This is a genomic window from Pseudomonas sp. SJZ079, from assembly GCF_007993865.1.
Classification (GTDB): Bacteria; Pseudomonadota; Gammaproteobacteria; order Pseudomonadales; family Pseudomonadaceae; genus Aquipseudomonas.
Map to the genome: position 1 here is coordinate 52,414 of NZ_VIUH01000012.1, position 55,989 is coordinate 108,402.

53 protein-coding genes (1 of these 53 only partly in view) are annotated in these 55,989 nt (G+C 62.3%); 30 read left to right on the forward strand and 23 right to left on the reverse strand.

What is annotated here, in order from left to right; translation table 11 throughout:
- Nucleotides 1-597: retention module-containing protein (locus FBY03_RS12665; RefSeq protein WP_147172807.1), on the reverse strand; the 597-nt coding region annotated here is incomplete at its 3' end.
- A 328-nt stretch (nt 598-925) separates the two neighbouring features.
- Between FBY03_RS12665 and FBY03_RS12670 the strand changes: the two genes are divergently transcribed.
- Genes FBY03_RS12670 through FBY03_RS12680 form a run of 3 tightly spaced genes read left to right on the forward strand, consistent with a single transcriptional unit; the run spans nt 926 to nt 5,824 of the window.
- Nucleotides 926-2,272, forward strand: coding sequence for a TolC family outer membrane protein (locus FBY03_RS12670; RefSeq protein ID WP_147172731.1), 1,347 nt, complete (start codon nt 926-928; stop codon nt 2,270-2,272).
- A 32-nt stretch (nt 2,273-2,304) separates the two neighbouring features.
- Nucleotides 2,305-4,461 carry a type I secretion system permease/ATPase gene (locus FBY03_RS12675; RefSeq protein ID WP_147172732.1) on the forward strand — a complete coding sequence of 719 codons (2,157 nt, stop codon included), beginning with the start codon at nt 2,305-2,307 and terminating at the stop codon, nt 4,459-4,461.
- A gap of 58 nt (nt 4,462-4,519) precedes the next feature.
- Nucleotides 4,520-5,824, forward strand: coding sequence for an HlyD family type I secretion periplasmic adaptor subunit (locus FBY03_RS12680; protein WP_147172808.1), 1,305 nt, complete (start codon nt 4,520-4,522; stop codon nt 5,822-5,824).
- Nucleotides 5,825-5,874: 50 nt separating this feature from the next.
- Here FBY03_RS12680 and mmsB read toward each other — a convergent pair whose 3' ends face one another.
- The 5 genes from mmsB to FBY03_RS12705 form a co-directional block, all read right to left on the reverse strand.
- Nucleotides 5,875-6,759 (reverse strand): 3-hydroxyisobutyrate dehydrogenase, encoded by an 885-nt coding sequence (mmsB, locus tag FBY03_RS12685; RefSeq protein ID WP_147172733.1) that lies wholly within the window; start codon nt 6,757-6,759, stop codon nt 5,875-5,877.
- Between the two features lie 133 nt (nt 6,760-6,892).
- Nucleotides 6,893-8,011, reverse strand: coding sequence for an enoyl-CoA hydratase/isomerase family protein (locus tag FBY03_RS12690; protein ID WP_147172734.1), 1,119 nt, complete (start codon nt 8,009-8,011; stop codon nt 6,893-6,895).
- 85 nt (nt 8,012-8,096) lie between these two features.
- A complete protein-coding gene (locus FBY03_RS12695) occupies nt 8,097-8,915 on the reverse strand; it encodes an enoyl-CoA hydratase (protein WP_147172735.1) in 819 nt (272 codons plus the stop codon).
- 94 nt (nt 8,916-9,009) lie between these two features.
- The gene (locus FBY03_RS12700; RefSeq protein ID WP_147172736.1) at nt 9,010-10,173 is read right to left on the reverse strand and encodes an isobutyryl-CoA dehydrogenase; all 1,164 of its coding nucleotides are present in this window, start codon (nt 10,171-10,173) and stop codon (nt 9,010-9,012) included.
- A 71-nt stretch (nt 10,174-10,244) separates the two neighbouring features.
- Nucleotides 10,245-11,738 carry a CoA-acylating methylmalonate-semialdehyde dehydrogenase gene (locus FBY03_RS12705; RefSeq protein WP_147172737.1) on the reverse strand — a complete coding sequence of 498 codons (1,494 nt, stop codon included), beginning with the start codon at nt 11,736-11,738 and terminating at the stop codon, nt 10,245-10,247.
- A 189-nt stretch (nt 11,739-11,927) separates the two neighbouring features.
- Here FBY03_RS12705 and FBY03_RS12710 point away from each other — a divergent pair, with 189 nt between their 5' ends.
- Together FBY03_RS12710 and ung are read left to right on the forward strand one after the other, a co-directional pair.
- On the forward strand, nt 11,928-12,809 hold the full coding sequence (locus FBY03_RS12710) for an AraC family transcriptional regulator (RefSeq protein ID WP_147172738.1): 882 nt from the start codon (nt 11,928-11,930) through the stop codon (nt 12,807-12,809).
- A gap of 82 nt (nt 12,810-12,891) precedes the next feature.
- Nucleotides 12,892-13,584: a uracil-DNA glycosylase gene (ung, locus tag FBY03_RS12715; RefSeq protein WP_147172739.1), complete on the forward strand. Its 693-nt coding sequence runs from the start codon at nt 12,892-12,894 to the stop codon at nt 13,582-13,584.
- Nucleotides 13,585-13,683: 99 nt separating this feature from the next.
- On the opposite strand, the gene FBY03_RS12720 is transcribed toward ung, so the two are convergent.
- The 5 genes from FBY03_RS12720 to FBY03_RS12740 all read right to left on the reverse strand — a co-directional run bounded on the left by FBY03_RS12720 (nt 13,684) and on the right by FBY03_RS12740 (nt 19,084).
- Nucleotides 13,684-14,718 (reverse strand): AbrB family transcriptional regulator, encoded by a 1,035-nt coding sequence (locus FBY03_RS12720; RefSeq protein ID WP_147172740.1) that lies wholly within the window; start codon nt 14,716-14,718, stop codon nt 13,684-13,686.
- On the reverse strand, nt 14,711-16,219 hold the full coding sequence (locus FBY03_RS12725; protein ID WP_147172741.1) for a tripartite tricarboxylate transporter permease: 1,509 nt from the start codon (nt 16,217-16,219) through the stop codon (nt 14,711-14,713). Before FBY03_RS12725 ends, FBY03_RS12720 begins: the two co-directional genes overlap by 8 nt.
- Nucleotide 16,220: 1 nt before the next feature.
- Nucleotides 16,221-16,664, reverse strand: a complete 444-nt coding sequence (locus FBY03_RS12730) for a tripartite tricarboxylate transporter TctB family protein (RefSeq protein WP_147172742.1) — start codon at nt 16,662-16,664, stop codon at nt 16,221-16,223.
- A 153-nt stretch (nt 16,665-16,817) separates the two neighbouring features.
- A complete protein-coding gene (locus FBY03_RS12735) occupies nt 16,818-17,795 on the reverse strand; it encodes a tripartite tricarboxylate transporter substrate binding protein (RefSeq protein ID WP_147172743.1) in 978 nt (325 codons plus the stop codon).
- Between the two features lie 29 nt (nt 17,796-17,824).
- Complete coding sequence (locus tag FBY03_RS12740; RefSeq protein ID WP_147172744.1) at nt 17,825-19,084, reverse strand: OprD family porin; 1,260 nt, start codon at nt 19,082-19,084, stop codon at nt 17,825-17,827.
- Nucleotides 19,085-19,387: 303 nt separating this feature from the next.
- Between FBY03_RS12740 and FBY03_RS12745 the strand changes: the two genes are divergently transcribed.
- Nucleotides 19,388-20,059 (forward strand): response regulator, encoded by a 672-nt coding sequence (locus tag FBY03_RS12745; RefSeq protein WP_147172745.1) that lies wholly within the window; start codon nt 19,388-19,390, stop codon nt 20,057-20,059.
- A 16-nt stretch (nt 20,060-20,075) separates the two neighbouring features.
- Nucleotides 20,076-21,467, forward strand: coding sequence for a sensor histidine kinase (locus FBY03_RS12750; protein ID WP_147172746.1), 1,392 nt, complete (start codon nt 20,076-20,078; stop codon nt 21,465-21,467).
- Here the strand turns inward: FBY03_RS12750 and FBY03_RS12755 are convergent, their stop codons facing one another.
- The 3 genes from FBY03_RS12755 to FBY03_RS12765 form a co-directional block, all read right to left on the reverse strand.
- Nucleotides 21,468-22,223, reverse strand: a complete 756-nt coding sequence (locus FBY03_RS12755; protein ID WP_147172747.1) for an ABC transporter substrate-binding protein — start codon at nt 22,221-22,223, stop codon at nt 21,468-21,470.
- A gap of 64 nt (nt 22,224-22,287) precedes the next feature.
- Nucleotides 22,288-23,124 carry an HDOD domain-containing protein gene (locus tag FBY03_RS12760; protein WP_147172748.1) on the reverse strand — a complete coding sequence of 279 codons (837 nt, stop codon included), beginning with the start codon at nt 23,122-23,124 and terminating at the stop codon, nt 22,288-22,290.
- A gap of 41 nt (nt 23,125-23,165) precedes the next feature.
- Entirely contained in the window at nt 23,166-24,107 is a 942-nt protein-coding gene (locus FBY03_RS12765) for a folate-binding protein YgfZ (protein ID WP_147172749.1), read from the reverse strand.
- Between the two features lie 190 nt (nt 24,108-24,297).
- Here FBY03_RS12765 and FBY03_RS12770 point away from each other — a divergent pair, with 190 nt between their 5' ends.
- Nucleotides 24,298-24,552, forward strand: coding sequence for a succinate dehydrogenase assembly factor 2 (locus FBY03_RS12770; protein WP_025166075.1), 255 nt, complete (start codon nt 24,298-24,300; stop codon nt 24,550-24,552).
- Nucleotides 24,536-24,988 carry a protein YgfX gene (locus FBY03_RS12775; protein ID WP_147172750.1) on the forward strand — a complete coding sequence of 151 codons (453 nt, stop codon included), beginning with the start codon at nt 24,536-24,538 and terminating at the stop codon, nt 24,986-24,988. Before FBY03_RS12770 ends, FBY03_RS12775 begins: the two co-directional genes overlap by 17 nt.
- Here the strand turns inward: FBY03_RS12775 and nadB are convergent.
- Entirely contained in the window at nt 24,957-26,573 is a 1,617-nt protein-coding gene (nadB, locus tag FBY03_RS12780; RefSeq protein WP_147172751.1) for an L-aspartate oxidase, read from the reverse strand. The two genes, FBY03_RS12775 and nadB, sit on opposite strands and share 32 nt — an antisense overlap.
- 378 nt (nt 26,574-26,951) lie before the next feature.
- Here nadB and rpoE point away from each other — a divergent pair, with 378 nt between their 5' ends.
- From rpoE to pdxJ, 12 genes are all read left to right on the forward strand, one after another.
- Entirely contained in the window at nt 26,952-27,533 is a 582-nt protein-coding gene (rpoE, locus tag FBY03_RS12785; RefSeq protein ID WP_147172752.1) for an RNA polymerase sigma factor RpoE, read from the forward strand.
- 31 nt (nt 27,534-27,564) lie between these two features.
- Nucleotides 27,565-28,155, forward strand: a complete 591-nt coding sequence (locus tag FBY03_RS12790; protein WP_147172753.1) for a sigma-E factor negative regulatory protein — start codon at nt 27,565-27,567, stop codon at nt 28,153-28,155.
- Between the two features lie 8 nt (nt 28,156-28,163).
- Nucleotides 28,164-29,117, forward strand: coding sequence for a MucB/RseB C-terminal domain-containing protein (locus FBY03_RS12795; protein ID WP_147172754.1), 954 nt, complete (start codon nt 28,164-28,166; stop codon nt 29,115-29,117).
- Nucleotides 29,114-29,569, forward strand: coding sequence for a SoxR reducing system RseC family protein (locus tag FBY03_RS12800; protein ID WP_147172755.1), 456 nt, complete (start codon nt 29,114-29,116; stop codon nt 29,567-29,569). Before FBY03_RS12795 ends, FBY03_RS12800 begins: the two co-directional genes overlap by 4 nt.
- A 36-nt stretch (nt 29,570-29,605) precedes the next feature.
- Nucleotides 29,606-31,036, forward strand: a complete 1,431-nt coding sequence (locus tag FBY03_RS12805; RefSeq protein WP_147172809.1) for a DegQ family serine endoprotease — start codon at nt 29,606-29,608, stop codon at nt 31,034-31,036.
- Between the two features lie 149 nt (nt 31,037-31,185).
- Complete coding sequence (gene lepA / locus FBY03_RS12810) at nt 31,186-32,985, forward strand: translation elongation factor 4 (RefSeq protein WP_147172756.1); 1,800 nt, start codon at nt 31,186-31,188, stop codon at nt 32,983-32,985.
- Nucleotides 32,986-32,990: 5 nt separating this feature from the next.
- Complete coding sequence (lepB, locus tag FBY03_RS12815; protein ID WP_147172757.1) at nt 32,991-33,845, forward strand: signal peptidase I; 855 nt, start codon at nt 32,991-32,993, stop codon at nt 33,843-33,845.
- A gap of 105 nt (nt 33,846-33,950) precedes the next feature.
- Nucleotides 33,951-34,328: a DUF4845 domain-containing protein gene (locus FBY03_RS12820; protein WP_147172758.1), complete on the forward strand. Its 378-nt coding sequence runs from the start codon at nt 33,951-33,953 to the stop codon at nt 34,326-34,328.
- Nucleotides 34,325-35,014, forward strand: coding sequence for a ribonuclease III (gene rnc / locus FBY03_RS12825; RefSeq protein WP_147172759.1), 690 nt, complete (start codon nt 34,325-34,327; stop codon nt 35,012-35,014). The genes FBY03_RS12820 and rnc overlap by 4 nt, the downstream gene beginning before the upstream one ends.
- Nucleotides 35,007-35,909, forward strand: a complete 903-nt coding sequence (era, locus tag FBY03_RS12830; RefSeq protein WP_025166063.1) for a GTPase Era — start codon at nt 35,007-35,009, stop codon at nt 35,907-35,909. The genes rnc and era overlap by 8 nt, the downstream gene beginning before the upstream one ends.
- A gap of 51 nt (nt 35,910-35,960) precedes the next feature.
- Complete coding sequence (gene recO, locus FBY03_RS12835) at nt 35,961-36,659, forward strand: DNA repair protein RecO (protein ID WP_147172760.1); 699 nt, start codon at nt 35,961-35,963, stop codon at nt 36,657-36,659.
- Complete coding sequence (gene pdxJ, locus FBY03_RS12840) at nt 36,652-37,398, forward strand: pyridoxine 5'-phosphate synthase (RefSeq protein ID WP_147172761.1); 747 nt, start codon at nt 36,652-36,654, stop codon at nt 37,396-37,398. Before recO ends, pdxJ begins: the two co-directional genes overlap by 8 nt.
- A 102-nt stretch (nt 37,399-37,500) precedes the next feature.
- Here pdxJ and cmoB read toward each other — a convergent pair whose 3' ends face one another.
- Nucleotides 37,501-38,469 carry a tRNA 5-methoxyuridine(34)/uridine 5-oxyacetic acid(34) synthase CmoB gene (cmoB, locus tag FBY03_RS12845; protein ID WP_147172762.1) on the reverse strand — a complete coding sequence of 323 codons (969 nt, stop codon included), beginning with the start codon at nt 38,467-38,469 and terminating at the stop codon, nt 37,501-37,503.
- Nucleotides 38,466-39,209 carry a carboxy-S-adenosyl-L-methionine synthase CmoA gene (cmoA, locus tag FBY03_RS12850; protein ID WP_147172763.1) on the reverse strand — a complete coding sequence of 248 codons (744 nt, stop codon included), beginning with the start codon at nt 39,207-39,209 and terminating at the stop codon, nt 38,466-38,468. Before cmoA ends, cmoB begins: the two co-directional genes overlap by 4 nt.
- Before the next feature lie 340 nt (nt 39,210-39,549).
- Between cmoA and FBY03_RS12855 the strand changes: the two genes are divergently transcribed.
- Nucleotides 39,550-39,912 (forward strand): cytochrome c class I, encoded by a 363-nt coding sequence (locus tag FBY03_RS12855; RefSeq protein ID WP_147172764.1) that lies wholly within the window; start codon nt 39,550-39,552, stop codon nt 39,910-39,912.
- Nucleotides 39,913-39,940: 28 nt separating this feature from the next.
- Nucleotides 39,941-41,203: an FAD-dependent oxidoreductase gene (locus tag FBY03_RS12860; protein ID WP_147172765.1), complete on the forward strand. Its 1,263-nt coding sequence runs from the start codon at nt 39,941-39,943 to the stop codon at nt 41,201-41,203.
- Nucleotides 41,204-41,359: 156 nt separating this feature from the next.
- On the opposite strand, the gene FBY03_RS12865 is transcribed toward FBY03_RS12860, so the two are convergent.
- The 4 genes from FBY03_RS12865 to FBY03_RS12880 form a co-directional block, all read right to left on the reverse strand.
- On the reverse strand, nt 41,360-41,932 hold the full coding sequence (locus tag FBY03_RS12865; RefSeq protein WP_147172766.1) for a hypothetical protein: 573 nt from the start codon (nt 41,930-41,932) through the stop codon (nt 41,360-41,362).
- 265 nt (nt 41,933-42,197) lie between these two features.
- A complete protein-coding gene (locus FBY03_RS12870) occupies nt 42,198-42,587 on the reverse strand; it encodes a protease inhibitor I42 family protein (RefSeq protein WP_147172810.1) in 390 nt (129 codons plus the stop codon).
- 134 nt (nt 42,588-42,721) lie between these two features.
- Nucleotides 42,722-45,106, reverse strand: coding sequence for an endopeptidase La (gene lon / locus FBY03_RS12875; RefSeq protein ID WP_147172767.1), 2,385 nt, complete (start codon nt 45,104-45,106; stop codon nt 42,722-42,724).
- A gap of 57 nt (nt 45,107-45,163) precedes the next feature.
- Entirely contained in the window at nt 45,164-45,877 is a 714-nt protein-coding gene (locus tag FBY03_RS12880) for a hypothetical protein (RefSeq protein ID WP_147172768.1), read from the reverse strand.
- Between the two features lie 253 nt (nt 45,878-46,130).
- On the opposite strand from FBY03_RS12880, the gene FBY03_RS12885 reads away from it, so the two are divergent.
- From FBY03_RS12885 to FBY03_RS12905, 5 genes are all read left to right on the forward strand, one after another.
- On the forward strand, nt 46,131-46,883 hold the full coding sequence (locus FBY03_RS12885) for an AraC family transcriptional regulator (RefSeq protein WP_147172769.1): 753 nt from the start codon (nt 46,131-46,133) through the stop codon (nt 46,881-46,883).
- 192 nt (nt 46,884-47,075) lie between these two features.
- Complete coding sequence (locus FBY03_RS12890) at nt 47,076-47,768, forward strand: methylamine utilization protein (protein WP_256677926.1); 693 nt, start codon at nt 47,076-47,078, stop codon at nt 47,766-47,768.
- The gene (locus FBY03_RS12895) at nt 47,752-50,097 is read left to right on the forward strand and encodes a bifunctional diguanylate cyclase/phosphodiesterase (protein WP_147172770.1); all 2,346 of its coding nucleotides are present in this window, start codon (nt 47,752-47,754) and stop codon (nt 50,095-50,097) included. Before FBY03_RS12890 ends, FBY03_RS12895 begins: the two co-directional genes overlap by 17 nt.
- A gap of 4 nt (nt 50,098-50,101) precedes the next feature.
- Nucleotides 50,102-50,962: a DUF3034 family protein gene (locus FBY03_RS12900; protein WP_147172771.1), complete on the forward strand. Its 861-nt coding sequence runs from the start codon at nt 50,102-50,104 to the stop codon at nt 50,960-50,962.
- Nucleotides 50,963-50,964: 2 nt separating this feature from the next.
- Entirely contained in the window at nt 50,965-51,396 is a 432-nt protein-coding gene (locus FBY03_RS12905; protein ID WP_147172772.1) for a group 1 truncated hemoglobin, read from the forward strand.
- A gap of 61 nt (nt 51,397-51,457) precedes the next feature.
- Here FBY03_RS12905 and FBY03_RS12910 read toward each other — a convergent pair whose 3' ends face one another.
- A complete protein-coding gene (locus FBY03_RS12910) occupies nt 51,458-52,156 on the reverse strand; it encodes a hypothetical protein (RefSeq protein WP_147172773.1) in 699 nt (232 codons plus the stop codon).
- 3 nt (nt 52,157-52,159) lie between these two features.
- A complete protein-coding gene (locus tag FBY03_RS12915) occupies nt 52,160-53,245 on the reverse strand; it encodes a methyl-accepting chemotaxis protein (RefSeq protein ID WP_147172774.1) in 1,086 nt (361 codons plus the stop codon).
- Nucleotides 53,246-53,457: 212 nt separating this feature from the next.
- Here FBY03_RS12915 and FBY03_RS12920 point away from each other — a divergent pair, with 212 nt between their 5' ends.
- Complete coding sequence (locus FBY03_RS12920; protein WP_147172775.1) at nt 53,458-54,432, forward strand: cysteine synthase A; 975 nt, start codon at nt 53,458-53,460, stop codon at nt 54,430-54,432.
- A 563-nt stretch (nt 54,433-54,995) separates the two neighbouring features.
- Nucleotides 54,996-55,989, forward strand: partial view of a UDP-glucose/GDP-mannose dehydrogenase family protein gene (locus FBY03_RS12925; protein WP_147172776.1) — the 5' portion only. It continues 350 nt past the right edge of the window; the window shows 994 of its 1,344 coding nt (coding positions 1-994); the start codon lies at nt 54,996-54,998; its stop codon lies beyond the right edge, outside the window.

Genomic DNA, 55,989 nt, shown 5'->3' on the forward strand with positions numbered 1-55,989 from the left:
GCTGAAGCTGCCGGCGGTGGCGCCCGCGGTTTCCGCCAGGGTGCTGTCGGTGGCGTTGAGGGCACCATCGGTGTCCGGGATGCTCACGCTCGGCGGACCATCGGTGCTTGTGATGCTAAGTTCTGGGTTGATACCTTGCTCTTCAATCAGTATTTCGGTCGAGAAGCTCAGTCCTTGGGTTATAAAACCGATAGTCGGATCCAGTTGCTCGGCAGTTGCATCCAGGAGAACGAAACTATGACCGCCCCCTGGGGCGCCACCCGCACCGCCGTTACCCGGGCCGGCAGCTGGGGCCTCGAGGTCGGTGGTCGGGTCGAGGCCGGCGGCAATGGCTTGTTGCAGGTCTGAAACAGCTTCGCGGCTTGCTTGCGAGTCACCTTGTGCGTCTTCACGACCTGCTTGCCAGCGACTGTTCTCGCTGACTTGAACCTGTTCGCCGTCAGCCAGTTGCAGGCTCGCGGACGCCCCCAGAGCTGTGAGAATCTGCTCGCCTTGAAATAGGCGGTCGCCTTCGAAGACTTGTCGTTTTAAGCCGTCAAGAGAAACGGCAAATACTTGGCCTACGAGGCTTTTAACGATGGCGACGAAATTGCTCATGAAGGCTCCGGGCTCGAGAGTAGCGTTTTCTGCTTGATCTGAGCGTCAATACTATGCTGAGAAAGCAGTGATGGCAAAAATACCGTCGTCAATAAAATGACTTATCTCTAATTGGAATTAGCTTTGTGTCAGACTGTTGACCGCGCTCTTGCGATCATAAACAATTGTCGGTATTGATGTCACTTTGATATTGGTTGTTGATCAAATGTGATGTATGTCACGTTGGCGCGGCAGTTTAATGACGTCACTGTTTGTATAGCAGGCAGCGATTGGCCCCCATGTTGCTAATGCAAGCAGTTCACCTGTCTGAAAGGAATCCATACTTATCATGCGTTATTTAGCCGTTGTTTCCCTGGCTTTGGCGGTGTCCCTGCCGGCCCACGGGCAAACCCTTAGTGAGGCGATGCAAGCTGCCCTTGAGGTTCATCCTGAGATCCAGGCGGGTGTCAATGCACGTTTGTCCGTTGAAGAGCAGATGAACGCTGCTAAAGGCGGTTATCTGCCACAGGTGGATCTGTTTGCCGGCTACGGCCGGGAGGGAACCGATAGCCCCAGTACCCGCGGCGCTAGTGGGCATGGTTACCAGACCCTGACTCGCGGTGAGTCGTCGCTGCGTTTGCAACAAATGCTCTTCGACGGATTTGCCACGAGTGGTGAGGTAGGGCGCCAGCGTGCCACGGTGAATGCCAGGGCCTATGAGCTGTTGGGTAACTCCGAGCGTACCGCGCTGAGTGTCGCCGAGGTCTATCTGGATGTGCTGAAGCGCCAAGCCATGGTGCGACTTGCCGAGGAGAATCTGCGCAGTCATGAGCGGATCTACGATCAAATCAGCTTGCGCAGTCAGCGCGGGGTTGGGCGCATGGTCGATCTCGATCAAGCGGAGGCGCGCTTGGCCCAGGCCCGCAACAACCTGATCACCGAGCGGACCAACTTGGCCGATGCGCGGGTCAACTATTTCAGTGTGGTTGGGCGCGAGGCCAGCGAATTGAGTCAGCCTCAAGGATTGCCCGGCCAGTTGCCAGAAAACCTGCAGCTCGCTCGTGAAGAAATGCTCGCGAACAACCCGTTCTTGAGTTCGGCAGAAGCCGATGTAGAGGCTACTGAACAACAGTACAAGGCGGCCAAGTCGACGTTTTACCCGCGTTTCGATGCCGAGCTCTCGAGTGGCGTAGACAATAATCTGGATGGCGCGGCGGGTCACAGCAATGAGTGGCAGGCGATGTTGCGTATGCGCTACAACCTGTTCGCTGGCGGTAGCAATAGCGCCGACCTGCGATCCAAGAGCCACCAGATCAATCAGGCCATGGATATTCGCAATAACGCCCTGCGCGTTCTCATCGAAGAACTGGGGCTGGCCTGGAACGCGCTGGAAAATGCCAGTCAGCAGTTGCCTATCGCCCAGCAGTATGTCGACTACAGCAGCCGGGTACGCGACACCTATCAAAAGCAGTTCACCCTGGGCGATCGCACTTTGCTCGATCTGCTCGACAGCGAAAACGAGCTGTTCACTGCAGCTCGCCGGCTAGAAGAGGTGCGCTTCACTGAGCTGTTTACTCAATACCGGATCAAGGCCACCATGGGCTCCCTGCTCAAGAGTCAGGGGGTGATGGCGCCGATAGCTGCCGCGCCGCTGGACGAGGTTACGGCGCGGGTACAGTTGCCCGGCCTGAACTGAGAGCAGTTTTCCCAAAACAAGAGTGAATCTGTGTGGCACTAGACTCCAGCGCGGCCCGGACTCATAGCGACCCTCGGGAGCGCTACGATGACCCACTACTAGACAGCCTACTGTCACTTTGCAGCCTGCATCAGAAGTCGGTTAGTCGAGCCATGCTCACGGCCGGCTTGCCGCTACCCGAGCAACGCCTGAATGCCGACCTGCTACCCCGTGCGGCGGCACGTGCCGGCCTCCAGGGGCGTTGGTTGCGGCGTGCGCTGCAGCAGATTCCGACGTTGGCCATGCCGGCGTTACTTTTGTTGAAGGAAGGTCGTTGCGCGTTGCTGCTCGGCTGGGACGAGCAGGGGCAGGCCCTGATCATGCCCAGCGAGAGCGAGGGCGGCGAGGTGCGGGTGAGCGCCGAGATGCTGGCCGAGGAGTACACCGGCCAGGTGTTTTTCGCCCAGCCGCAGCACAAGTTCGACGTAACCCGTGGCGAATTGATCCCGCGCACACGCTCATGGTTTCGCGACACCATCAAGCGCTCCCGCTGGCTTTACATCGATGCCATCGCCGCGAGTGTGCTGATCAACCTGATTGGCCTGGCCACGCCGCTGTTCGTGATGAATGTGTACGACCGCGTAGTGCCCAATCAAGCCGAAGCCACTCTATGGGTGTTGGCGATTGGTATTGGTGGGGTGTTTTTCTTCGATCTGCTGCTGAAAACCTTGCGCGGTCTGTGCCTCGATCTGGCCGGCAAGAAAACCGACTTGATCATTTCCGCCACGCTGTTTGAACGCATTGCCGGCATGGCGATGAAGTTTCGTCCGGCGCGGGTTGGCAGCTTTGCCCAAAATATCCACGAATTTCAAACCCTGCGCGACTTTCTCGCCTCGCTGACCCTGGCCAGCGTGATCGACCTGCCGTTCACCCTGTTGATTCTGGCAGTGGTCGCAATGATCGGCGGGCATCTGGTGTGGATTCCCTTGCTGGCCTTCCCGATTGCCGCACTGATCAGCTGGGCCCTGCAGAAACCCTTGGCAGAAACCATGGAGCGCAGCATGGCGCTGGCTGCCGAGCGCCAGTCGAGTCTGATCGAGACCCTCGCCGGGCTGGATGCGGTGAAGGTCAATAATGCCGAGAGTGAGCGCCAATACATGTGGGAGCAGACCATCGGCACCCTCAGCCGTCTGGAGTTGCGGGCGCGCATGCTGTCCAGCCTGGCGTTGAACTCGACGCTGTTGCTGCAGCAGCTGGCCGGTGTGGTGGTGATCGTGTTTGGGGTGTACCAGATCATCGACGGCCACCTGAGCATGGGCGGGCTGATTGCCTGCTACATGCTCAGCGGCCGTGCACTCGGCCCGTTAACCCAGGTTTCTGGATTGTTGACCCGCTACCAGCAGGCGCGGGTCACCATGCAGTCGGTCAATCAGATGATGGAGCTGCCGCAAGAGCGTCAGGAAGAGGAGCGCCCGCTCAAGCGGCAAACGCTGCAAGGGGCCATAGAGTTCCGTCAGGTTGAGTTTCACTATCCAGACCAGCAGCAGGCCGCGCTGGAGAATATCAATCTGTTGGTCCGCCCCGGCGAGAAGATCGGCATCATTGGTCGCAGTGGCTCGGGCAAGAGCTCGCTGGCCAAGCTGGTGGTCGGTCTCTATCAGCCCGATGCCGGCAGTTTGCTGGTCGACGGCATCGATGTGCGCCAGTTGGATGTCAGTGACTTGCGCCACAACATCGGCTATGTGCCGCAGGATATTCAGCTGTTTTCCGGCACCCTGCGCGACAACCTGGTGGCCGGGGCGCGTTATGTTGAAGACGAACTGGTCCTGCAGGCCGCCGAGTTGGCAGGCGTGCACGAGTTTGTCCGCCTGCACCCCAAGGGCTACGAGTTACAGGTGGGGGAGCGCGGGCAGAATCTTTCCGGCGGGCAGCGACAGAATATCGCGCTGGCCCGAGCCTTGTTGCTCAACCCACAGATTTTGCTGCTCGACGAGCCCACCAGTGCGATGGACAACACCGGTGAAGAGCGCCTCAAGCAGCGCCTGGCGGCGGTGATTGGCACTAAGACCTTGTTGCTGGTGACCCATCGTGCGTCGATGCTCAGTCTGGTCGACCGCCTGGTGATCGTCGACCGTGGGCAGATCATTGCCGATGGCCCCAAGGGCTCGGTGATGGAAGCATTGAAGAAGGGGCAGATCAGTGTCAGCTAAGCAGACCCCCGGTCAGAAAGCCGAGGCTGTGGGCGGCTACTTCAGCAGCCGCAACGGCATGGGCAATGAACCGCTGCCGGAAGTGCGCAAGGCGCTGATCGAGGATGCGCCGAGGATTGTTCGCTTGACGATCTGGGGGCTGATCGCGTTCGTGGCGTTCTGTTTGTTATGGGCGCATTTCGCGGTGATCGACGAGGTGACCCGCGGTGACGGCAAGGCCATCCCCTCGTCGCGCTTGCAGAAAATCCAGAACCTTGAGGGCGGTATCGTCGCCGAACTGTTCATCCGCGAAGGGCAGGTGGTGAATATCGGTGATCCGTTACTGCGTCTGGATGACACCCGCTTCGCCTCCAATGTCGGCGAGACCGAAGCCGACCGCCTTGCGCTGCTGCTGCGGGTAGAGCGACTGAGCGCCGAGGTGGAGGAGCGTGACCTGGAGTTTCCATTCAAGGCGGTGGAGGCTGTACCGCGTCTTGCGGCCAGCGAGCAGGCGTTGTTCGAGAGCCGCCAGCAGCAGCTGCGCAATGAAGTGGCTGGATTGGAGGAGCAGCTCGTGCAGCGCCGTCAGGAACTGCGTGAATTCGCCTCCAAGCAGAGCCAATTCAGTAACAGCCTGAAGTTGTTGCGCCAGGAAATCCGTATGTCCGAGCCGCTGGTAGCCCAGGGTGCAATCTCCCGGGTCGAGGTGCTGCGGCTCAAACGTGCGGAAGTGGAAAGCCGTGGGCAGCTGGATGCGACGACGCTGGCGATGCCGCGCGCCGAGGCGGCGATCAAGGAAGTCGAGCGCAAGATCGACGAGACCCGTGGGCGCTTTCGCAGTGAAGCTTTGACCGAGTTGAACGTGGCCCGCACGGATCTGAGCAAGATCCAATCCTCCGGCAAGGCGCTGGAAGACCGGGTCAGTCGTACCCTAGTCACCTCCCCGGTGCGCGGCATCGTCAAACAGCTGCTGGTCAACACCATCGGTGGGGTGATCCAGCCAGGCAGCGATCTGGTGGAGATCGTGCCGCTGGATGACAGCTTATTGGTGGAGGCGCGTATCCGTCCGCAGGACATTGCCTTCCTGCATCCCGGGCAGGCGGCGGTGGTCAAGTTCAGCGCCTATGACTACACCATCTATGGCGGCCTGCAGGCCAAGCTGGAACAGATAGGTGCCGATACCGTCACCGACGATGACGGCAACAGCTTCTACGTGATCAAGCTGCGCACAGACAAGAGCCACCTGGGCAGCGAGGCGCATCCGCTGTTGATTATTCCCGGCATGGTCGCCTCGGTTGACATCATCACCGGCAAGAAGAGCGTCCTCAGTTATCTGCTCAAGCCGATCATTCGCGCCCGGGCCGAGGCGCTGCGCGAGCGCTGATCGCCGCCGACAAGCATCGCCGCTGTCCGCGGCGATGCTTGCTGCGCGCATTACTCGACGAACAACTGCTGCACCACGGAAAAGTCCTGCTGACCTTTGCCTTGCTTGAGTAGCAGGCGATACAGCTGCAAGGCCAGGGCGCCCATGGGCGTACTACTGCCACTGTGTTGCGCGGCTTCCTGGGCCAGGCCGAGGTCCTTGGTCATCAGTTCCGCCATGAAGCCGCCGCTGTAACCCTTGGACGCCGGGGCATTCTCCATCACCCCGGGCCAGGGGTTGTACTTTTCCAGGGTCCAGTTGCCGCCCGAACTCTGGCGCATGATCTCGGCCAGCACGGCCGGGTCCAGACCATTGGCCACGCCCAGGGCCATGGCTTCTGCGGTGGCGATCATCTGCACCGCCAGCACCTGGTTGTTACAGACCTTGGCCACCTGGCCGGCGCCATCCGGGCCGGCGTGGAAGATGTTCTTGCCCATGGCTTCGAAAACCGGTCGGGCCTTATCCAGTACTGCTGCCTCGCCACCGATCATGAAAGTCAGGGTGCCGGCTGCGGCGCCCGCGGTGCCGCCGGAGACCGGTGCGTCGAGCAGTTCGATGCCGCGCTCGGCGGCGGCCTTGTGCACCTTGCGTGCGGATTCCGGGGCGATGGTCGAGCACTCCAACACCAGGGTGCCCGGCTTGAGCGCGGAGAGCAGGCCGCTATCGCCGAGGTACAGGCCTTCGACGTGGCGGCTGGCCGGCAGCATGGTCACCACAGTGTCGGCGCCGAGTACCGCATTGGCGGCGCTGCTGGCGGCTTGCGCGCCTTCCTTGGCCAGCTCGTCTACCGAGGCCTGCACCAGGTCGAAGACCTTCAGGTTGAAGCCCGCCTTGAGCAGGTTACGGGCCATGGGCAGGCCCATGTGGCCAAGGCCGATAAAGGCGATTGTTTGCATTGTTGTGCTCCTTGTCTGGATGGCCGGGTTTGCTGGGGGCGGCATGGGTTCTGCGCTGTTGCCGACCCCCGCGCTGGTTGATGCGGTGCCCAGAGGGGGCGGCTCAGCGATAGGTCGGCGTCGCTAACCCAGCCTACTGGTGGTGCGTGGATAAATCCGTCAGCGGGTGAGCGCCCTCCCAGACTGCGCTGAAGTGGGATTCGATCACCTCGTCGGGAATGCTCGCGACATCTGGCCAGTGCCAGCGGGGTGCTTGATCCTTGTCGATCAGGCGGGCGCGTACGCCTTCGGGAAACTCCGGGTGGCGGCAGCAGTTCAGGCTCATGGCGTATTCCATCTGGAATACCTGGGCCAAGGACAGCTGCTTGGCGCGGGCGATCTGCTGCCAGACCAGGTGGGCGGTCAGCGGGCTACCGCCGGCCAGGGTCTTGGCGGCGCGCGCCATCAGCAGGTCGTTGTCGCTGTGCAGGGCGGTAAGGGCGTGCCAGGCGGCAGGCAGGTCGGCCTGGTCGAGCAACTCGTCGATCCGCGCGCGGCGCGGCAGCCATTGGGCCTCCGGAAGCTCGTCGCGGGCTTCGTGCTCCAGTGCCTTGAGCAGGCTGTGCAGTTGCAGTTGGGGTTGTTCCTGCCAGTTCAGCTGCACCAGGCCGTCGATCAATTCATCCTGCTGGCTGTCGAGCAGGAAACGGTCGGCAAGATTCAGGTCCAGGGCGTCGCGGGCGTTGATGGCGCTGGCGGTGAGGCCGAGGAACAGGCCGAGCTTGCCGGGCAGGCGGGCGAGGAACCAGCTGCCGCCGACATCCGGGTACAGGCCGATGTTGATCTCCGGCATGCCCAGGCGGCTGGACGGGGTGACGATGCGGATGCCAGCACCCTGCATCAGGCCCATGCCGCCACCCAGCACATGGCCGTGGGCCCAGCAGATCAAGGGTTTTGGGTAGCAATGGATGCGGTAGTCGAGGCGGTACTCGTCGGCGAAGAAGCGCCGGGCCAGGTCGGGGATTTCCCCTGGGTGCTCGCGGCAGGCGTCGACCAGCTGGCGTACATCGCCGCCGGCGCAGAAGGCTTTGGCGCCATTGCCGCGCAGCAGAACGCAGGCGATGCCCGGGTCATCCGCCCAGGCCGCGAGTTTGCCGTCCAGCGCCTCGATCATCGGCAGGGATAGGGCGTTCAGGCTCTGTTCGGCGTCCAGGCTGGCGATGCCGATGCGGAAACCATGCAGGCTGGCGAGTTCTTCGAAATGAATATTCATGCTCGATCTCGTAGGTAGGCGGGATGTGCGTGTGCAACATCCCGCACGAACAGGGGGGATGAAAACAGGCTCATCCACCCCTCGGTCATTTGTTGTGCCACTGCGGGTCGCGTTTCTCCAGGAAGGCATTCACGCCCTCGCGGGTGTCGTCGGCGTCGAACAGGTCGACGAAGCGCTCACGCTCCTCGCTCAGCCAGGTATTCGGGCTGCGCGCGCGGGCACCCTGGATCAGCGGTTTGATGGTGCGCACCGCCACCGGGCTCTGCCGTGCGACTCGCGCCGCCAGCAGCAGGGCGTGGCCGCGCGCTTCGCCGCTGTCGACCACTTGCTCGACCAGGCCGATGCGCTGGGCGGTCTCGGCATCGATGCGTTCGCCACACAGAATCATCCGTTTAGCCCAGCCTTCACCGACCAGCCAGGCCAGGTTTTGCGTGCCGCCGGCGCAGGGCAACAGGCCTACCGAGGCTTCCGGCAGGGCCATCTGCGCCTGGCGCTCGGCGATACGAATGTCGCAAGCCAGGGCGCACTCCAGGCCGCCGCCCATGGCGTAGCCATTGATCGCAGCAATCGACACGCCGCGAAAATCGCGCAGCGCCTCGAAGGCCTCGCCGAAGCGCCGGGCCATCTCGCGGGCGCGGGCCTTGTCGCCGTCGGCGAACAGCTTGAGGTCGGCGCCGGCGGAGAAGAATTTGCCGCCCTGGCCGGTGATGACCAGGGCATAGATGTCGTCGTCGTGGTTGAGGTGCTCGACCAATTGCTTGAGGCCGATCAGCGACTCGCGGTCCCAGGTGTTGGCCGGCGGGTGGTTGATGGTCAGCAGGGCGGTGTGACCGTGTTTTTCCACGGTGAGCTTGTGGGTCAGGTCGAATACCCCGGGCGTGTAGGGTTCCATGGCGTTGCTCATAAGCGTCCTCGTATGTGCTGGTGTAGGAGCCAGGGTGTTGGCGTTGTCTGGAGACCTCGATCGCCAGCACGCTGGCTCCTACAGCTTCGGTTGGTTACAGCAGGCGGTCGAGCATGCCGTCTTGTTCCAGCAGGCGGCGAGCGATGATCACCCGCATGATTTCGTTGGTGCCTTCGAGAATCTGATGCACGCGGCTGTCGCGTACCCAGCGCTCCAGTGGATAGTCGTTCAGGTAACCGTAGCCGCCATGCAGCTGCAGCGCCTCGTTGCACAGGTTGAAGCAGTGATCGGTGGCGAAGCGTTTGGCCATGGCGCAGTACAGGCTGGCTTCGCTGTGCCGCTGATCCAGCTTGTGCGCGGCCAGGCGCACCATCTGCCGGCTGGCGGTGAGGTCGGTGAGCATGTCGGCCAACTTGAACTGCAGGGCCTGGAACTCGCTCAGCGGCTTGCCGAACTGCTTGCGTTCCTCGACGTAGCGCAGCGACTGTTCCAGCGCCGCCTGGGCCGCGCCCAGCGAACAACTGGCGATATTGATGCGCCCGCCGTCCAGGCCCTTCATCGCGTAGACGAAGCCCTGGCCCTCGGGGCCGATGCGGTTGCCAGCCGGGACGCGTACGCCCTCGAAGGTGATGGTGCGCGTCGGTTGCGCGCGCCAGCCCATCTTCAGCTCGTTGCGTCCGTACTTGACGCCCTCGGCATCGCCCGGCACCAGGAAGCAGGAGATACCCTTGGCGCCTTCCTGTCCGGTGCGTGCCATGACGATCAATACTTCGGTGCTGCCGGCTCCGGAGATAAAGCACTTGCTGCCGTCGATCACGTAGTCGCCGCCCTCGCGTCTGGCGCGGGTGCGCAGGTGGGCGGCGTCGGAGCCGGCGTCCGGTTCGGTCAGACAGTAGGAGGCGAGCAGCTCGCCACCGATCAGGCGCGGCAGCCACTGCGCCTTGAGGGCCGGGTCGGCGAAGCTGGCGAGCATCCAGCAGGCCATGTTGTGAATGGTGATAAAGGCCGTGGTGGCCACGCAACCGGCCGCCAGCTGTTCGAAGATCAGCGCCGCCGACAGCCGTGACAGGCCCAGGCCGCCGTCTTCCTCGTCGATGTACAGGGCCAGGTAGCCCTGCTCGGCGGCCTGTTTGATCACCTTCACTGGAAAGTGGTGGTCGCGGTCCCAGTCGGCGGCATGCGGTGCCAGCTCGCGGCTGGCGAAGGCGCGGGCGCTGTCGACCAGCAGACGTTGCTCTTCGGTGAGGTCAAAATCCATGACAAGTCCTTGCGAGATCGATAATCCCAGGTGAACGGACCAGGCCGACTCGTGATCGGCCTGGCGACGGCTTATTTCAACTGAATGGTCATGTTCGGTCCAGTCACCGGGCTGTCGTCGAACCAGCGGCTGGTGACCGTCTTGGTCTCGGTGTAGAAGCGTACGCCCTGTTTGCCATAGGCGTGCAGGTCACCGTAGAACGAGCCCTTCCAGCCGGTGAAGGAGAAGAACGGCAGCGGTACCGGCACCGGCACGTTGATGCCCACCTGACCGACTTCCACTGCATGCTGGTAATGCCGAGCGGCGCCGCCGGAGCGGGTGAAGATACTGGTGCCGTTGCCGTAGGGGCTGGCGTTGACCAGCTCGATGGCCTGATCCAAATTGTCGGCCTCCATGCACACCAGTACCGGGCCGAAGATTTCCTCGCGGTACAGGCCCATTTTCGGGGTCACGCCGCGGAACAGGGTCGGGCCGAGCCAGTTGCCGTTGGGGTAGTCCGCGACCTTGCACTGCGAACCGTCCAGCAGGCACTCGGCGCCTTCGGCTTTGCCCTCGGCGATCAGGCGCAACACCCGTTGCTTGGCCTGCTGACTGATCAGCGGGCCGAAGGCGGCGTGGGCATCGTTCCAGTAGCCGGGACGCAGCTCGGCCATCTGTGCGCGCAGTTCGTCGATCCACTGTTTCGATTCGCCGACGAACACCGCCACGCTGATCGCCATGCAGCGCTGGCCGGCCGCACCGCAGCTGGCGCCGACCAGGTTGCTGAGCACCTGATCCTTGTTCGCGTCGGGCAGGATCACCATGTGGTTCTTCGCCCCGGCGAAGGCCTGCACGCGCTTCAGGTGGGCGGTGCCGGTGCGGTAGATGTGCTGGCCGACCGGTACCGAACCGACGAAGGAAATCGCGCGGATATCCGGATGGGTGAGCAGGCTGTCGACCACCTCGCGGCCGCCGTGCAGCACCTGCAGCACGCCTGGCGGTGCGCCGGCCTCGATGAACAGCTCGGCCAGGCGATTCGGCGTCATCGGGTCCTGTTCGGAGGGCTTGAGGATGAAGCTGTTGCCGGCGGCGATGGCCAGGGGAAACATCCACAAGGGAATCATCGCCGGGAAGTTGAACGGGGTGATGCCGACGCACACGCCGAGCGGCTGAATCCAGCTGGCGGTGTCGATATCGCGGGCGACGTTCTCGGTCGTTTCGCCCATCATCAGGCTGGCAATATTCGCCGCCTGCTCGACCACCTCGATGCCGCGCCAGACATCGCCCTTGGCGTCGGCGAAGGTCTTGCCGGTTTCCTTGGCGAGCAATTCCGCCAGCTCGTCGTGGTGCTCCTTGAGCAGGTGCTGGTAGCGCAGCATCAGCCGCGCACGCTCCGGCACCGGTACTTCGCGCCAGCTGAGAAAGGCGGTTTTGGCACTGGCGATCGCCGCTTCGATTTCCTCGGCGGTGGCCTTCGGTGCCAGGGCCAACACCTCCTGGGTGGCCGGGTCGGTGACTTCGATGAACTCGCGGGCGCGGCTTTCGCGCCATTCACCATTGATCAACTGCGGGATTGCCTTGCTCATCGCGTTCTCCAGTGGGCTCGGGGTGGGCCGGATCTTGTTGTTTTAGTGTTATAGCCGCGGGCGGGGCACTTGTGGATTGACGATCTTGGTCAGTGGATGGACTATCTTGGGATTGAATGGCTGCCAGGATGCAATTGCTGGCCACTTTTCGGATGGTCTCCGGGCTACCAGGAAGAACCAGGAGGATCAATGAGTACGCGGGTCGAAACGTCCAACTGGCCGTTGCCGGCCAATGGTCTGCGCTTCATCACCCCGCCGCGCCTGCGTCGCACGCTGGCACGCCATCCGCTGACTGCCGGCTGCTATCCGCTGGCCTTGGGTTTTTACCCGGATGCCTTGGGCCATCGCATGAGTCGCCCGGCACCGGACGATAACCTGTTGATCTATTGCCGCGCGGGACAGGGTTGGCTGGAGACCGAAGATGGACGATTAGCTATCGGCGGCGGCGACTTGCTGCTGCTGCCAAAAGGGCTGGCGCACGCCTACGGCGCGGACCCTGACAAACCCTGGACCCTGTATTGGGTGCACTTCGATGGCGAGTTGGTGGCGGATTTTCTGCGCCCGTTGGGTAAGGGGCCGCTGTGGCGAATCGGCGTGCAGCCGCGCCTGCTGGCCGAGTTCGATGCGTTGCTGAATTTGCGCAAGCAGGGCTTGAGCCTGCCGCACTTCATCTACGCTGCCCACCAGCTGCAGGCATTGCTGGCTTCACTGGCGGTGCTGCCGGCACGGGCCAAGCTGAAGTCCGGGCGAGTGCTCGATGTCGATGCGGTGCAGGCGGTGATGCGCAGCCACCTGCACGACTCGCTCAACCTCGACGCGCTGGCCGCGCAGTTCAAGCTGTCGCGCTTTCACTTCGCCAAGACCTACCGCGCCCTCACCGGGCACGCGCCGATCCAGGATTTCATTCAACTGAAGATGGCCCATGCCTGCCGCCTGCTCGACGAGGGCGAACAGGGTATTCGCGAGGTGGCCGAGCAGCTGGGTTACGAGGACGTGTATTACTTCTCGCGCCTGTTTCGCAAGGTAGTGGGCATGGCGCCCAGCCATTATCGGGCGCTGCACCAGGGCTGAGGCAGGCCCCCGGTTGGCGTCTTGACTTGCGTGCGGGCCTTGTCTAGCGTGCCGTCTTCGTTCGCCCGCGTAGGAATCAGGCATGACCGCCGCAGACAAGATCAAGCTCGAAGCCGGCTGGAAACACGCCCTGCGCGAGGAGTTCGACAAGCCCTATATGCAGGAGTTGAGCGAGTTTCTGCGTCAGGAGAAAGCCGCCGGCAAGGAGATCTACCCGCCGGGTGCGCTGATCTTCAATGCCCTGGATTCCACCCCGCTGGACCGGGTCAAGGTGGTGATCATCGGCCAGGACCCCTACCACGGTCCGGGTCAGGCCCATGGCCTGTGCTTCTCGGTGCAGCCCGGGGAAGCCACGCCGCCGTCCTTGTTGAACATCTACAAGGAGCTCAAGCGCGACCTGAATATCGACATCGCCGCGCACGGTTGCCTGCAGCATTGGGCCGAGCAAGGCGTGCTGCTGCTCAACACCTCGCTGACGGTCGAGCGCGGCAATGCCGGCGCGCATGCCGGCAAAGGCTGGCAGCACTTCACCGACCGGGTGATCGAAGTGGTCAGCGAGCAGCGCCCGCACCTGGTGTTCTTGCTGTGGGGCAAGCATGCGCAGAGCAAGGAGCGCCTGATCGATCCGACCAAACACCTGATCCTACGCTCGCCGCACCCATCGCCGTTGTCGGCCCACCGTGGCTTTATCGGCAACGGTCACTTCAGTCGAGCCAACAAGTTCCTCGAGCAGCACCGCCTGACCCCGATCGACTGGCGCCTGCCGGAGCTGTAGCGCACAGCGCTGCGTTGGGCGCAGGTGGACGCGTCCCATGCCGGTCAAGAAAGAGCCCGCATAATGCGGGCTAAACCTGGTCGTAATAGGGGCAAGACGTCAGTGGCGCTGCCAGAAGCGGAACAGCGGTTCGGCGAGGAACATCACCAGAAACAGCCGCAGCACCTGCAGGGCGGTGACCAGCGTCACCGACAGCTGCAGGGCGGCGGCGGTCAGGCACAGTTCGGTGATGCCGCCGGGCATCATGCCGAGCATCAAGGAGGTTCCGTCCTGTCTGGCCAGCCAGCTGAGCCCTTGCGCCAGCAACGCGGCGCTGAGCATGGCGAGCAGGGTGAACAGCAGGATGCGTGCGAGAAAGCCCGGTGCGCTGCGAAAGAAGGCGCGGTCGAAGTGGCAGCCCAGGGCGCAGCCGATCAACCACTGGCCGACTTGGCCAAGGCCTGGCGGCAGGCCCAGGTGCAGGTCGAACGTGACGCTGGCGGCGGCGCAGACGGTCAAGGGGCCGAGCATCCAAGGGTTGGGCTGGCGCAGTTTTTTCCACAGCAGTGCCAGCAATGCGCCCGCAGGCAGCAGGAGGGCCAGCCAATACCAGTCGACCGGGGCGGGGGCGGGCGCCTGGATCGGCGGCAGGCTCCAGGTGAACAGCGCCGGTATCAACAGCACCACCAGCAACAGGCGCAGGCTGTGGGCGGCGGCGACCCGGGCGATCTGCGCATCGTGGCGTTGCGCCAGGTTGACCATCTCGCTGGCACCGCCGGGCATGCTGGCGAAAAACGCCGTGGCGCGGTCGACCCCGGCCCGCCGCAGCAGGGCAATGCCGATCAGGCTGAGCAGCAAGGTGCCGAGCGCGCCAGCGAGAATTACCGGGAAATGACTGAGTACTTGCGCCATCACCTCTCCGGTGAAGTGCAGGCCGATGCCGCTGGCCACCAGCCATTGACCGGTCTGCCGGCCACCGGGCAGCTCAGTGACCAGCCAGCCGCTGCAGCGGGCGGCGATCACCGCCAGCAGCGAGCCGATGATCCACGGCAGCGGCCAGCCGATCAGGCTGGCCAGGTAGCCCCCGACCAGGCCAATCAGGGGCGTGAGCCACCAGCTACGCCAGTGGCTCAGCGCCGCGGGCAGTTTAGGCATGGGCCAGACGGGCCTTGTTGCGCGCACGCCACCAGCGCAGGCCGGGCAGGGCCAGCATCAATGCCGCCAACCCCCACAGGCACAGGCTGATCGGGCTGTGCCAGAGGATACCCAGCTCGCCACCGGAGATCGACAGGGCGCGGCGCAGGTTGTCTTCCATCAGCTCGCCGAGGACGAAACCGAGGATCACCGCCGACAGCGGGAAGTCCAGTTTGCGCAGGATATAGCCGAACACACCAAGGCCGACCATCAGTACCAGGTCGAAAGTGGTGCTGTGCACCGCGTAGACGCCAACCATGCTGATCACGCTGATCGCCGGCACCAAGATCCAGTTGGGCACGCTGAGCATGCGCGAGAACAGGCCGACCAGCGGGATGTTCATCACCAGCAGGATCACGTTGCCGATGAACAGGGAGGCGATCAGGCCCCAGACCACATCCGGCTGCTGTTCGAACAGCAGTGGGCCGGGGGTGATGTTGTACAGCGACAACGCACCGATCATCACCGCGGTGGTGCCGGAACCGGGTACGCCGAGGGTCAGCATGGGAATCAGCGAGCCGCAGGCCGAGGCGTTGTTGGCCGCTTCCGGGGCGGCCAGGCCGCGCAGGTCGCCTTCGCCGAACTTGCCCCCGCTGCCGGCCAAACGCTTCTCGGTCATGTAGGTCATGGCGCTGGCGATGGTCGCGCCGGCACCTGGCAGGGTGCCGATGACGAAGCCGGCCAGCGAGCTGCGGACCATGGTCCAGAAGGTGGCGCAGAATTCCTTGAAGTTGAACAGCAGGCGGCCGCTGGCTTTCACCGCCTTCTGGCCGCTGTGGGTGTTTTCCAGCATGACCAGGATTTCACTGACGCTGAAGAAGCCGATCACCACGATGATGAACTGGATGCCGTCGGACAGGCTGACGCTGCCGAAGGTAAAGCGGTAGACGCCGGTGGTGGAGTCGACGCCGACGGTCGCCAGGGCCAGGCCGATCAGGGCGGCCATCAGGGTCTTCACCGGCTTGTCGCCGACCATGCCGCCGAGGCAGGCGATGGCGAAGATCATCAGCACGAAGTATTCCGCCGGGCCGAAGGCCACCGCCCACTTGGCCAGCAAGGGGGCGAACAGCACCACGCCGCAGGTGGCGATGATGCTGCCGGTAAAGGAGCTGACTGCCGACAGCGACAGGGCGATACCGGCCTTGCCCTGACGCGCCAGCGGGTAGCCGTCGAGGGTGGTCATCACCGCCGCGGCGTCGCCCGGTACGTTGAGCAGGATGGCGGAAATCCGGCCGCCATACTCGCAACCCAGGTACACCGCGGCCAGCAGGATCAGTGCGGTTTCCGGCGGTAAACCGAAGGCGAAGGCCAGCGGTAGCAGCAAGGCCACGCCGTTGATCGGGCCGAGGCCCGGCAACAGGCCGACTATGGTGCCGACGAAGGCGCCGAACAGCGCCACCAGCAGGTTGTTCGGGCGGGTGGCGACATCGAAGCCTTGCAGCAAAAAATGTAGGGTTTCCATCTCAGCGCTCCACAAACGCGTTGAACAGGCCGAGCGGCAGCGGCACGTCCAGGACTAAATCGAACAGGCCAAACAGCAGGCAGCCCATCAGCACGCCACTGACGGCGCAGGGCAGCAGGCGACCGGTGAACAGCAGGCCCATGGCGAAGGTGGCCAGGGCGGTGCTGAGGACGAAGCCCAGGGGCTCGAACAACAGGGCATAGGCCAGCAGCGTCAGTACGCACAACAGCGCGCGTTTGACGCTGGGCAGGTGCAGCTGTTGTTGCAGCACACCTGGCTTGATCAGCAGCCACAGTGAGCCTGCGCTCATCAGCCCGAGCAACAGCAAGGGGTAGGCGCGTGGGCCGACTGGGTCGTAGGCGAAGGGCGCCTGGAAGCCCCAGGCACGGACGGCGAGCCCGGCGCAGAACAGCAGCCAGATCGCGGAAAACAGGCGGACGTACATAAACGGGGTACCTCGACGAGGTCAGGAGATTCGAGCAAGCGTAGCGAGCGACGGCAAGGCGAGGCGGCAAGCGGCGAGAAAGCGCAGTTTACGTCTGTAAATGAGCATTTCGAGCCGCTTGCCAACCCAGCATTATCGAGCGCAGTAGCTTCCTTACTGGACCAGGCCGAATTCGCCTGCCAATGCCTTGTACTCTTCGACTTGCTTGAAGACGAAGGTCTTCAGCTCGTCGCCGGTCATCGACAGCGGCTGGAGGTCACGCTGCTCGCGCAGTTTGGCGAAGTCCTCGCGGTCCAACATGCTGTCGAACTGCTGCTTCCACCAGTCGTACTGCTCGTCGCTGACCTTCGGGCCGACGTAGAAACCACGGATCACCGGCCAGCTGATCGGGTAGCCCTGTTCCTTGGCGGTGGGGATGTCGGCCAGCTTGCCCGGCAGACGTTCGTCGGCAAGCACCGCGAGGATGCGTACCTTCTTGGCTTCCAGTTGCGGAGTGACTTCGCCCAGGCCGCTGCTGGTCACCTGCACATGGCCGCCGAGCATGGCGGTGAGGGTCTCGCCGCCGCCTTCGAAGGCCACGTAGCGCAGGTTCTTCGGATCGATGCCGGCGGCGCGGGCGATCAGTGCGGTCTGCATCCAGTCCTGGCCGCCGATGGTCGCGCCGGCGCCGAAGACGATGCTGGTCGGGTCCTTCTTCAGTGCCTGCACCAGGTCGTCGAGGCTCTGGTAAGGCGAATCGGCGCGCACGGTGATGGCGCCGTAGTCGGTGCCGACCGCGGCCAGCCAGCGCACGGCGTTCTCGTCATAACGGCCGAACTTGCCCTGGGCCAGGTTGAGCAAGGATCCGCTGGAGAAGGCGACTATGGTGCCCGGGTCGTCTGCGCGCTGCGCCACTACCGCGTTGTAGGCCACCGCGCCGACACCGCCAGGCATATAGGTGACACGCATCGGCGCCTTGAGCAGGCCGCTGTCTTTCAGACCGCTCTGGGCCAGTTTGCAGGTCAGGTCGAAGCCGCCGCCGGGCTTGGCCGGGGCGATGCATTCCGGGCGCTTCGGTTCGCCGGCCAGCAGTTGGCCGGCGAAGGCCAGGCAGGCGGTGGCCAGGGCGAGGCGGGTAAAGGCAGTTTTCATGATGGATTCCTCTCGATTGTTATTTTGGATTACAGGATTGGCAGGGTGTAGCCGACGACTACGCGGTATTCGTCCGAGTCGCGGGCGAAATCGGAGCGGAAATTGGCGTTACGCAGGCGCACGAAGAGATTCTTCACCGGGCCGCTTTGCACCACGTACTTGACCTCGAAGTTGGTTTCCTTTTCGTCGCCGCGCTCGTTGCTGCCGATGATTCGCGCGTCACTGCCTTTGATATAGCGAGCGTAGGCCGTCAGGCCGGGCACGCCCAGGGCGGCGAAGTCATAGTCGTAGCGTACTGACCAGGATTTTTCCTCAGGGTTGGCGTAGTCGTTGGCGGAGTCGTTGACCAGGTAGGGGTCGCTGCCGGCGATATAGGCATAGCCGGTGTCGCCGTTCATGTCCTGATAGCCCAGGCTTAGCTTGTGGCCGCTGTGGGCGTAGCTGAGCACACCGTTCAGTGCGCGGTTGTCCACTTCGCCGGCCTTGGCTGCGCCACTCTCGTCGCTGAGCATCAGGCGCAGATCGGCAGCCATGGTGCCGCCGGCCAGGGGGTAGGTGGCCAGCACATTGAAGAAGTTCTGCCGGTAGACATCCTCAAGTTCGCCATGGAAGTAGCGGCCTTTGAGGTTCTGGTTGAACTGGTAGTCGAAACCCAGCAGGTCGAGGTGGTCGGCGGTCACCCCGGCGTAGCGTCCATTCTTGCTTTCGAGCTGCAGATCCTCGGCGTCGGTTGAGGCGCGGTCGATGGCCTTGCTTAGGCGCCCGCCAGTGAAGGTCAGGCCCTTCACCTCGGAGGACGTCAGCAGGCCACCCTCGAATACCTGCGGCAGCAGGCGGCTGTCGTTGGCCACTACCACCGGCAGGACGGGGCTGTGCGAACCGTAGCGCAGCTCGGTGGCAGAGACCTTGACCTTGGCGGTCAGGCCCAGACGACCAAACTCATCCGGTGCCTTGCCATCGTCATGCCTCGGCAGTAGGCCGGTTTTGGTGCGGTCGGCGCTGGAGTCCAGTTTGATGCCGACCAGGCCCTGGGCGTCGAGGCCGAGGCCGACTGGGCCTTCGGTGTAACCGGACTGTACGTTGAGCCAGAAGCTCTGGCCCCACTCCTCGCGCTTGTTCTGGCCGGTGCCTTCGCGATAGTCACGGTTCAGGTAGATGTTGGTGGCCTTCAGGTTGGCAGAACTGTCAGCGATGAAGTCGGCCTGGGCAGCGGTGCTGAGCAGGGTTGCAGCTATGGCGAGGCTGAGCAGATGGACAGGCGCAATGGCCTTGCTTGATGCGATGGGCATCCTGTGGTCTCCAATTGTTGTTTTTGTCGCGGCTGCACTCCACTGTGCGGTCCGCTCTGGTCGGTGGATCGAGCCACCTGGGAGCGATGCTAAGTGGGCAAGCTTTCGCCAAGCTTTCACCGTCGAAAAAAACGCCTGGAGCGTTTTTTGACGTCGCCTGCGACGGCCCGCAGGGTGGACGCCAGGGATGGCAGGCCACAAAATTTTTCCGCGCGGGTCGCCGCCCGCCATTTAGGTCATTCACGGCAGCGGGCGGGGCGCTACACTGCGCGCCTTGAACGAGCATTAGCGCTGGAGGTGAGGGTGCGAATCCTGCTGGTCGAAGACCATCCGCAATTGGCGGCGAGCGTGGCCCAGGCCCTGAGTTTGGCCGGCTGGACGGTGGACGTGCTGCATGACGGGGTGGCCGCCGATCTGGCCCTGGCCAGTGAGGACTACGCTCTGGCGATTCTCGATATCGGCCTGCCGCGCCTGGACGGCTTCCAGGTGCTGGCGCGCCTGCGTGGGCGCGGCAAGACCCTGCCGGTGCTGATGCTGACCGCCCGCGGCGAGGTCAAGGATAGGGTGCACGGCCTCAACCTGGGCGCCGACGATTACCTGGCCAAGCCCTTCGAATTGACTGAGCTGGAGGCGCGGGTCAAGGCGCTGCTGCGGCGCAGTGTGCTCGGCGGCGAGCAACAACAGCGCTGTGGCAATCTGCTCTACGACCTGAGCACTCGGCGTTTCAGCCTGCGCGGCGCGGTGCTCAACCTGACCTCCCGCGAGCAGGCGGTGCTGGAGGCGATGATCGCCCGGCCGGGGCGGGTGATGAGCAAGGAGCAACTGGCGGCTCAGGTCTTCGGCCTGGATGACGATGCCAGTGCCGACTCCATCGAAATCTACGTCCACCGTCTGCGCAAGAAGCTCGAGGACAGTGGCGTGCGCATCGTCACCTTCCGCGGCCTGGGTTATTTGTTGGAGGCAGTCGGTGACTGAGCGCTGGAGGCGGTCGATGGCTGAAACCGGGAGCCTGCGCGGGCGACTGTTAAGGCGTCTGGCTGTGTTGTTGGCGCTGATCCTGTTGCTCAGCAGCCTGAGCGCCTATTGGAGTGCCCGCCGCGCCGCCGACACGGCCTATGACCGTACCCTGCTGGCGTCGGCGCGGGCGATTGCCGACGGGCTGTATAGCGATGCCGGTACGCTCAAGGCCAACGTGCCCTACGTCGCCCTGGACACCTTCGCCTACGACAGTGCTGGACGCATCTACTACCAGGTGCTGGATTTGCACGGTGGATTGGTCTCCGGCTACGAGGATTTGCCGGCGACTCCGCGCGGCACCCCGCGCACCGACGACTATCCGGCGCTGGCGCATTTCTACGATGCGGATTACCGCAACCAGGGGGTGCGGGTGGTCAGCCTGTTGCAACCGGTCAGCGAGCCGCAGCTCAATGGCATGGCCGAGATCCGTGTGGCCGAAACCCTGGGGGCACGCGAGCGCATGGCCCGCGAGCTGCTGTTCGGTACCCTGTGGCGCATGGGGCTGCTGTCGCTCAGCGCACTGCTGCTGGTGTGGTTGGCGGTGAGTGCCACGCTGCGGCCGCTGGAGCGTTTGCGACGCAGCGTGATCGAGCGCGCCAGTGACGACCTGCGCCCTTTGCCGGACGCCGAGTTGCCGCGCGAGTTGCGGCCGCTGGTGAATGCCTTGAACCAATTCAACGACCGGCTGCGCGGCCTGTTCGAGCGCCAGTCGCAGTTTATCGCCGATGCCGCCCACGAGCTGCGCACGCCCTTGGCGGCGCTCAAGGCGCGGGTCGAGCTGGGCCTGCGCGGCGAACAGCCGGCAGTGTGGCGCGACACGCTGGAGGAGGCCGCAGCCAACACCGATCGACTCACCCAGTTGGCCAATCAACTGCTCTCCCTGGCCCGCATCGAGAGCGGCGCGCGGGCAATTGCCGAAGGCGGGGCGCAACGCCTCGACCTCAGTCAGCTGGCCCGCGAGCAGGGCCTGGCGCTGGCCCCCTTGGCCCACGCGCGCGGCATCGCCCTGGCACTGGAGGCCGAGCGGCCGGTGTGGCTGCGCGGCGAGCCGACCTTGCTCAATGAGCTGCTCTGCAATCTGCTGGACAACGCCTTTGCCCACACCCCTGCCGGCGGCAATGTGCTGATGCGCGTGCTGGAGTCGGGTGTGCTGGAGGTGCAGGACGATGGACCGGGGATCCCCGAAGAGGATCGTGAGAAGGTCTTCGCGCGGTTCTACCGGCGCAGTGCGCACAGCTCGGGGGCGGGGTTGGGGCTGGCCATAGTCGGCGAGATCTGTCGTGCGCACCAGGCGCGTATCAGCCTGCATCAGGTGCTGCCGCACGGCCTGTTGGTGCGGGTGGAGTTCGCGCCGGCAGGCGCCTGATCAGTGTGTCGCGCTCAGCGGTTGCTGGGCTTCCAGCAGGTACTGCGCGATCTTGCCGCTGTCACGCAGCCGCGCCAGACCCCGGTTGAAGCGCTCGATCATTGCGGCGTTACCGGCCACCTGGCGTGACAGCAGTAGATGCTGGTTGTGCCGGCTCAGCGCTCTGGGGTGAAAGCTCAGCTGCGCCCGCTCGGCGACAGTGAAGTGCTGCGCCAGTAAGTCCAGGGCGACCGTTTTGGCGATCGGGAAAAGCTCGATGCGTCCCGCCAACAATTGGCGTAGAGCCACTTCGTCGCTATTGATCCGCCGAATATTTAACTCTCCCGCCTTCTCGGCCCGATTGAAGGCCTTGCCATAGAAATAGCCGCGAGTGGCGCCGAGACGCACACCGCGCAGGTCATCCACGGTCTGCCAGTCGAAGTCGAATGCTTTGCGATGAAATAGATGAGTTTGGGTCTTAAGTATCGGCTCGCTGATGAAAAACTGTCGCTCGCGTTCGGCGTTGCGCCGCCACACCGCAGTGCCGGCGCGTTGCCCCTGTGCGGCCAGCTGCATTGCGCGAGCCCATGGCAGGAACTCCCACTGCACCTCGACGCCTTCGAGGGCAAAGGCTTCCGCCACTATGCGCGAGGCAACGCCCTGGTTCGGCAGCGCTGCACCAAGAAACGGCGGCCACTCGCCGCTGGTCAGGCGTAGCGTATCGGCCACCACGCCGCTCGCGAGAAACCAGGAAATCAACAGGATCACAAGGCGCATACGGTTCTTCCCTTAACCGAGACGACGCTGAACAGGCTGAGGATTGACCCCTGCCGCTGTCAGCTCACTGCAGCATGTTCATGGCCGCTTCCATCGCCGCGGAGAGGTCTTCATCGGCCTGCATGTCGACATTCGGGTCGAGGCCGAGCTTGCTGAATGCCGGCACCTTGCTCCAGTCCAGCTGGGTGTAAGGGTGTTCGCTGCCCAGGTGGCTTTGCAGCGTGGCGACTTGAACGATATCGACGTAGTCGACCTTGGCACTGTCGCGCGTGAAGTCGAGGTATTGACTCGGCACCTGGGTGATCAGCTCGGGGAACTGCCAGGTGCGCAGGATTTTGTCGCCGATGATCGGGTGAATCTGCTCGATCACATGGTTGAGGCTGATCGAGTCGGCCAGCAGCTCATTGTGCTCTTCGGCGTAGGTGAGGATCGGCAATATGCCGATCTGGTGCACCAGGCCGGCGAGGGTCGCCTGGTCCGGGAGCAAGCGCGTGTAATGACGGCACAGCACATGGCAGATGCCGGCGATCTCGGTACTTTTGTTCCACACCTCACGCATCTTGCGGTCGACCACGTCGGACGTGGCCTGGAACATCTGCTCCATCGCCAGACCGGTAGCCAGGTTGCAGGTGTAGTTGATGCCCAGGCGGCTGACTGCCATCTGCAGGTCGGTAATCTCCCGGTTGGTACGCAACAGTGGGCTGTTCACCACCTTGATGATCCGCGCGGTCAGCGCTGCATCGTTGCCGATCACTTTGCTCAGCTGCGGAATGCCAATGTCCGGGTCTTCCGCTGCTTCGCGCACCCTGAGGGCAACTTCCGGCAGGGTGGGCAGTACCAGGTCATCGTTCTCGATGGCCTGGAGCAGTTCCTGTTGGACTTTCTCGGCAAGCTTGCTCATGCACGGTTCTCTTCGTCAGTCGGGCAACGTGTGGGAAAGGATTAGCGTTGAATTTCGCGGTCGGTATCCAGGGTGTAGGGCAGATCGAGCACCTCTAGCGGCAGGCCTTGGGGGGCGCCGAGGTGAATGCGTCCGTCGGTCACCGCATCCTGCTGTAACACGGCAAGCAGCTCAATACCTTTGTCGCTCTGTGCGGCCAACACGACTTCGCCGATGGCGGAATTGTGCACCGGGGAAAACAGCTCGGTGGCCGGCTCTGGCAACTGCTCGCCGGCCAGGCTCAAGCGATACAGGCGACGCTTGAGCTTGCCCAGGTACTGCATGCGGGCGACGATTTCCTGGCCGGTGTAGCAGCCTTTCTTGAAACTGACGCCGCCCAGCGCCTGCAGGTTGAGCATCTGCGGGATAAACAATTCGCGGGTGTTGCCCAGGACCTGGCCGACGCCAGCACGCACCTGGGCCAATATCCAGCGATTTAGCGCGGCCTCCGGTAGTTGAGCGGCCAGGCGGTTATGCAGGGTGTCGGCTGCGCTCGCCGGAGCCCAGAGTTCGGCGCGGCCATCGCTCAGGCGCACCGCCAGCAGATCATTGGCGCGCGCGACGCTGTCGCTGGTCTGGGGCAAGTCCAGGCCAAGGCCGACCAGTGCGCCATCGCCGTCACTCAGACCAAAGCGCACCCAGGCGGCGCTTTCATCACTGAGCTTGGATTTGGAGAATGCCGCGTACTTCTGCAAGTCGGCCAGTTGCGGCTCGACCAGCTCGCGGGCCATGGTCAGCAAGTAACCATCCTCCACGCTGACGATGCGGAAGCTCGACAACATGCGGCCCTTCGGTGTGCAGCGCGCACCGAGACTGGAGCTGTGCTCGTTCAGGTAATTGAGGTTGCAGGTCAGTTGGCCCTGGAGGAATTTGCTGGCGTCAGGGCCGCGAACGGCGAGGACGCCTTCGTGGCTGAGGGGGCTGAAAAACGCGGTATCGGCCATGGGAGATAGGGGGTCGCTGGATAGAGGTTAGGGGCGTCATCATAGAGGGCGCACCTGGGCTTGTCAGCGACTGCCGTCGTAACCCGGCATTGCCTCGGCCAGCCGGTCGCCCGAACGGGTCAACAGCGCTGGCTTTCGCCGTTATACTGCCGGGCTCATTCAATGCCTGGCTAATTCAAGGACCCCTTTCATGGTCGATTCGACTGAACTCAATCGCCTGTTCTGGCACAGCCGCCGCGGCATGCTGGAACTGGACGTGCTGTTGGTGCCGTTCGTCAAAGAGGTTTACTCGAGCCTCGATGCCGAGGATCAGGCGCGTTACCGCAAGCTGCTCGAATGCGAAGACCAGGACATGTTCGGCTGGTTCATGCAGCGCGGCGAGCCGGAAGATGCCGACCTGAAGCGCATGGTTCGGATGATTCTGGATCGTGTCCAACCCAAGTGACGGCTTCGAGTGCCAGTGGCGGCCATCGCGGCAGCTGCTGGCGCTCTATGCGCTGGTCCAGGGCTTGGCATTGATCAGCGTGCTGCTCGTCGATATTCCGCTGTGGGCGCTGCTGCTTGGCGTCGGGTTTTGCCTGATACACGCCATCTGGGTGCTGCCTCGGCATATTCTGCTGAGTTCGCCGCGGGCCTTCAGCGCCTTGCGCTGCAATGCCGAGGGTTGGCAGCTGGAGAGTGCGGCAGCAGGTTGGCAGGCGATCCAGTTGCGCAGAGACAGCCTGGCGCTGCCGTTGGCCGTGGTGCTGCGTTTTCGCCTGGCAGGCGAGTGGCGGGTGCGTGCCCTGTGCATTCCGCGTGACGCCATGGCCCGCGATGCCCATCGACGCCTGCGGGTGCGGCTGAAGTTCAGTCGTCGTAGGTGGGCGGCTGCAGAATAGTATCTTTGGCTTCGGCCAGCAGCTGCGGATAATCCAGGGTGTAATGCAGGCCGCGGCTTTCGTGGCGTTGCATGGCCGAACGGATCATCAGTTCGGCGACCTGGGCCAGGTTGCGCAACTCGATCAGATCGCGGCTCACTTTGTAGTTACTGTAGAACTCGTCGATCTCATCGAGCAGCAGGCGCACCCGGTGCTCGGCGCGTTGCAGGCGCTTGTTGGTGCGTACGATGCCGACGTAGTCCCACATGAAGCGCCGCAGCTCGTCCCAGTTGTGCGCGATGATCACGTCTTCGTCCGAATCGGTGACCTGGCTGGCGTCCCAGCCTGGCAGGTTGGCCGGCATCGTCACCTGGTCCAGCTGCAGCGCGATGTCGGCGGCGGCGGCCTGGGCGTAGACGAAGCATTCCAGCAGCGAATTGCTGGCCATACGGTTGGCGCCATGCAGGCCGGTGAAGCTGGTTTCGCCAATGGCATACAAACCGGGTACGTCGGTGTGTCCGTTCTGGTCGACGACCACGCCGCCACAGGTGTAGTGCGCCGCTGGCACCACCGGGATCGGCGCGCGGGTGATATCGATGCCGAAGTCCAGGCAGCGTTCATAGACGGTCGGGAAGTGCGATTTGATGAATTCTGCCGGCTTATGGCTGATGTCCAGGTAGACGCAGTCCACGCCGAGGCGCTTCATCTCGTGGTCGATGGCGCGGGCGACGATGTCGCGCGGGGCGAGTTCGGCGCGCGAATCGAAACGCTGCATAAAGCGTTCACCGTTAGGCAGTTTGAGCAGGGCGCCTTCGCCGCGCAGTGCTTCGGTGATCAGAAAACTTTTCGCCTGCGGGTGGTACAGGCAGGTCGGGTGGAACTGGTTGAACTCCAGATTGCCGACCCGGCAGCCCGCCCGCCAGGCCATGGCGATACCGTCGCCGCAGGCGCCATCCGGGTTGCTGGTGTAGAGATACACCTTGGCCGCGCCGCCAGTGGCGAGAATGACGAAGCGCGCGTGGTAGGTGTCGACCTGACCGCTGGCGCGATTGAGCACATAGGCGCCTAGGCAACGCTGCCCTTGCAGTCCTAGCTTGTGCTCGGTAATCAGATCGACTGCCACGCGCTGTTCCTGCAACTCGATATTGCTTCGCTGTTTGGCGCGTTCCAGCAGGGTATTGAAAATGGCGGCGCCAGTCGCGTCTGCGGCGTGAATGATGCGCCGGTGGCTGTGGCCGCCTTCGCGGGTCAGATGAAACTCGAAGCCGCCATCTTCGCGCGCGGTTTCATCGTCGCGGGTAAAGGGCACGCCTTGATCGATCAGCCATTGGATCGCTTCGCGGCTGTGCTCCACGGTGAAACGCACGCTCTCCTCGCGACATAGACCGCCGCCGGCATTCAGCGTGTCTTCGACATGCGATTCGACGGTATCCAGATCATCCAGTACGGCTGCCACGCCACCCTGGGCCCAGTAAGTCGAGCCATTAGCCAGACTGCCCTTGCTCAGCACGGCGATACGCAGGTGCTCAGGCAGGCTCAGGGCCAAGGTCAGGCCTGCTGCACCGCTGCCTATGACCAGGATGTCGTGTTGATAATGTTGGCTCATGTCTAGATTCCGCAAGTAAGCGGCTCCTAGTATATAGAGGGGGGGCGCGGCACAATAGCGGGCTTATGACCGCCCGTGCCTTTGAGGAACTTTCTTAGTCTTTCAGGTTCCATAAACGGTCACCCATAGAGGGGCACTGTCTGTTTGTCGTCTGCTTGAAAGCCCTGTGTGAGCTTTCCTGTAGTGGCCGGTGGACGATCTAAGATTATTGCGCAGCAGGGCCAGGGTCTTGGCTGCGTTATTCCGTGCGGGGCTGAAAGGGTTCTGCAGGAAGCTTGTTTTAAAAGGGGGAGAACTTTTGCGCAACGCCCAGGTCTATCTTGGCAAGCTGATTCGCTGGCAGGTGCTGCACCCCTTTGGGTTCAATGAGGAGTGTTCATGCTAGCCCAGGATGAGGATCAGCAGCTGGTCGAGCGCGTACAGCGCGGAGACAAGCGAGCATTTGATCTGTTGGTGCTGAAGTATCAGCACAAAATTCTCGGGCTGATCGTGCGTTTCGTGCACGACAGCCATGAGGCCCAGGATGTGGCGCAGGAAGCCTTTATCAAGGCATACCGGGCGCTGGCTAATTTTCGCGGTGACAGTGCTTTTTATACCTGGCTGTACCGCATCGCCATCAATACGGCGAAGAACCACCTGGTGTCGCGAGGTCGGCGACCGCCAGACAGTGATGTAAGCGCTGAGAATGCGGAGTTCTATGAGGGCGATCACGCCCTCAAGGACATCGAGTCACCAGAACGAGCTTTACTGCGGGATGAGATCGAGGCCACCGTGCATCGCAGCATCCAGCAATTGCCAGAAGATTTGCGTACGGCCCTAACCTTGCGTGAATTTGATGGTCTCAGTTACGAGGACATTGCGAGCGTTATGCAGTGTCCGGTAGGCACCGTGCGTTCACGTATTTTTCGGGCGCGCGAGGCTATTGATAAGTCTCTGCAGCCTTTGCTACAGGAAACCTAAGACAGCGGCGACAGCCAAGAGAGGAACCGCAATGAGTCGTGAAGCCCTACAGGAATCGCTGTCCGCGGTGATGGATAACGAAGCGGACGAGTTGGAATTACGGCGTGTGCTCGGCGCGAGTGACGACGCCGAGATGCTCGCCAAGTGGTCGCGCTACCAGATCGCTCGAGCGGTGATGCATAAAGAATTGCTGGAGCCGCGTCTGGATATTGCCTCGGCTGTCTCCGCTGCGTTGGCCGATGAAGCGGTACCGGTGGCGAACAAGGCGGTTCGTGGTCCGTGGCACGTTGTCGGTCGTCTGGCTGTGGCTGCCTCGGTAACGGTTGCCGTGTTGGCTGGCGTACGTTTGTATAATCAGGATGAAGTCACGGGAGCTCAGATGGCGCAGCAAGCTGCTCAGCCAGCACTGACGACTCCGCAGATGCAGGGTCCAGCGATGCTGGCGGGCTTCAGTATCGACGGCGCGCAGCAGGCTTCCGCCCAGGCTGCTGGTGAGACTTCGTCGGGCTGGCATGAGCAACGGTTACCTGCTTACCTGCGCCAACACGCTCAACAGGCAGCGATGAATGGTAACGAAAGTGCGCTGCCGTATGCGCGTGCGGCAAGTTTGGAAAGCCGTTAAGGAGACGCATGCGCTTTATCCCGGTTACCTCCTTTATTCTCGGCAGTTGGCTGGCGTTTCCCGCCGTCGCTGCCGAAGCGCAAGATTGGCTGCAACGTTTGGCTGAAGCTGAGCGCAGCCAAAACTACCAAGGCACTTTCGTGTATGAGCGTAATGGCAGCTTCTCCACCCACAGCATGTGGCATCGGGTGGAAGAGGGCGGTGTCGTGCGCGAGCGCCTTTTGCAGTTGGATGGTCCTGCGCAGGAGGTGCTGCGTGTCGATGGGCGTGCCGAGTGCGTCAGCGGTACTTTGTCCGATCAGGTAATCGATAGTCAGAGTTGGCCGGCGCGCGAGCTGAATGCCCAACAGTTGACGGAATGGTACGACCTGAAAGTCATCGGTGAATCCCGAGTGGCCGGGCGTGATGCCGTAGTGCTGGGGTTGCGGCCGCGCGATCAGCACCGCTATGGCGTTGAACTGCACCTGGATAGGGAGAGCGGTTTGCCGCTGAAGTCCCTGTTGTTAAACGACAAGGGGCAGTTACTCGAGCGCTTCCAGTTCACTCGCTTGGACGTTACTACGGTTCCGCCGGATGAGGCGTTGCAGCCGAGTGCAAAGTGCCGTCCGGTGCGGGTGACTGAGACGAAGGTCTCCGACGCGCAGACTTGGCGCTCCGATTGGCTGCCACCAGGTTTTGTTTTGAGCCGAACGACCCTGCGACGTAGTCCTGCTTCGGATGAGCAAGTAGCGTGCTTGTTGTATGACGACGGACTGGCGCGTTTTTCCGTGTTCATGGAGCCGCTGCGTGGTGCTACGGTCGAGGATGCGCGCAGCCAGTTAGGGCCGACCGCTGCGGTTTCCCGGCGTCTGTCGACCGGCGACGGCGATGTGATGGTCACGGTAGTCGGTGAGATTCCGTTGGGTACCGCCGAGCGGGTCGCCTTGTCGATGCGCGCAGCCGCTGAGCAGGTCACACCATGATTGAAGAGCAGGGACGGGTGGTGGCTGTCGAGCCAGGTGCCGTTTGGGTCGAGACCCTGCGCAAGAGTACCTGCTCCAGTTGCTCGGCGAATGCGGGTTGCGGTCAGGGTTTGCTGGATAAGCTGGGCGTAAGCGGTCGACGTGGTTATGTGCGCGCGCTGTGCGATTTGCAGCTAGCGGTCGGGGATGGTGTGGTGCTCGGCGTGCGCGAGGATTTGTTGGTGCGTGGCTCGCTACTGGTTTACCTGTTCCCCCTGTTAGGCTTGTTCGCGTCTGCGCTGCTGGCGGAGCAACTGGGTTTGGCCGAGCCGCTGGTAATTTTGGCCAGCTTTCTAGGCTTTGCTGCATCCTGGTTTGGGGTGCGCTGGCGCAGCGTTCGCACCGCGAGCGATCCGGCCTTGCAGCCGGTGGTGTTGCGCGCTTTGCTGGTAGGTGCTGCGGGCTTATTTTAAGTCTTTTGCTGGTTCTGAATGGGGAGTTGTATGTCGATGCCTAGTCTGAAACAAACTTTTTCCGCGTTGCTTGCAGTTTTATTGTTGGGACAGGTGGTTGCTGCGCAGGCGGATTTGCCGGAGTTTACCGAGCTGGTCGAACAAGCCTCGCCTGCAGTGGTAAATATCAGTACGCGGCAGAAGATTCCCGAGCGTGTGGCGACTGCCGACGGTCAGCTGACCATCCCCGATCTGGAAGGCCTGCCGCCGATGTTTCGCGAGTTCTTCGAGCGCAATATGCCACAGGTACCGCGTGCCCCTGGCGGTGGACGTCAGCGAGAGGCGCAGTCGCTGGGCTCGGGCTTCATCATTTCGGCCGATGGCTATGTGCTGACCAATAACCATGTGATCGCCGATGCCGATGAAATCATTGTGCGCTTGTCTGATCGCAGCGAGTTGGAAGCCAAGCTGGTCGGCACTGATCCGCGCAGCGATGTGGCTTTGCTGAAAATCGAAGGCAAAGACTTGCCGACCGTCAAGATAGGCAAATCCGAGGATCTGAAGGTCGGAGAATGGGTTTTGGCGATTGGTTCGCCGTTCGGTTTCGATCATTCGGTGACTGCCGGTATCGTCAGTGCCAAGGGACGTAGCCTGCCCAGTGAAAGCTATGTGCCGTTCATTCAGACCGATGTGGCGATCAATCCAGGTAACTCCGGCGGCCCGCTGTTCAACCTGGCGGGTGAAGTAGTGGGGATCAACTCACAGATTTTTACCCGCTCCGGCGGTTTCATGGGGCTGTCCTTCGCCATTCCGATGAGCGTTGCAATGGATGTGGCCGATCAGCTCAAGGCCAGCGGCAAGGTCAGTCGCGGCTGGCTGGGTGTGGTCATCCAGGAAGTGAACAAGGACCTTGCCGAGTCTTTCGGGCTGGATAAGCCTGCCGGTGCGTTGGTCGCTCAGGTGCTTGAGGGTGGTCCTGCTGCCAAGGGCGGCCTGCAGGTGGGCGATGTGATTCTCAACCTGAATGGCCAGCCGATCATCATGTCGGCGGATCTGCCGCATCTGGTCGGGAGGCTGAAGCCTGGTAGCAAGGCCGAGCTGGACGTAGTGCGCGACGGTGCCCGCAAGAAGCTGCAGGTGGCCATCGCCGCTCTGCCGGAGGAAGGTGAGGAGCTGGCGGGTATCGAAGGCCCAGGCGTGGAGCGCAGCAGCAATCGCCTGGGGGTCAAGGTAGTTGAGCTGACGGAAGAGCAGAAGAAAGGCCTCGACCTGAAAGGCGGCGTGGTGATCAAGGAAGTGCTGGATGGTCCGGCTGCGATGATTGGTCTGCGTCCGGGCGATGTGATCACCCATCTGAACAATCAGGCGATCGATTCGGCGAAAACATTCACTCAGGTGGCGCAGGACTTGCCGAGAAATCGTTCGGTTTCGATGCGTGTGTTGCGGCAAGGGCGCGCCAGTTTCATTACCTTCAAATTGGCGGAGTAAATCGCTCAAGCGCGAAAAAGGGCGATCTGGATCGCCCTTTTTCATGGCTGCCAATTGGCGCCTGGGCGTGACGCGTGCGACGCCTATCGGGTACACTTCCCGGCTATTTTCGGCGGGCAGTTGCCTGCGGCCTTTTCGAGTGCTGTCCTGTGAGTGACCTGAGTCATATCCGCAATTTCTCCATCATCGCCCATATCGATCATGGCAAGTCCACCCTGGCTGACCGCTTCATCCAGATGTGTGGTGGCTTGTCCGAGCGCGAAATGGAAGCCCAGGTGCTGGACTCCATGGACCTGGAACGTGAGCGCGGTATCACCATCAAGGCGCACAGCGTCACCCTGTATTACAAAGCGCTGGACGGCAAAACCTACCAGTTGAACTTCATCGACACCCCCGGTCACGTCGACTTCACCTATGAAGTCAGCCGCTCACTGGCCGCCTGCGAAGGCGCCTTGCTGGTGGTCGATGCCGGCCAGGGCGTCGAGGCACAATCGGTGGCCAACTGCTACACCGCCATCGAGCAGGGCCTCGAAGTCATGCCTGTGCTGAACAAGATCGACCTGCCGCAGGCCGATCCTGATCGCGTCAAAGAAGAAATCGAAAAAATCATCGGCATCGATGCTACTGATGCCGTGACCTGCAGTGCCAAGACGGGCCTGGGTGTCGACGAAGTGCTGGAGCGCCTGGTTCACACCATTCCAGCGCCAACTGGGAATATCGAAGATCCGTTGCAAGCGTTGATCATCGACTCCTGGTTCGACAACTATCTGGGCGTTGTCTCCCTGGTTCGCGTGCGTCATGGGCGGATCAAGAAGGGCGATAAAGTGCTGGTTAAATCCACCGGCAAGATTCATCTGGTGGACAGCGTCGGCGTATTCAATCCTAAGCACAGCGCCACGGTTGACCTGAAAGCCGGTGAAGTAGGCTTCATTATCGCCGGCATCAAGGACATTCACGGTGCGCCAGTGGGCGACACCCTGACCCTGAGCTCGACGCCGGATGTCGAAGTGCTGCCAGGCTTCAAGCGCATCCAACCGCAGGTTTATGCGGGCCTGTTCCCGGTCAGCTCCGACGACTTCGAAGACTTCCGTGAGGCGCTGCAAAAACTCACGCTGAACGATTCCTCGTTGCAGTACACCCCGGAAAGCTCCGATGCGCTGGGCTTTGGCTTCCGCTGTGGTTTCCTCGGCATGCTGCACATGGAGATTATCCAGGAGCGGCTTGAGCGCGAGTACGACCTCGACCTGATCACCACCGCGCCGACAGTGATTTTCGAGCTGGTGCTCAAGACCGGTGAAACGATTTATGTCGATAACCCGTCCAAGCTGCCGGATGTGTCGAGCATCGAAGATATGCGCGAGCCTATCGTCCGGGCCAGCATTCTGGTGCCGCAGGAACACTTGGGTAACGTCATCACCCTGTGTATCGAAAAGCGCGGTGTACAGCATGACATGCTGTTTCTGGGGTCCCAGGTACAGGTGACCTATGACTTGCCGATGAACGAAGTGGTCCTCGACTTCTTCGACCGTCTGAAGTCGACCAGCCGTGGATATGCCTCGCTGGACTACCACTTCGATCGTTATCAGTCAGCTAACCTGGTCAAGCTGGATGTGCTGATCAACGGCGAAAAAGTCGACGCCCTGGCGTTGATCGTGCACCGCGACAACGCCAACTACAAAGGTCGTGCGTTGACCGAGAAGATGAAAGAGCTGATTCCGCGGCAGATGTTCGACGTGGCAATCCAGGCCGCCATTGGCGGGCAGATTGTGGCGCGAACGACCGTCAAGGCGCTGCGCAAGAACGTATTGGCCAAGTGCTACGGTGGCGACGTGAGCCGTAAGCGCAAGCTGTTGGAAAAACAGAAGGCCGGTAAAAAGCGGATGAAGCAAGTCGGTAACGTGGAAATTCCACAAGAAGCCTTCCTTGCGGTACTCAGGTTGGATAGTTAGGTCCTATGTCACTAAATTTCCCGCTGTTGCTGGTCATCGCTGTCGCCGTGTGCGGCATGCTGGCGCTGTTCGATTTGATCTTTCTGGCCCCGCGTCGTCGCGCGGCCATTGCCAATTACCATGGTCAGGTCAGCGAGCCAGACGAGGCCGTGGTCGATCAATTGAACAAAGAACCGCTGTTGGTCGAGTACGGCAAGTCGTTCTTTCCGGTGCTGGCGATCGTGCTGGTGCTGCGCTCCTTTCTGGTCGAGCCGTTCCAGATTCCATCCGGCTCGATGAAGCCGACCCTGGAGGTCGGTGACTTCATCCTGGTCAACAAGTTTGCCTACGGCATTCGTTTGCCAGTACTGGACACCAAGGTGATCGAGGTGGACGAGCCGCAGCGCGGCGATGTCATGGTGTTCCGCTACCCGAGCGACCCGAACATCAACTACATCAAGCGCGTGGTCGGTTTGGCTGGCGATCATCTTCGCTACACCAGCGACAAGCGTCTGTTCATCAACGATCGGCCAGTCGCCCAGCAATTGATTGGTGAGGAGCCGGGCAGCCTCGGCAGCGCCATGCTCTATAACGAGCAGTTGGGTGAAGCCGAGCATCTGATCCGCAAGGAAATGAATCGTTACCGCATCGAGCCTGGGCGTGAGTGGGTGGTGCCGCAGGGCTACTACTTCATGATGGGCGACAATCGCGACAACTCCAACGATAGCCGCTATTGGGACGATCGAAATATCCCCAAGCCCTTGCTGGGCATGGTGCCGGACAAGAATATCGTCGGCAAAGCCTTCGCCATCTGGATGAGCTGGCCGGAGCCCAAGTTGCGCAACCTGCCGAATCTCGCGCGCGTCGGCTTGATCCACTGACGTTCCAGCTATTTTGCGACGCTGTTCAATACGGCGTCGCAGGCTATATATAGTCTTGTCTCGGGCCCATAGGGCTCTTACATAACATCGAACTTGGGGTCAATTATGACATTTGCACGTTCGCAAAAAGGCTTGTCGGTCCTTGGCTGGCTAATGGCGCTGGCGCTCGTGGCGTTCGTCGCCAGCGCCGCATTCAAGATGCTGCCGCATTACCTCGACTATATGTCGATGGAGAAGATCATTACCTCGGTCGAGACTGACAAGGCCGCGGAAATAAAAAGCGTGGGTGAGTTTTACGGCCATGTCAGCAAGGGTATGGAAGTCAACAGCATCCGCGACTTGAGACTGCAGGAAGTGCTCAAGGTGAAACTCGAGAACAATGAGTTTCGTGCCCATCTGAAGTACGAGGTGCGTGAGCCGTTGATCCAGAACCTCGATCTGGTGGCGCGTTTCGACAAAGAATATCGCGTGCGCATGCCGTGACTGCTTCGTTAGGCCGCCTCGAGCGACAGCTCGGTTATAGCTTCAAAGACCAGGACCTGATGGTCCTGGCGTTGACCCATCGCAGTTTCGCCGGACGCAATAATGAGCGTCTGGAGTTCCTCGGTGATGCCATCCTCAACTTCGTCGCCGGTGAGGCGTTGTTCGAGCGCTTTCCGCAGGCCCGCGAAGGCCAGTTGTCGCGTTTGCGCGCCCGTCTGGTCAAGGGCGAAACCCTGGCCATACTGGCGCGCGGTTTCGACTTGGGCGAATACCTGCGCCTGGGTTCGGGTGAACTGAAGAGCGGGGGTTTTCGCCGCGAATCGATTCTCGCCGATGCGCTGGAAGCCTTGATCGGTGCGATCTATCTGGATGCCGGTATGGAAGCGGCTCGTGATCGGGTGCTGGCCTGGCTGACCAATGAGTTCGACAGCTTGACCCTGGTCGATACCAACAAGGATCCGAAAACCCGCCTGCAGGAGTTTCTGCAATCGCGGGCCAGTGACCTGCCGCGTTATGAAGTGGTGGATATCCAGGGCGAACCGCATTGCCGGACCTTCGTCGTCGAATGCCAAATCGCCCTATTGAATGACAAGACCCTGGGACAGGGCGCCAGCCGTCGGATTGCCGAACAGGTTGCCGCGGCCGCTGCCTTGATTGCCCTGGGTGTGGAGAATAGCCATGACTGATTCACCTGTAACACGCTGTGGCTATGTCGCCATCGTTGGCCGGCCCAACGTGGGCAAGTCGACGCTGCTCAACCACATCCTCGGGCAAAAACTGGCGATCACCTCGCGCAAGCCGCAGACCACCCGGCACAACATGCTCGGGATCAAGACCGAGGCTGAAGTGCAGGCGATCTATGTCGACACCCCCGGCTTGCACAAGAACAACGAGAAAGCCCTCAATCGCTATATGAACAAGAACGCCTCGTCGGCCTTGAAAGATGTCGACGTGGTGATCTTCGTGGTTGATCGCACCCGTTGGACCGACGAAGACCAGATGGTTCTGGAGCGCGTGCAGTACGTGCAGGGGCCGGTGATCCTGGCGATCAACAAGACCGACCGTCTCGAAGACAAAGCCGACCTGATGCCGCATCTGGAATGGCTGGCCGAGCAACTGCCGAAAGCGGAGATCGTACCGATCTCGGCCCAGCATGGGCACAACCTCGATACCCTGGAAAAACTGGTGGGTGAGCGCTTGCCGGAAGGCGTGCACTTCTTCCCGGAAGACCAGGTCACCGACCGCTCCAGCCGCTTCTTTGCCGCCGAACTGGTGCGCGAGAAGGTCATGCGTCAGTTGGGGGCCGAGCTGCCCTACCAGATCACCGTAGAGATCGAAGAATTCAAGCGCGATGGACGCATCCTGCACATTCATGCGCTGATCCTGGTCGAGCGTGATGGGCAGAAGAAAATCATCATCGGCGACAAGGGCGAGCGGATCAAACGCATCGGCCAGGAGGCGCGCAAGGACATGGAAGTGATGTTCGACTCCAAAGTCATGCTCAATCTCTGGGTCAAGGTCAAAAGCGGTTGGTCGGATGACGAGCGCGCCCTGCGTTCGCTGGGTTACGACAACATTTAAGCTGCGCTCGGGCGCAGTCCATGCGCCCGCCACCCAGGAAACCCGCTCGCCATGCTTGCGCTAAGCCAGCCAGCCTATGTCCTGCACAGTCGTGCCTACCGGGAAAGCAGCGCCTTGGTGGACTTCCTTACCCCACAAGGTCGCCTGCGTGCGGTGCTGCGTGGCGCGCGCGGTAAAGCCGGCACCTTGGCGCGTCCCTTCGTGCCGCTGGACGTGGAGTTTCGCGGTCGTGGTGAGCTTAAAACCGTGGGACGCCTCGAGGCTGCGGGCATTCCCAACCTGCTCAGCGGCGACGCGCTGTTCAGTGGCATCTACCTGAACGAATTGCTGATCCGTTTGTTGCCGGCGGAAGACCCGCACCCGGCGATTTTCGACCACTACGCCATGAGTGTGCTGGCACTGGCCCAGGGGCGTGCGCTGGAACCCTTGTTGCGCGCTTTCGAGTGGCGTTTGCTGGATGAGCTGGGCTATGGTTTCGCCCTGGATCTGGACCTCAACGGCCAGCCCGTGGTGGCGGGTGGTTTGTACCGACTGCAGACCGATAGCGGCCTGGTGCCGGTCGGGCAGTTGCAGCCTGGGGTATTTCAGGGTGCCGAACTGCTGGCGATGGCCGAAGCCGACTGGAGCGTGCCCGGCGCGCTGGCGGCGGCCAAGCGTTTGATGCGCCAGGCCATGGCCCCGCATTTAGGCGGTCGACCTCTGGTCAGCCGTGAACTGTTTATGACCTTTAAGGAGCCGACCCATGACTGATGCCAATCGTATTCTGCTGGGTGTGAACATCGACCATGTGGCCACCCTGCGCCAGGCCCGAGGGACTCGCTACCCTGACCCGGTCAAGGCTGCATTGGACGCCGAAGAAGCCGGCGCCGACGGGATTACCGTACACCTGCGTGAGGACCGCCGGCACATTCAGGAGCGCGACGTGCGCGTGCTGAAGGACGTGCTGCAAACGCGGATGAACTTCGAGATGGGTGTCACCGAGGAGATGCTCGCCTTCGCCGAAAGCATTCGCCCGGAGCATGTCTGCCTGGTGCCGGAAACCCGTCAGGAACTGACCACCGAAGGCGGCCTGGATGTGGCCGGGCAAGAGGCGCGAATTCGCGCGGCGGTGCAGCGCTTGAGCGCGATCGGCTGCGAGGTGTCGTTGTTTATCGATCCCGACGAGGAGCAGATCGCGGCGTCGAAGCGCGTCGGCGCGCCGGCCATCGAGTTGCATACCGGGCGATATGCCGATGCCCATACGCCGGCAGAAACCGCCCGCGAACTGGCGCGGATCCGCGACGGGGTGGCGTGCGGTTTGGCCCATGGGCTGATCGTCAATGCCGGGCACGGCCTGCATTACCACAACGTCGAGCCGGTGGCGGCGATTGCCGGAATCAACGAATTGAACATCGGTCACGCACTGGTGGCTCATGCGCTGTTCGTCGGCTTCAAACAGGCGGTGGTGGAAATGAAGCAGTTGATAGTCGCGGCCTCGGGGCGCGGCTAAAAGCTTCGCAGCCAAGGCCGCTGCCTCTTGATCAAGGCTGCTCCGTCGCAATAGTTGCAGCTCTGTGGGCGCGGCCTCGGCCGCGAAAAAGCGCGATAACGGTCATGGCTTACGCGCGATCAGTACGGCGCGAGTCGGTGCGGGCAACCCTTCCAGCGTGCGGCTGCGGTCGGCCGGGTCGAGGAACTCCGGCAACGATTGAAAGCGCATCCAGTCGGTGGCGCGCTGCTCGTCTACCGAGGTCGTGCTGACGTCGACGCAGCGCACATCGACGAAGCCGGCGCGGCGCAGCCACAGTTCCAGAGCCGGGACCGAGGGCAGGAACCAGACATTGCGCATCTGCGCATAACGGTCTTCCGGTACCAGCACCTGCTGGGCATCGCCTTCCGCCACCAAGGTTTCCAGCACCAGCTCACCGCCCTTGACCAGGCAGTCTTTCAAGTCCAGCAGGTGGTCGATGGGCGAGCGCCGGTGGTACAGCACGCCCATGGAAAACACCGTGTCGAAGCCCTGCAACTTGCCGGGTAGTTCCTCGAACGCCAGCGGCAGGTGCCACACGGGCTGCTCGGGCAGGTAGTTCTTGATCGCCAGGAACTGGCAGAGGAACAGCCAGTTGGGGTCTATGCCCACCACGCTGTTGGCACCGGCACCGAGCATGCGCCACATGTAGTAGCCGTTGCCGCAGCCAACATCCAGCACGCGTTTGCCCTTGAGTTCGAGGAAGGGCGCGATGCGTTGCCACTTCCAGTCCGAGCGCCATTCGCTGTCGACATGCACGCCGAACAGCTCGAACGGACCTTTGCGCCAGGGAATCAGCCCTTGCAGTGCGGTCTTCAGCGCGGCGCGAGTGGGCTCATCGCAGGGGCCGTCGAAGCTGAAGCGTTGCAGCAGTTCCTGCTGCGCGACACTCAGCGGTGGCAAGGCTTGCACCGCGTCATACCAGCGTTGCAGGTCGCCGTGACCGACCGCCAGCTTGGTATCGATTTGTCCGGGCAAGTCGGCTGACCAGTCTTGCAGGGGGGTGCCCGCCAGTTGTTGTTGCAGGGCGTCGAGATCGAGGCGGTTGATCATGGCAAGGCGATCAGCGAGGCGAAATTAAGGCATTGAAACCAGGGCACGACCTTGCTGAAGCCGGCGGCCAGCAGGCGCTCGCGGTGTTGTTCCAGGCTGTCGGGGATCATTACCTTCTCGATGGCGCTGCGCTTCTGGGCGATCTCCAGTTCGCTGTAACCATTGGCGCGCTTGAAGGCGATGTGCAGCTCGCTGAGCAGGTTGTGTTGCTCGCTATCTTCGAAGCGCAGTTTCTCCGAGAGGATCAGGGCGCCGCCTGGCAGCAGGGCCTGGCGGATACGACCCAGCAGGATCTGGCGTTGTGGCGGCTCGATGAACTGCAGGGTGAAATTCAGCGCCACCAGAGAAGTTGGCTGAAATTCCAGGTTGAGGATGTCGGCCTCGATCACCTCGACCGGCAGCAGTTCCTGGAACATCGAGTCTTGCGCATGCAGGTATTCGCGGCAGCGTTCGACCATGGCGCTGGAGTTGTCCACGGCGATCACCCGGCAGTCCTCGATCTGCACATGCCGGCGTAGCGCTTGGGTGACCGCCCCGAGGGAGCTGCCTAGGTCATACAAGATGCTGTGCGGCTGGGCGAACTGGCCGGCGAGCACGCCGATGTTCTCGACGATGGTCGGGTAGCCGGGCACCGAGCGTTTGATCATGTCCGGGAACACCCGCACCACGTCCTCATTGAAGGTGAAGTCCGGGACATGGGGCAGAGGCTGGGCAAAAAGACGGTCGGGGGGCTGGCGCACAGAGATTCCAAGGAGGGGGCTACGGTGGGCATTTTACCCAAGACTCGGCGTTGACCAAACCCTGAGGATTTGCCGAACCGATAAAAGATACAGAGGGGATGTCGTTTGTCGGTAAGTCGAGCCGGATATCAGACCTTGGTCTTATTCGTGTTTCGGACGAAAGGCCCAGGTTTGCGCGTGTGATTTTGAAACAATTATTTTCCTTTAGCGGTCAAACTCTCCTGCAGCATCCCACCATGGAAAGGCGCATCTGACCGAAGCCCATCAACCGATGCAAGGTCGCCGTCTGCGCCAAGGTTCACCGTAGTTCAAGCAGATCAACTCTTAGGAGGGTCAGACGGTGAAACACTTAGCCACTCCATTTATAGCGTTCTCCTTGTTCGCGGCGAGCAGTGCGCCTGCTTGGTCCGCCGAACCTACCGAGCCATCGGCCGAACCCCCGGCCGGGCGCCTGCTGGCGACACAATGCTTCCAGTGCCACGGCACTAACGGCAAGTCGCAAAGCGAAATCGACAGCATCGATGATGAAAGCGCTGATGAGCTGTTCGAAGAGCTGTTGGAGATGAAAGCCTCGCCCAAGGTCACGGTGATGAATCAACAAGCCAAGGCATACAGCGACGCCGAGTTGCGCCTGATTGCCGATTATCTCGGCCGAACAGCGGGCAATGACGACGATGGACATGACGATCGTGATGATGACTGATCCGCAACCAGCGACTGGAGGATAAATCATGAACAGCTTGAATCGTCGTAAGTTTATCCAGGTTTGCGGCAGCGGTCTGGCGCTCGCGACCTTACCCTTCTCATTGCATGCGGCCAGCGGCGCGCGCGTCGTGGTGATCGGCGGCGGCTTCGCCGGTGCCACTGCGGCCAAGTACCTGCGTCTGTTCGGTCCTGACCTGCAGGTGACCCTGGTCGACCCGGCGACTGCACATGTCTCCTGTGTCGGCAGCAACCTGGTGCTCACCGGCGAGACGCCCATTGGCGAGCTGACCAAACCATTCGCCGCGCTGAGTGACAAGTATGGCGTGGAGCTGGTGTCCGAGCCGGCTGTTTCAATCGACGCGGCCAACAAACGGGTCAGTCTGGCCAGTGGTGCGACGCTGGATTACGAGCATGTGATCCTGGCGCCGGGCATCGACTTCGAGCCGGTGTCCGGTCACGACTTCAACGTGATGCCGCATGCCTGGATCGCCGGGGCGCAGACCACTCTGTTGCAGGAGCAATTGATGGCCATGGCGGACGGCGGCACCTTCGTGATCGCGATTCCCAAGACCCCGTTCCGCGCCCATACCGCGCCCTATGAGCGGGCTACCGTGGTCGCCGACTACTTCCAGCGCAATAAGCCTGGGGCGAAGATCCTGATCCTCGATGCCAATGCCGCCATTGCCGGTATGAACCGTACCTTCACTGAGGCCTTCACCGGAGTCTACCGCGACATAGTCGAGTATGTGCCGAATGTAACGGTGAACGCGGCGGATGCGCTGAACCGGCGACTCGATATCACCCGGGAGGGGACGGCCAGTTCGGTGACGGCTGAAGTGATCAACCTGATTCCGGCGCAGAAGGCCGGGAAGTTGTTGTTCGACAGCGGCCTGGTACCTGACGGTAGCAAGTTCGCCCCGGTCAATCCGCTGAACTATGCGAGCACGCTGGCCCCTGAGGCGAACGTGCACATTCTGGGTGATTCGCAGTCGACGGGGCAGGCCAAGTCCGGGCACATGGCCAACTCACAGGCCAAGGTCTGCGTGGATGCTATTTTGCGTGATCTCGCCGGCCTGGCGCCGGACCCCGCGCCGAAAACTACCGCGGCGGCGTTCCCGCCGATTACCCGAAGGACGGCAAGTTGGACCACTACGACCTATTCATTCGATGCTGCGAGTATGAGCATGGTCGCGAGTTCATCGGCCGAGGCACCCAAGCCGACCAAGGATATTCGTAAGGAGGAAGGACCGGGTTGGCTGATCAACTTGCTCAGCGATAGCTTCGCTTAGCAAGTTGCGCGCATCCGTAACGAGCCTGGGATGTCCGGGCCCATTACGGATGCTGCGCCTTAGCGCATGACAGGGACGAACAGGCCTGCGTGGCGCACGAGGGCGCCCGTATCTCCAGCTGGAGCATGGCCTGCCAGCGGGGCAGTCTCAGGCTCCTCACTTCAGTTGATCGGAAAAGAACTCGCCGGCGCCCTGCAAGGGTCCCAGTGGATTACGTTTGACCTCGAAGTGGCGGATGTTCGGCTCGCCGTTGCTGACCTTGTGCACCAGGGTGTTGTCGACCAGGACGAACACCGCGCGGAAGGCCCAGCCTTGCAGTTCGCGCTGTTTGCGGAAGTTGAACACGTCGGCCCAGAAACTGCCGACTCGCTGGGTATCGGTCTTGGTGAATTCGAAAGCGTAGCCAATGCAGCGATCCTTGGCTTCCAGGCATTTCACCAGACCGTCCGGTAGATAGGCGATGGGGATGTTCGGTTGCACGAACATCAGCCGCACGTCGATGAACGAGAGCATCTTGCCGTTGCCCTCGGCCAGTGGATCGAACCCCAGGGAGAACAGTTCTGAGCGGCTGGTTATGCCGTTAATCGCCTGGGAATAACGCATTTCCGCATCCAGGTAATCGCTGAATGGCGATTGCACTTCGGTTCGTTCGCTGGGTAACAAGCTGCTGCACCCGCTTAGCCAGACCAGCACCATGATCACTACGGCTTCACTCCAGCGTACTGCCATGTTATCCCCCTAAGAAGTCAGATCCTGTCTATCTCCTATAGTCGATTTGGCCGGGCTCTGCCGTTTCCCGTGTAAACAACTTCCGCCGACAGCCGAGCGCTGGGGCGGCGCATGAGCAACCCTTCAGTGACCTTGGCTGTGCTTGAGGATGATGGCGCAAGCCCCGTTCTAGAGGTGCGCAGCAGGGCTGATGCAGGGCGGTGTGCGGTGTCGGCTCGGGCTGGTTCGTGCCGGAGTGGCGAGACGAGAGATTATTCGCGCCGACTCACTTCACCTGCAGGCGGCAGTCGAAGGTCTGCGCCGGGGCAACTTCGGGTTCCCAGGGACGCTGATAGGTCAGTAGCAGGTGACCTTCGCCGACCTGGTTGGCCAGGAAGCGCCAAGTCGATTGTCCGGCGCTGCCGACCAGACCGGCATCCTCCGGGTTGCTGTAGACCTCGGGGCCGAGGCTGTGCAGCACGCTTTTCGCGCTGTCGCGCAGCGTCCAGCGATAACCCGTGGTGGGGTTGCTCGGGAGTGTCAGCACAACTTGCTGGCCATTGTAAAGACGCAGCGGGCACTGGCTTTGCTGTTGCACTATCAGGCTGCTGGGTTGGTGTGCGCAGGCCGCCAACAGGGCGAGGCCGAGCGGCAGCAACATGCGGGAGGTGGTGATCATGGAGGACTCCTGTCATCGGCAAACGCCTGCCAGCATAGCGGTTGTGTGTGGCAGCGATAACCCGTAGACGACTGATTTCGCAGTCGACGGGGTCGCTGCCATGGGGTGTATGGCGTAGCAGGGGCGCGCATTTAGGCGAACAACACCTTGGCCACATCGTTGTAGCGCTTGGCGAAGTGCACGCTCATGCCCTCCTTGAGGTAGTCCGGCAGCTCGGCATAATCGCCACGGTTGGCGTCCGGCAGGATCAGCTCGAAGATCTTCTGCCGCCGCGCGGCGATGACCTTTTCGCGCACGCCGCCTATCGGCAGTACCCGGCCGGTGAGGGTCAGTTCGCCGGTCATCGCCACGCCTTTCTTCGGTGGCTGATTGCGCGCCAGCGACAACAGCGCGCTGGCCATGCTGACGCCGGCACTGGGGCCGTCCTTCGGGGTGGCGCCCTCAGGCACATGCAGGTGGATCGCGGCCTGGTCGAAGAAACCGGCTTCGCCGCCGAACTGTTTCAGGTGTGAACTGATGAAGCTGTGGGCGATTTCCGCCGACTCCTTCATCACCTCGCCGAGCTGGCCGGTGAGCTTGAAGCCGCGGCTCAGCGTGTGAGTGCGCGTCGCCTCGATCGGTAGGGTCGCGCCGCCCATACTGGTCCAGGCCAGGCCGGTGATCACACCGATGCCCGAGAGCAGCTGTTCGCTGCGAAACAGTGGCATGCCCAGGTAGTCCTCCAGGCTCTTCGGGCCGATCTTGACGGTGATTTCCGGATCGTCGAGCAGCTGTACCACGGCCTTGCGTACCAGCTTGCCGAGCTGCTTCTCCAGTTGGCGCACGCCGGCTTCGCGGGCATAGCCTTCGATCAGGGCCTTGAGGGCGGCATCGCTGATACTCAGTTTATGTTTGGGGACGCCGGCCTTCTTCAGTTGCTTGGGCCACAGATGGCGTTTGGCGATCGCCAGCTTCTCCTCGGTGATGTAGCCGGACAGGCGAATCACCTCCATGCGGTCGAGCAGTGGCCCGGGGATCGAGTCCAGGGTGTTGGCCGTGCAGACGAACAGTACCTTGGACAGGTCCAGACGCAGATCCAGGTAATGATCGAGGAATTCGACGTTCTGTTCCGGGTCGAGGGTTTCCAGCAGTGCCGAGGCCGGGTCACCCTGATAGCTGCTGCTCAGCTTGTCGATTTCGTCGAGCATGATCACCGGATTCATCACCTCGACCTCTTTCAGCGCCTGCACCAGCTTGCCGGGCAGGGCGCCGATATAGGTGCGGCGATGCCCCTTGATCTCCGCTTCGTCGCGCATGCCGCCGACGCTGAAGCGATAGAAGGGCCGACCCAGGCTCTCGGCGATCGACTTGCCGATGCTGGTCTTGCCGACGCCGGGCGGGCCGACCAGCAGCACTATGCTGCCGGCGATCTCGCCCTTGAAGGCACCCACGGCGAGGAACTCGGTGATCCGCGCCTTGATGTCGTCCATCCCGGCGTGGTGTTGGTCGAGCACCCGGCGCGCGTGCTTGAGGTCGAGTTTGTCCTTGCCGACGATGCCCCAGGGCAGGGCGGTGGCCCAATCCAGGTAATTGCGGGTGACCGCGTATTCCGGGGAGCCGGTCTCCAGGATCGACAGTTTGTTGAGTTCTTCATCGATGCGTTTGCGGGCCTGCTCGGGCAGGGTCTTGCCTTCCAGGCGCTGCTGGAACTGTTCGACGTCGGCACTGCGGTCGTCCTTGCTCAGGCCCAGTTCCTGCTGAATGATCTTCAACTGCTCCTTGAGGAAAAATTCGCGCTGGCGCTCGCCGATCTTGCTGTTGACCTCAGCCGACAACTCCTTCTGCAAGCGGCCTACCTCGACCTCCTTGCGCAGCAGCGGCAACACCTTTTCCATGCGCTTGAGCATCGGCACGCAGTCCAGCACTTCCTGCAGTTCGATACCTGGGGCGCTGGTCAGGGCGGCGGCGAAGTCGGTCAGTGGCGAGGGGTCGTTGGGGCTAAAGCGATTCAGGTAGTTTTTCAGTTCCTCGCTGTACAGCGGGTTGAGCGGCAGCAGTTCCTTGATCGCGTTGATCAGCGCCATGCCATACGCCTTGATCTCGTCGCGCGGCTCGAGGTTGCTCTGCGGATACTCGACTTCCGCCAGGTACGGCGGTTTGCGGCTCAGCCAGCCACGGATGCGCACGCGTTTCAGGCCTTGCGCGACGAACTGCAGCTTGCCACCCTCTTCGGCGATATGGTGCACACGCACCAGAGTGCCGTGCTCGGGTAGCTCGTCCGGGGCGAAACTGCTGCCATCGGCGGGCGGTCTGTCGATGAAAAACAGCGCCAGGCTTTTGTGCGGGGTGTTGCTGACGCGCTCCAGGGTCTTGGCCCAGGGCTGCTGATTGACTATGACCGGCAGCACTTGTGCGGGGAAGAAGGGGCGGTTGTGGATCGGGATCACATAGAGCTTGTCCGGCAATTGCTGGTCGGGCAGGACAAGGTTGTTGCCGGTTTGCTCTGCGACTATGTCGATATCCTGAGGATTGTTCATGCGGCACCTGTGGTTGCACGTTGAGTGCTACATGGGGCGCTGCGCGAGGTTTTTCAATCAGCAGGGCGCGACGCTGGTCAGCGACAGACGTAAATCCTGTATCCGTGCGTCGATCAGCGGAGTGAGCAAGGCGAAACAATCGCTCGGCTTCAGCCCAGCCTGTGGCGCGTCGATCAGCTCGCTCTGCAGGCGTTTTAGCAGCGGCTGTAGCGGCGCTGTACTCTGCGGATCGCTGAAGCGCTGGCAGAGGTCGCGCATCTGCATTTGTAGGCCCGCCGGGCAGCGCGTGTAGTTGGCGGCGCGCACCGCCAGGCCACGCAGGCGTGCCAGGTCTTCGAGGCTGCGGCAGGCCTGGCCAAGGCCGCGCAGTGCAGGGTGGCCGGACAGACACAGGCGGTCTTCGAGCTGTTCGATGACCGTCAGCAGGCCTTCGATCATGCAGCAATGCGCGGCGAAGTCGGCGGGATTGCGCCGCAGTTGCGGCCAGTCCTGTTGCAAGGGCGCCAATTGCAGGCTTGCACCTGGCCAGTTCAGCCAGAGCTGATCGAGTTCGCGGGCCAGGCCGTTGCGCTGACTGACATTGGCGAGGTCCCGTTGTGCGCCCAGGCCGCGATGCTTCTGCAGGGTTTGCAGCAGCTCCACGGCACGTTGCAACGTGCTGTGTTGCAGTTGGCTGAGTGCCTGCCGATGGCGGCGCGTGGCGCGGTGAGTCAACCATTGGCCGAGCAGAAATAGCGCCAAGGCCAACGCCAGGGCAATACTGAGCTCCATAGGGTGATACCTCGACACAGCGAACGGACAGTGCCAGTGACTTGCAACTCTCCTGCCAGCGGGCCAGAAGCCCGGTGTGAGTGGCAGGGCAGGTGAGGCCGGCGCTGCTTGCTGCTCCGTTGTTGGGCATGCACTGCAAGCTCCGGCTATTTTAGTGCGCGCACGTTATCGCCTAGCCCACTTGTCGTGTGGGCTGCTGTTTTGTCCGACAACCGGTTAAAGTGCCAGCATTTAACCTAGGGTTGCCGAAGCAATGTTCAAAGCCCGCCTGATTCGCCTGGATGACCAGGCCCACGAACACACCCATGACCACCACCAGTTGGTGCTGTCACTGGCGGGGCGTGCGGAGTTCGAGGTCAATGGGCGTGGTGGCGAGGTGTGCCGGATGCGCGCCTGTCTGGTGCCGGGCGATGCCGATCATCAGTTCGCCGGCATGGGCGACAATCGCATGCTGATTGTCGATCTGGACGAGCAGGGCACTTCGCGCGAAGACCTGGACCTGCTCACTCACCTGTTCGAGACGCCGCGTTACCCGCAGCTGGATGCCGATTTCCAGAATTTGCTGAATTACGCCGGCGCCGAGCTGGAGCGCTACGGCAGCGATCCAATGCTCGCGCGTTCGCTCGGTGGCGTCTTGCTGCGCGCGCTGCACTTGCGCCTGTTTGGTGAGCAGTCCAGCCGCAATCACGGGCCACTCGATCTGGAACGGCTGGATGCCTATATCGGCGAACACCTGGTGCGGCGCATCAGCGTCGCCGAACTGGCCCAGGTGGCCTGCCTCAGCCCCAGCCATTTCCATGTGCAGTTCAAGGACAGCGTCGGCTTGACGCCCCATCAGTACCTGTTGAAAACCCGCCTCGATCGCGCCGCGCGGCTGCTGCGCGAGAGTGACCTGGCGTTGATCCGGATTGCCGAGGAGTGCGGCTTCTCCAGCCAGAGCGCGCTGACCACGGCCATGCGTCGCTACCTCGGGTTGACTCCCAAGCGTCTGCGTATCGCGCAATAGCGCATCACGCGCCACCCTCTACCCGATCATGCCACGCTTGCGGCCAAGCGACTGAGCGGCTGCGTATCACGGGCCAAAGCGTGATCTTCCATGCATAGCCAGCTAAGCTGAAGTCCACTGCAGTACCAGGTTGCCAGGTCGGCATGTAATCCTTCTGAGTGTCGCGCTCTGCGCCGAGCACGAGAGAGCCGCATGACAAAGCATTTCCTCTACCCGCTACGCACCGTGCTGTTCGGCTGTATCTGCGCCACCAGCCCGGCGCTGTGGGCCGCCAGCCTGCAAGCCGAGCTGGTCGATACTCAAGGCCAGCCGTTGGCCAATGCGGTACTGACGCTGCGTGGCCCTTTGGGGGCCGAAGCCGAGCCATCGAATGCACTGATGGACCAACAGGCTAAGCAGTTCGTGCCGAATGTGCTGGCGGTGCGCACGGGCACCTTGGTGCCCTTCCCGAATAGCGACAACATCCGCCACCACGTCTACTCCTTCTCCCCGGCCAAGCGTTTCGAGCTGCGCCTGTATCAGGGCACGCCGAGCGAGCCGGTGCTGTTCGACACCCCGGGGGTGGTGGTACTCGGCTGCAATATCCACGACTGGATGATCGGCTACGTCTATGTCACCGATGACCCCTGGTTCGCGGTGAGTGACGAGGCGGGCAAGATCAGCCTCGATCAGCTACCGGCAGGGCACTACGCGGTGAGTCTGTGGCATCCGCAGATTGCCGATATGTTGCCGCAAGCCGGTGCCGAGCTGGTGCTGGGTGAGCCCGGTGCGCAGCAGCGTTTCACCCTGGCCATGCAAGCTCCGAGCAATGTTGCGCCTGCCGCCGCGCCACCGAGCGCGTTCGCCGATGCCTTCAGGAAAGCCGCGCGTGATACTGCGCAGTAGCTTTCAGGCGCGGATCGCCAGTGTCCTGATCCTGCTGCTGGCAGTCGTGGTCGGGGCGTTGTATTTCTCCGTACAAACCGCCACCAATGCCGCAGTGCGCAGTCAGGCCGGTGAGCAATTGGAGATTGGCACCCGGGTATTCGAGCAGCTGCTGGACGTGCGCGGGCGGCAGTTGCACGACGCCGTGCAGGTGCTGGCCGCCGACTTTGGCTTCAAGGCCGCGGTGGCCAGTGGCGATACCGCGACCATAGGTTCGGCCTTGGCTAACCACGGTGCACGAATCAATGCCGGTGTGGTGATGCTGCTGGGGCTCGATGACCGTCTTCAAGTGAGTACCGACAGCCGCATCACCGAACAGACCGCCGCGCGCTTGAGCACGCAGGTCAGGCAGCGTCAGCGCGAAGGTGTGCAGGTATTTCTGATGCCGATCGCCGACACCATCTACCTGTTGGTGGAGGCGACGGTCAGCGCGCCTTTGCCGATTGCCCGGGTGATGATGGGCTTTCAGGTCGATCAGACCTTTGCCCGCGAACTACGCGAGCTGACCCATCTGGAGTTGACCCTGGTGGCCAGCCAGAACGACTTGCCGGCGATCTGGGTCAGCACCTTGCCGGCCTCGAACCAGCAGCAGTTGCAGCAAGGCATGAGCGCTGCTCCGCCCACGGGCAGCGGCATGCTGACGTTGGGCGAGCAGAGCTATCTCGGTCAGCGGCTGCTGCTGGCCAGCGGTGAGGGCTTCCAGGTTCAGGCACTCCTGCACAAGTCGTTGACGCAGGCGCAGCGAGCCTTCGCACCACTCTACGAGGATATTCTGTTGATCGCCCTGGCTGCGCTGCTGGCTTCGCTGGGCGGTGCGCTGCTGTTGGCGCGCAATGTGTCCCAGCCAGTGCGGCTGCTGGCCAAGGTCGCCGAGCGGGTCGGGCAGGGTGATTATCAGGTGCCACTGGAACTCAAGCGCAGCGACGAACTGGGTCGTCTGGCCACGGCGTTCAACGCCATGCAGCAGGGCATCGCCGAGCGTGAGCGGCAGCTGGCCCACAATGCCCTGCATGACCCGCTGACCGGGCTGCCCAATCGCACCCTGGCCCTGGAGCGGCTGGGCAGCGCGATTACCGCCGAGCGGCCGATGGCTGTGTTGTATCTGGGTGTCGGCAACATGCGTGCGGTGAATGAAAGCTGTGGTTCCGGCGGTGGCGATCTGGCCTTGCAGCAACTGAGCAGGCGCTTGCAGGCAACCTTGCGTCCCGGTGACAGTCTGGCGCGTCTGGTGGCGGACGAATTCCTCCTGCTGCTGGAAAATACCGACACTGACAGTGCGGTCGCAATGGCCGACAAACTCCAGCAATTGCTGATCAAGCCGGTGTCTATCGGTACTTTGGATATTGCCCTGGACTGTCGTATCGGTATTGCGGCCTATCCGGCCGATGGTATGACCCCTGAAGACCTGCTGCGGCGTGCCAGCATCGCCATGCAGGACGCGGCGCAATTGCCTGGCCGTTTGCAGGTCTATCAACAAGGGCGGGATACTGCCCAGCAGAGACAGATCAGCCTGATTCGCGATCTGCCGCGGGCGCCGGCGCAGGGTGAGTTGCTCCTGCATTACCAGCCGAAGCTGGACATTCGCACCGGCACCGTTCGCCAGGCTGAAGCCCTGTTGCGCTGGCAACACCCGCAGCTGGGCATGGTCTCGCCCGGCGAGTTCATCCCCTTGGCCGAGCGCACCGGCAGCATCCAGCTACTGACCAGTTGGGTGATCGAAGAAGTCATGCGTCAGTTGCGCGAGTGGAATAGCCGTGGCCTGCGGGTACAGGTATCGCTGAACATTTCCACGGAAGACTTGCTCGATCCCGAGTTGCCGGTACGCGTCGGTCTCTTGTTGACCAAGTACCAGGTGCCGGCCGAGCAACTGATCTTCGAGATCACCGAAAGCGGGGTGATGCTCAACCCCGAAGTAGCCTTGCAGGTGCTGCACAGTCTGCGCGACTGTGGCATCAGCCTGTCGGTAGACGATTTCGGCACCGGCTACTCCTCCTTGACCCAGCTCAAACGCATGCCGGTGCAGGAGTTGAAGATCGACCAATCCTTTATTCGTGACCTGGACGACGCCAGCGAAGACGCGGTGATCGTCCGCTCGACCATCGAAATGAGCCACAGCCTTGGCCTCAAGGTGGTCGCCGAGGGTGTCGAGTACGAGCGCAGTCTGCGACTGCTTGAGCGCTGGCAGTGCGATACGGCCCAGGGTTACCTGATCAGTCGACCGTTGCCAGCCAAGGCCTTCGAGGCCTGGCTCGCGCAGCCACTGACCCTCCCTGTGTCCTTGGTGCACTGAGCCTATGGGTTTTCCGCAACTGTTCGCTGTCGCGCTGTTCAGCCTGTTGGCCGGTCTGGCCTCTGCCGACCAGGGCCGTTTGTTGGCAAGCGGAGGGGCGACCAGCCTCGAAGGTACGGCCGGCGGTGGCATCACCCCCTGGGCGGTATTGGCCGGTTATGGCGAACGTGGCGAGTGGGGCGGTGACGTGTTCGCGACCCGCGTCGAAACCGCCGATTACCGCCTGGATGTCGCCGGGCTGGCGGCCTCCTTCGATAATCGCGTGGAGTTGTCCTATGCCCGCCAGCGCTTCGATCTGGGCACTCTGGCGCACCACCTGAGCCTGCCGGAAAACAGCCTGAGTCAGGACGTGTTCGGGGTGAAAGTTCGCTTGCTCGGTGACCTGATCTACGACCGGTTGCCACAAGTGTCACTCGGCATTCAGCACAAAAGGCAGAAGGATTTTCTCATCCCCAGCCTGGTCGGTGCCACGCGCAGTGAAGACACTGAGGGCTACCTCAGCGCCAGTCGGCTGATCCTTGGGGGCGCTTTCGGCTACAACCTGTTGCTCAACGGCGGTCTACGTTACAGCCGGGCCAACGAGCTGGGCCTGCTGGGCTTCGGCGGCGATCGTCGCGACACGCGCTCGCTGCTCAAGGAAGGCTCGGTCGCCGTGCTGTTCGACCGCGACTGGGCGGTGGGTGTGGAGTACCGCGAGAAACCGGATAACCTCAGCTTCGCCGGGGAAAGCGACTGGGCCGATCTGTTCGTCGGTTATTTCCCCAATAAGCACCTGGCCTTGGTGCTGGCTTACGCGCGTCTCGGCGACATTGCCACGCTGGATAATCAGAATGGGCTTTATCTGTCCGTACAAGGGAGCTTCTAAGCATGCGCATTCTGCTGCGCGTCTCGGTTCTGGCCGTGCTTCTCGGCGTGGCTGCCTGCGCCCGGCAGCCGGCGCATGACGCTAGCCTGTACCGCGACTTGGGCGAGCAGCCGGGCATCACCCGCATCGTCGAAGGCATGCTGCTGAATATCGCCAGTGACCGGCGCATCGTCCGCCATTTCGAGGACATCGATATCGTCCGTCTGCGCGACAAGCTGGTGGAGCAGATCTGCGTCGAAGCCGGCGGCCCCTGTACCTACACCGGCGACAGCATGGAGGAGAGCCACAAGGGCCAGCGACTGACCCCCAGCGACTTCAATGCGCTGGTGGAGAACCTGCAAGACGCCATGGACCAGCAGGGCATCGCGGTGACGGCGCAGAACCGTTTGCTGGCGCGCCTGGCGCCGATGCGTGAACAGGTGATCGATCGCTAGGTCACCCCTGTCGCTGTCACTCCTGGGGTCTGATTCTGCGTGTGCCGGTGTCCGTAATTGCTCAGGCAAGGCTCAGGCGCAAGCCGTGCAGTCTCTCGTCGATGATCGGTGTGAGCAGGGCGAAGCATTCGCCTGGCCCTAGGCGTACCTTGGCAGCGCCGATCAGTTCGCGGTCGAGGCGGCCGAGCACCTCACGCACTGGGTTCTCGCATGAGCCAGTCGCCAGGCGTTGGCAGAGGTAGCGCATCTGAATCTGCAACTCCAGCGGACAGCGCTCATGATTGGCCGCGCGCACCGCCAAGCCGCGCAGTCGGGCCAGGTCTTCCAGGCCCCGGCACGCCTCACCGAGGCCCGCGGTGATCTGCGCATTGCGTTCGCCGAGACGCAACTCGAGCAGGTGCACGACCTCGAGCAACTGTTCGATCAGTCGGCAGTGGCCATTGAAGTCTCCGGCGGCCGCGCGCAACGTCGGCCAGCTACTGTCTATTTCCGGCAGGCGCAACTCGCTGGCCGGCCAGCGCCGCCACAGGTCGTCCAGCAGCTGGGCGATGGTGGCGCGCTGACGGCGAGTCGGCTCATCGTTCTGGCTACCCAGGCCGCGGTGCTTCTGCAGGTTTTGCAGCAACTCCAGGGCCAGTTGCAGGGCGTGGTTATCCCGGCGGTCGAGGCGCGCGTGACGGCGGCGTACGGCGCAATGATGCAACAGGCTGCCGCTCAGCAGCAGGGCGGCGGCGAGGCCAGTGGCAAGCCAGATTTCCATGAGTCACCTCTCGTTGGCTGTGGTCAGTCGGGTCAGGTACAGGGTCAGGCTGTGCAGTTCGTGGGTCTGCTCGCGTTGCTCCGCGACGGTCTGTCCCATGCATTGCAGTTGTTCGTGCAGTGACTGGCTGGCTTGACCGTGTTCGTCCAGGGCCTGCTGCAGGCAGTGCATGTCGCCGAGGCTCTGCTGGCTCTGTTGCGCCAGTTGCTGCAGATCAGCCGCCAGCGCCTCGCTCTGGTGAGCGCCGTGCTCCAGCAGTTGCCGGTGCTCCTCGACCTCGTGGTGCAGGCTCTGCGCCGACTGGGCAATGTCGCCCACCACGCCGGTGATGCGTTGGGCGGCCTGATCGCTGGCCAGGGATAGCTGCCGTACTTCATCGGCAACCACCGCAAAGCCGCGGCCCTGTTCGCCGGCGCGGGCTGCTTCGATGGAGGCATTCAAGGCCAGTAGTTGGGTCTGCTTGGCCAGCCCCTGGATGCCCTGCAAGGCGGTTTCCACGGCCAGGGTGTGGCTCAGCAGTTGGTTCACCGCTTCGGCGGTACGGCCCAGGCTGCTGCGGATCCCCGCCATGGCGTTGCCCACTGATTGGGCATCCTGCTGGCCGGCCTCACTCTTCTGGTGCGCCAGTTGAAACGCACTCATCGCCTGCTGACCGAGGTGTTGGATCTGTCCCAGGGTGAGGCCGATCTCCTCGCTGGCCTGGGCGATAGTGGCCACCTGTCGGCCTTGCGCGTCGCTGCGTTGCTCCGTAGTTGCGGCCATTTCGGCCAGCGCCTGGCCGGCGAACAGTACTTCGCTGCGCAGTCGCTCGGCGTTGCGCCGTTCCTGGCTGCTGCTGAGAATCAGGCTGTGCAGTTCCGGCTGACTGTCGCCGCAGAGCTGTTGCAGGCCTCGCAGCAGGCGTTGTAACTGCTGGCGTTGGCGCTGCTGTTGCCACAGGTACAGCAGTGACCCGCTGAACAGCGTGAGCAGTGCCGGCCAGGTCTGGCCGCTCAAGGCCAGCGGGATGCCTATCAACCAGCAGCTGGATATCAGCCAGAAACGGGCATCCGGTCGTCCGCCAGTCGTTGCGGTCAAAGAGGATTCCATCGGCTATTCCTTACGCAAGGGCGAACATTTGCCTGGGACGCTGCAAGATATTGGCCACCGCCATCGAAGTTCGCCTGTGCGTTTCACCCAGGGCGCGAAGTCACGGTTGAAAATACCCTCGCGCAGACCGGGCAGGCGTGCCCTTCGCCACTCAGGCGCTAGACTGAAACAATGAAAACGGCATTTCCCCGTGCGCCAGGTGGAGGTGCGGCATGGATATCCGTGACGGTTTTATCGGCAGCATCGGCAACACCCCGTTGATCCGCCTCGAGCGGCTCAGTCGTGAGACAGGTTGCGAGATTCTCGGCAAGGCCGAGTTCCTCAATCCAGGTGGCTCGGTGAAGGATCGCGCCGCCTTGTCCATCGTGCTCGACGCCGAGCGGCGTGGCGTACTGCGTCCCGGCGGCACCGTGGTCGAGGGCACGGCCGGCAATACCGGCATCGGCCTCGCGCATATCTGCGCCAGCCGCGGTTACCGCTGCATCATCGTGATTCCCGACAACCAATCGCTGGAGAAACTGGAGCTGCTGCGCGCACTCGGCGCCGAGGTGCGCCCGGTACCGCCGAAACCCTACCGGGACCCGGACAACTATCAGAAGATCGCCGGCCGCCTGGCTCGCGAACTGCCGGGTGCGATCTGGGCCAACCAGTTCGATAACCTGGCCAACCGCCAGGCCCACTACAGCAGCACCGGGCCGGAGATCTGGCACGACACCCAGGGGCAGGTGGACGCCTTCGTCTGTGCCACGGGCACCGGCGGCACCCTGGCCGGCGTCGCGCGCTACCTCAAGGAGCGTAACCCCAAGGTCCGTATCGTCCTCGCCGACCCCATGGGCAGTGCGCTCTATCACTGGGTGCTGAGCGGAGAGTTGCAGGCTGAGGGCAGCTCCATCACCGAAGGCATAGGTACCACGCGGATAACCGCCAATCTGGAGGGTACGCCGATCGACAGTGCGGTGCAGGTCGATGACCCGAGCTGCGTGAACATGGTCTATCGCCTGTTGCGCGAGGAGGGCTTGTTCCTCGGTGGCTCCTCCGGCATCAACCTGGTTGCCGCCGTGCGGGTGGCGCGCGAACTGGGGCCCGGACATAGGGTAGTGACCCTGCTGTGTGACCGTGGCGGACTGTACATGCGCCGCTTGTTCAACCCGACGTGGCTGAGTGAGCATGGCCTGGCGCCCGCTTAGTGCTGCCACTGTTTATCCCAATCAGCGCCGGCAATAAGCGTGGCCGCAGCTGGGATTGCCCAGGCTATCGCGCAGAGGCGCGTCGGTACGCCGCAGCGTTGCTGCGAGTTCATGCTTCAGTTGCCTTGGTCGCTCGGGATGAGCGCAGGCAGGGCCAGAGGCATTGGCCGCTGCGCGAACTTCTGTTCGTTGTCAGCGGGGCTCTGTTTGCGGCGAGTACTGAGGGCATTCAGAGGGGGGTGACAACTGCACAAATATCCGTACTCGAATGCTCCCTGCGTTTTTACCCAGCCTGGATCGGCAGCAAGCCTGTTAATATTGGCATGCGGCAACCGAAAGCAGTTCAGCCCTAAAGTCAGGCGGCTCTTTCATAAGCTTGTCGAATCTACTAAGTTGTCATGAAATTTTGCTATATAAGCGCCCGAGTCCAACACCCAAGTGCAGCGCTCACCCCCTCACGAACTCTTGCATCTTGACGCAACGTATCGCTTTGCCGCGGTCCCTGTTGTCACATGTGGTTTTTTGTCGTTACAGCCCTGTGCCCCAATGTCCAGAGAGGCGAAATGAAGGTCACTGTTTTTGGAAGCGGTTATGTCGGCCTGACTCAGGCAGCCTGCCTCGCAGAAGTAGGGCACAGCGTCTGCTGTATGGACGTCGATGCCGCGCGCATCGCACTGCTCAATGAGGGCCGCTCGCCCATCTATGAACCGGGCCTGGCGGACTTGTTGAGCAAGAATCTGGCCGCCCAGCGCCTCAGTTTTACCGTCGATACGGCGCAAGCGATCGCCTTCGCGGAGCTGATCTTCATCGCCGTCGGCACGCCCTCGCAGGCCGATGGCCAGGCGAATCTGGACAACCTGTTCGCGGTAGTCGATTCGATCGCAAGCCTGGCGACCGCGCCCAAGATCATCGTCAACAAATCCACGGCCCCGGTCGGCACGGTCGACAGCATCAAGGCTCGCCTGGTCGAACAGCTGGGCTCCGCCGAGCGCGCCGCGGCCTTTCAGGTGATGTCCAACCCCGAGTTTCTCAAGGAGGGCTCGGCGGTCGACGACTGCATGCGTCCCGAACGGATCATCATCGGCGCCGAGGATACCCAGGCGGTCGAGGTACTGCGCGACCTCTACAAACCCTTCAGCCGCCACCATGACAAGTTCATCACCATGGACGCCCGCAGTGCCGAGCTGACCAAATACGCGGCCAACTGCATGCTGGCCACCAAGATTTCCTTTATCAACGAGATGGCCAACCTGGCCGATTGCCTGGGTGCCGATATCGAAATGGTCCGCCGTGGCATTGGCTCCGACTCGCGCATCGGCTACGACTTCATCTATCCGGGCTGCGGTTACGGCGGCTCCTGTTTCCCCAAGGACATCCGTGCGCTGAAACAGACGGCCCTGGACGTCGGCTACCCCTCACGCCTGCTCCAGGCGGTGGAGGCTATCAACGACAGCCAGAAGCACCGCTTGTTCGAAAAGATCAGCCGACACTTCAATGGCGATCTGGCCAGCAAGACCTTTGCCCTCTGGGGGTTGGCCTTCAAGCCCAACACCGACG

What these genes read in the sequence shown, in the direction of transcription:
- recO (WP_147172760.1), top strand. Translation starts at nt 35,961, where the DNA reads ATGCTTGCGCTAAGCCAGCCAGCCTATGTCCTGCACAGTCGTGCCTAC.
- FBY03_RS12765 (WP_147172749.1), bottom strand. Translation starts at nt 24,107, where the DNA reads ATGGCCGATACCGCGTTTTTCAGCCCCCTCAGCCACGAAGGCGTCCTC.
- FBY03_RS12905 (WP_147172772.1), top strand. Translation starts at nt 50,965, where the DNA reads ATGCGCATTCTGCTGCGCGTCTCGGTTCTGGCCGTGCTTCTCGGCGTG.
- FBY03_RS12700 (WP_147172736.1), bottom strand. Translation starts at nt 10,173, where the DNA reads ATGGATTTTGACCTCACCGAAGAGCAACGTCTGCTGGTCGACAGCGCC.
- FBY03_RS12805 (WP_147172809.1), top strand. Translation starts at nt 29,606, where the DNA reads ATGCCTAGTCTGAAACAAACTTTTTCCGCGTTGCTTGCAGTTTTATTG.
- FBY03_RS12755 (WP_147172747.1), bottom strand. Translation starts at nt 22,223, where the DNA reads ATGCGCCTTGTGATCCTGTTGATTTCCTGGTTTCTCGCGAGCGGCGTG.
- FBY03_RS12690 (WP_147172734.1), bottom strand. Translation starts at nt 8,011, where the DNA reads ATGAATATTCATTTCGAAGAACTCGCCAGCCTGCATGGTTTCCGCATC.
- FBY03_RS12820 (WP_147172758.1), top strand. Translation starts at nt 33,951, where the DNA reads ATGACATTTGCACGTTCGCAAAAAGGCTTGTCGGTCCTTGGCTGGCTA.
- FBY03_RS12790 (WP_147172753.1), top strand. Translation starts at nt 27,565, where the DNA reads ATGAGTCGTGAAGCCCTACAGGAATCGCTGTCCGCGGTGATGGATAAC.
- lon (WP_147172767.1), bottom strand. Translation starts at nt 45,106, where the DNA reads ATGAACAATCCTCAGGATATCGACATAGTCGCAGAGCAAACCGGCAAC.
- FBY03_RS12900 (WP_147172771.1), top strand. Translation starts at nt 50,102, where the DNA reads ATGGGTTTTCCGCAACTGTTCGCTGTCGCGCTGTTCAGCCTGTTGGCC.
- cmoB (WP_147172762.1), bottom strand. Translation starts at nt 38,469, where the DNA reads ATGATCAACCGCCTCGATCTCGACGCCCTGCAACAACAACTGGCGGGC.
- FBY03_RS12750 (WP_147172746.1), top strand. Translation starts at nt 20,076, where the DNA reads ATGGCTGAAACCGGGAGCCTGCGCGGGCGACTGTTAAGGCGTCTGGCT.
- FBY03_RS12770 (WP_025166075.1), top strand. Translation starts at nt 24,298, where the DNA reads ATGGTCGATTCGACTGAACTCAATCGCCTGTTCTGGCACAGCCGCCGC.
- FBY03_RS12730 (WP_147172742.1), bottom strand. Translation starts at nt 16,664, where the DNA reads ATGTACGTCCGCCTGTTTTCCGCGATCTGGCTGCTGTTCTGCGCCGGG.
- FBY03_RS12680 (WP_147172808.1), top strand. Translation starts at nt 4,520, where the DNA reads ATGGGCAATGAACCGCTGCCGGAAGTGCGCAAGGCGCTGATCGAGGAT.
- FBY03_RS12885 (WP_147172769.1), top strand. Translation starts at nt 46,131, where the DNA reads ATGTTCAAAGCCCGCCTGATTCGCCTGGATGACCAGGCCCACGAACAC.
- FBY03_RS12910 (WP_147172773.1), bottom strand. Translation starts at nt 52,156, where the DNA reads ATGGAAATCTGGCTTGCCACTGGCCTCGCCGCCGCCCTGCTGCTGAGC.
- FBY03_RS12800 (WP_147172755.1), top strand. Translation starts at nt 29,114, where the DNA reads ATGATTGAAGAGCAGGGACGGGTGGTGGCTGTCGAGCCAGGTGCCGTT.
- FBY03_RS12740 (WP_147172744.1), bottom strand. Translation starts at nt 19,084, where the DNA reads ATGCCCATCGCATCAAGCAAGGCCATTGCGCCTGTCCATCTGCTCAGC.
- FBY03_RS12860 (WP_147172765.1), top strand. Translation starts at nt 39,941, where the DNA reads ATGAACAGCTTGAATCGTCGTAAGTTTATCCAGGTTTGCGGCAGCGGT.
- rpoE (WP_147172752.1), top strand. Translation starts at nt 26,952, where the DNA reads ATGCTAGCCCAGGATGAGGATCAGCAGCTGGTCGAGCGCGTACAGCGC.
- FBY03_RS12705 (WP_147172737.1), bottom strand. Translation starts at nt 11,738, where the DNA reads ATGAGCAAGGCAATCCCGCAGTTGATCAATGGTGAATGGCGCGAAAGC.
- FBY03_RS12880 (WP_147172768.1), bottom strand. Translation starts at nt 45,877, where the DNA reads ATGGAGCTCAGTATTGCCCTGGCGTTGGCCTTGGCGCTATTTCTGCTC.
- FBY03_RS12920 (WP_147172775.1), top strand. Translation starts at nt 53,458, where the DNA reads ATGGATATCCGTGACGGTTTTATCGGCAGCATCGGCAACACCCCGTTG.
- FBY03_RS12695 (WP_147172735.1), bottom strand. Translation starts at nt 8,915, where the DNA reads ATGAGCAACGCCATGGAACCCTACACGCCCGGGGTATTCGACCTGACC.
- nadB (WP_147172751.1), bottom strand. Translation starts at nt 26,573, where the DNA reads ATGAGCCAACATTATCAACACGACATCCTGGTCATAGGCAGCGGTGCA.
- era (WP_025166063.1), top strand. Translation starts at nt 35,007, where the DNA reads ATGACTGATTCACCTGTAACACGCTGTGGCTATGTCGCCATCGTTGGC.
- FBY03_RS12725 (WP_147172741.1), bottom strand. Translation starts at nt 16,219, where the DNA reads ATGGAAACCCTACATTTTTTGCTGCAAGGCTTCGATGTCGCCACCCGC.
- FBY03_RS12760 (WP_147172748.1), bottom strand. Translation starts at nt 23,124, where the DNA reads ATGAGCAAGCTTGCCGAGAAAGTCCAACAGGAACTGCTCCAGGCCATC.
- FBY03_RS12735 (WP_147172743.1), bottom strand. Translation starts at nt 17,795, where the DNA reads ATGAAAACTGCCTTTACCCGCCTCGCCCTGGCCACCGCCTGCCTGGCC.
- FBY03_RS12915 (WP_147172774.1), bottom strand. Translation starts at nt 53,245, where the DNA reads ATGGAATCCTCTTTGACCGCAACGACTGGCGGACGACCGGATGCCCGT.
- ung (WP_147172739.1), top strand. Translation starts at nt 12,892, where the DNA reads ATGACCGCCGCAGACAAGATCAAGCTCGAAGCCGGCTGGAAACACGCC.
- pdxJ (WP_147172761.1), top strand. Translation starts at nt 36,652, where the DNA reads ATGACTGATGCCAATCGTATTCTGCTGGGTGTGAACATCGACCATGTG.
- FBY03_RS12670 (WP_147172731.1), top strand. Translation starts at nt 926, where the DNA reads ATGCGTTATTTAGCCGTTGTTTCCCTGGCTTTGGCGGTGTCCCTGCCG.
- FBY03_RS12890 (WP_256677926.1), top strand. Translation starts at nt 47,076, where the DNA reads ATGACAAAGCATTTCCTCTACCCGCTACGCACCGTGCTGTTCGGCTGT.
- FBY03_RS12710 (WP_147172738.1), top strand. Translation starts at nt 11,928, where the DNA reads ATGAGTACGCGGGTCGAAACGTCCAACTGGCCGTTGCCGGCCAATGGT.
- FBY03_RS12720 (WP_147172740.1), bottom strand. Translation starts at nt 14,718, where the DNA reads ATGCCTAAACTGCCCGCGGCGCTGAGCCACTGGCGTAGCTGGTGGCTC.
- lepB (WP_147172757.1), top strand. Translation starts at nt 32,991, where the DNA reads ATGTCACTAAATTTCCCGCTGTTGCTGGTCATCGCTGTCGCCGTGTGC.
- FBY03_RS12865 (WP_147172766.1), bottom strand. Translation starts at nt 41,932, where the DNA reads ATGGCAGTACGCTGGAGTGAAGCCGTAGTGATCATGGTGCTGGTCTGG.
- mmsB (WP_147172733.1), bottom strand. Translation starts at nt 6,759, where the DNA reads ATGCAAACAATCGCCTTTATCGGCCTTGGCCACATGGGCCTGCCCATG.
- FBY03_RS12795 (WP_147172754.1), top strand. Translation starts at nt 28,164, where the DNA reads ATGCGCTTTATCCCGGTTACCTCCTTTATTCTCGGCAGTTGGCTGGCG.